General features: G+C 70.9%; 42 protein-coding genes (1 of these 42 running past the window's edge). 24 read left to right on the forward strand and 18 right to left on the reverse strand.

Features of this window, described 5'->3' with window-relative positions; genetic code table 11:
• The first annotated feature begins 694 nt into the window (after nucleotides 1-694).
• The 5 genes from BM249_RS03535 to BM249_RS03555 all read left to right on the forward strand — a co-directional run bounded on the left by BM249_RS03535 (nucleotide 695) and on the right by BM249_RS03555 (nucleotide 7624).
• The gene (locus BM249_RS03535) at nucleotides 695-2212 is read left to right on the forward strand and encodes a porin (protein WP_091969070.1); all 1518 of its coding nucleotides are present in this window, start codon (nucleotides 695-697) and stop codon (nucleotides 2210-2212) included.
• Nucleotides 2213-2291: 79 nt separating this feature from the next.
• Complete coding sequence (locus BM249_RS03540) at nucleotides 2292-2714, forward strand: cupin domain-containing protein (protein WP_091969073.1); 423 nt, start codon at nucleotides 2292-2294, stop codon at nucleotides 2712-2714.
• Nucleotides 2715-3218: 504 nt separating this feature from the next.
• Complete coding sequence (locus tag BM249_RS03545) at nucleotides 3219-4919, forward strand: methyl-accepting chemotaxis protein (protein ID WP_091969075.1); 1701 nt, start codon at nucleotides 3219-3221, stop codon at nucleotides 4917-4919.
• Between the two features lie 507 nt (nucleotides 4920-5426).
• Complete coding sequence (locus BM249_RS03550) at nucleotides 5427-7055, forward strand: porin (protein WP_244528569.1); 1629 nt, start codon at nucleotides 5427-5429, stop codon at nucleotides 7053-7055.
• Nucleotides 7056-7354: 299 nt separating this feature from the next.
• A complete protein-coding gene (locus BM249_RS03555; protein WP_091969077.1) occupies nucleotides 7355-7624 on the forward strand; it encodes a hypothetical protein in 270 nt (89 codons plus the stop codon).
• Nucleotides 7625-7779: 155 nt separating this feature from the next.
• Here the strand turns inward: BM249_RS03555 and BM249_RS03560 are convergent, their stop codons facing one another.
• The 3 genes from BM249_RS03560 to BM249_RS03570 form a co-directional block, all read right to left on the reverse strand.
• Nucleotides 7780-9396, reverse strand: coding sequence for an AMP-binding protein (locus BM249_RS03560; RefSeq protein ID WP_091969079.1), 1617 nt, complete (start codon nucleotides 9394-9396; stop codon nucleotides 7780-7782).
• A 7-nt stretch (nucleotides 9397-9403) separates the two neighbouring features.
• A complete protein-coding gene (locus BM249_RS03565) occupies nucleotides 9404-9994 on the reverse strand; it encodes a nitroreductase family protein (RefSeq protein WP_091969082.1) in 591 nt (196 codons plus the stop codon).
• 125 nt (nucleotides 9995-10119) lie between these two features.
• Nucleotides 10120-10359, reverse strand: a complete 240-nt coding sequence (locus BM249_RS03570) for a hypothetical protein (protein WP_091969084.1) — start codon at nucleotides 10357-10359, stop codon at nucleotides 10120-10122.
• Between the two features lie 389 nt (nucleotides 10360-10748).
• Between BM249_RS03570 and BM249_RS03575 the strand changes: the two genes are divergently transcribed.
• Nucleotides 10749-13730 carry a PAS domain-containing protein gene (locus BM249_RS03575; RefSeq protein ID WP_244528570.1) on the forward strand — a complete coding sequence of 994 codons (2982 nt, stop codon included), beginning with the start codon at nucleotides 10749-10751 and terminating at the stop codon, nucleotides 13728-13730.
• A gap of 114 nt (nucleotides 13731-13844) precedes the next feature.
• On the opposite strand, the gene BM249_RS03580 is transcribed toward BM249_RS03575, so the two are convergent.
• From BM249_RS03580 to BM249_RS03590, 3 genes are all read right to left on the reverse strand, one after another.
• Nucleotides 13845-14477, reverse strand: a complete 633-nt coding sequence (locus BM249_RS03580; protein WP_091969088.1) for a hypothetical protein — start codon at nucleotides 14475-14477, stop codon at nucleotides 13845-13847.
• Nucleotides 14478-14824: 347 nt separating this feature from the next.
• A complete protein-coding gene (gene katG, locus BM249_RS03585) occupies nucleotides 14825-17143 on the reverse strand; it encodes a catalase/peroxidase HPI (protein ID WP_177232309.1) in 2319 nt (772 codons plus the stop codon).
• Nucleotides 17144-17347: 204 nt separating this feature from the next.
• Nucleotides 17348-17587 (reverse strand): hypothetical protein, encoded by a 240-nt coding sequence (locus BM249_RS03590; RefSeq protein WP_244528571.1) that lies wholly within the window; start codon nucleotides 17585-17587, stop codon nucleotides 17348-17350.
• A 95-nt stretch (nucleotides 17588-17682) separates the two neighbouring features.
• Here BM249_RS03590 and BM249_RS03595 point away from each other — a divergent pair, with 95 nt between their 5' ends.
• Nucleotides 17683-17901 (forward strand): hypothetical protein, encoded by a 219-nt coding sequence (locus BM249_RS03595; protein ID WP_143103672.1) that lies wholly within the window; start codon nucleotides 17683-17685, stop codon nucleotides 17899-17901.
• A gap of 22 nt (nucleotides 17902-17923) precedes the next feature.
• On the opposite strand, the gene BM249_RS03600 is transcribed toward BM249_RS03595, so the two are convergent.
• A complete protein-coding gene (locus tag BM249_RS03600; protein WP_091969092.1) occupies nucleotides 17924-18517 on the reverse strand; it encodes a glutathione peroxidase in 594 nt (197 codons plus the stop codon).
• 220 nt (nucleotides 18518-18737) lie between these two features.
• Between BM249_RS03600 and BM249_RS03605 the strand changes: the two genes are divergently transcribed.
• Nucleotides 18738-19271, forward strand: a complete 534-nt coding sequence (locus BM249_RS03605; RefSeq protein WP_091969094.1) for a PRC-barrel domain-containing protein — start codon at nucleotides 18738-18740, stop codon at nucleotides 19269-19271.
• Nucleotides 19272-19488: 217 nt separating this feature from the next.
• Here the strand turns inward: BM249_RS03605 and tcuC are convergent, their stop codons facing one another.
• Nucleotides 19489-20808: an MFS transporter gene (tcuC, locus tag BM249_RS03610; RefSeq protein ID WP_091969096.1), complete on the reverse strand. Its 1320-nt coding sequence runs from the start codon at nucleotides 20806-20808 to the stop codon at nucleotides 19489-19491.
• A gap of 330 nt (nucleotides 20809-21138) precedes the next feature.
• On the opposite strand from tcuC, the gene ahcY reads away from it, so the two are divergent.
• The 7 genes from ahcY (at nucleotide 21139) to addA (ending at nucleotide 34962) form a co-directional block, all read left to right on the forward strand.
• Nucleotides 21139-22539, forward strand: coding sequence for an adenosylhomocysteinase (gene ahcY / locus BM249_RS03615; RefSeq protein WP_091969098.1), 1401 nt, complete (start codon nucleotides 21139-21141; stop codon nucleotides 22537-22539).
• Nucleotides 22540-22843: 304 nt separating this feature from the next.
• Entirely contained in the window at nucleotides 22844-25330 is a 2487-nt protein-coding gene (locus tag BM249_RS03620) for a sensor histidine kinase (RefSeq protein WP_091969100.1), read from the forward strand.
• Between the two features lie 159 nt (nucleotides 25331-25489).
• A complete protein-coding gene (gene tsaE / locus BM249_RS03625) occupies nucleotides 25490-27019 on the forward strand; it encodes a tRNA (adenosine(37)-N6)-threonylcarbamoyltransferase complex ATPase subunit type 1 TsaE (RefSeq protein ID WP_091969341.1) in 1530 nt (509 codons plus the stop codon).
• Between the two features lie 5 nt (nucleotides 27020-27024).
• Nucleotides 27025-27450 carry a VOC family protein gene (locus tag BM249_RS03630; RefSeq protein ID WP_091969102.1) on the forward strand — a complete coding sequence of 142 codons (426 nt, stop codon included), beginning with the start codon at nucleotides 27025-27027 and terminating at the stop codon, nucleotides 27448-27450.
• A 52-nt stretch (nucleotides 27451-27502) separates the two neighbouring features.
• Nucleotides 27503-28240, forward strand: a complete 738-nt coding sequence (locus tag BM249_RS03635; protein ID WP_091969104.1) for a nucleotidyltransferase family protein — start codon at nucleotides 27503-27505, stop codon at nucleotides 28238-28240.
• Between the two features lie 114 nt (nucleotides 28241-28354).
• On the forward strand, nucleotides 28355-31522 hold the full coding sequence (gene addB / locus BM249_RS03640; protein ID WP_244528572.1) for a double-strand break repair protein AddB: 3168 nt from the start codon (nucleotides 28355-28357) through the stop codon (nucleotides 31520-31522).
• Nucleotides 31519-34962, forward strand: coding sequence for a double-strand break repair helicase AddA (gene addA, locus BM249_RS03645; protein WP_091969106.1), 3444 nt, complete (start codon nucleotides 31519-31521; stop codon nucleotides 34960-34962). The genes addB and addA overlap by 4 nt, the downstream gene beginning before the upstream one ends.
• Before the next feature lie 34 nt (nucleotides 34963-34996).
• Here addA and BM249_RS03650 read toward each other — a convergent pair whose 3' ends face one another.
• Nucleotides 34997-35398, reverse strand: coding sequence for a response regulator (locus BM249_RS03650; protein ID WP_091969108.1), 402 nt, complete (start codon nucleotides 35396-35398; stop codon nucleotides 34997-34999).
• Between the two features lie 287 nt (nucleotides 35399-35685).
• Here BM249_RS03650 and argJ point away from each other — a divergent pair, with 287 nt between their 5' ends.
• The 4 genes from argJ (at nucleotide 35686) to BM249_RS03670 (ending at nucleotide 39710) form a co-directional block, all read left to right on the forward strand.
• Nucleotides 35686-36936, forward strand: coding sequence for a bifunctional glutamate N-acetyltransferase/amino-acid acetyltransferase ArgJ (gene argJ / locus BM249_RS03655; protein ID WP_091969110.1), 1251 nt, complete (start codon nucleotides 35686-35688; stop codon nucleotides 36934-36936).
• The gene (locus BM249_RS03660) at nucleotides 36933-37664 is read left to right on the forward strand and encodes an SIMPL domain-containing protein (protein ID WP_425284785.1); all 732 of its coding nucleotides are present in this window, start codon (nucleotides 36933-36935) and stop codon (nucleotides 37662-37664) included. Before argJ ends, BM249_RS03660 begins: the two co-directional genes overlap by 4 nt.
• Nucleotides 37661-38077 carry an 8-oxo-dGTP diphosphatase MutT gene (gene mutT / locus BM249_RS03665; RefSeq protein WP_091969112.1) on the forward strand — a complete coding sequence of 139 codons (417 nt, stop codon included), beginning with the start codon at nucleotides 37661-37663 and terminating at the stop codon, nucleotides 38075-38077. Before BM249_RS03660 ends, mutT begins: the two co-directional genes overlap by 4 nt.
• Nucleotides 38078-38147: 70 nt before the next feature.
• Nucleotides 38148-39710, forward strand: coding sequence for a DUF6880 family protein (locus tag BM249_RS03670; RefSeq protein ID WP_244528573.1), 1563 nt, complete (start codon nucleotides 38148-38150; stop codon nucleotides 39708-39710).
• Here BM249_RS03670 and BM249_RS03675 read toward each other — a convergent pair.
• Entirely contained in the window at nucleotides 39695-40072 is a 378-nt protein-coding gene (locus BM249_RS03675; RefSeq protein ID WP_091969116.1) for a DUF427 domain-containing protein, read from the reverse strand. The genes BM249_RS03670 and BM249_RS03675 overlap by 16 nt on opposite strands.
• Nucleotides 40069-40962: a methyltransferase domain-containing protein gene (locus BM249_RS03680; protein ID WP_091969118.1), complete on the reverse strand. Its 894-nt coding sequence runs from the start codon at nucleotides 40960-40962 to the stop codon at nucleotides 40069-40071. Before BM249_RS03680 ends, BM249_RS03675 begins: the two co-directional genes overlap by 4 nt.
• A gap of 147 nt (nucleotides 40963-41109) precedes the next feature.
• Between BM249_RS03680 and BM249_RS03685 the strand changes: the two genes are divergently transcribed.
• Nucleotides 41110-41331, forward strand: a complete 222-nt coding sequence (locus BM249_RS03685) for a hypothetical protein (RefSeq protein WP_091969120.1) — start codon at nucleotides 41110-41112, stop codon at nucleotides 41329-41331.
• A 64-nt stretch (nucleotides 41332-41395) separates the two neighbouring features.
• Nucleotides 41396-42166 carry a ComF family protein gene (locus tag BM249_RS03690; RefSeq protein WP_091969122.1) on the forward strand — a complete coding sequence of 257 codons (771 nt, stop codon included), beginning with the start codon at nucleotides 41396-41398 and terminating at the stop codon, nucleotides 42164-42166.
• Between the two features lie 89 nt (nucleotides 42167-42255).
• On the opposite strand, the gene BM249_RS03695 is transcribed toward BM249_RS03690, so the two are convergent.
• From BM249_RS03695 to BM249_RS03715, 5 genes are all read right to left on the reverse strand, one after another.
• A complete protein-coding gene (locus tag BM249_RS03695) occupies nucleotides 42256-43521 on the reverse strand; it encodes an MFS transporter (RefSeq protein ID WP_091969124.1) in 1266 nt (421 codons plus the stop codon).
• 251 nt (nucleotides 43522-43772) lie between these two features.
• A complete protein-coding gene (locus tag BM249_RS22110; protein WP_091969127.1) occupies nucleotides 43773-47528 on the reverse strand; it encodes an AAA family ATPase in 3756 nt (1251 codons plus the stop codon).
• Nucleotides 47529-47732: 204 nt separating this feature from the next.
• Entirely contained in the window at nucleotides 47733-50516 is a 2784-nt protein-coding gene (locus tag BM249_RS03705; RefSeq protein WP_091969129.1) for a PAS domain S-box protein, read from the reverse strand.
• 266 nt (nucleotides 50517-50782) lie between these two features.
• Complete coding sequence (locus BM249_RS03710) at nucleotides 50783-52045, reverse strand: exonuclease SbcCD subunit D (protein ID WP_091969131.1); 1263 nt, start codon at nucleotides 52043-52045, stop codon at nucleotides 50783-50785.
• Nucleotides 52046-52213: 168 nt separating this feature from the next.
• A complete protein-coding gene (locus BM249_RS03715) occupies nucleotides 52214-52450 on the reverse strand; it encodes a hypothetical protein (RefSeq protein WP_091969132.1) in 237 nt (78 codons plus the stop codon).
• A 343-nt stretch (nucleotides 52451-52793) separates the two neighbouring features.
• Between BM249_RS03715 and BM249_RS03720 the strand changes: the two genes are divergently transcribed.
• The gene (locus BM249_RS03720; protein ID WP_091969134.1) at nucleotides 52794-53720 is read left to right on the forward strand and encodes a L,D-transpeptidase; all 927 of its coding nucleotides are present in this window, start codon (nucleotides 52794-52796) and stop codon (nucleotides 53718-53720) included.
• A 91-nt stretch (nucleotides 53721-53811) separates the two neighbouring features.
• Here the strand turns inward: BM249_RS03720 and BM249_RS03725 are convergent, their stop codons facing one another.
• Nucleotides 53812-54849 carry an alpha/beta fold hydrolase gene (locus tag BM249_RS03725; protein ID WP_091969136.1) on the reverse strand — a complete coding sequence of 346 codons (1038 nt, stop codon included), beginning with the start codon at nucleotides 54847-54849 and terminating at the stop codon, nucleotides 53812-53814.
• A 103-nt stretch (nucleotides 54850-54952) separates the two neighbouring features.
• On the opposite strand from BM249_RS03725, the gene BM249_RS03730 reads away from it, so the two are divergent.
• Together BM249_RS03730 and BM249_RS03735 are read left to right on the forward strand one after the other, a co-directional pair.
• The gene (locus tag BM249_RS03730) at nucleotides 54953-56338 is read left to right on the forward strand and encodes an MFS transporter (protein WP_091969138.1); all 1386 of its coding nucleotides are present in this window, start codon (nucleotides 54953-54955) and stop codon (nucleotides 56336-56338) included.
• A 139-nt stretch (nucleotides 56339-56477) separates the two neighbouring features.
• Complete coding sequence (locus BM249_RS03735) at nucleotides 56478-57275, forward strand: SDR family NAD(P)-dependent oxidoreductase (RefSeq protein WP_091969140.1); 798 nt, start codon at nucleotides 56478-56480, stop codon at nucleotides 57273-57275.
• A 4-nt stretch (nucleotides 57276-57279) separates the two neighbouring features.
• Here the strand turns inward: BM249_RS03735 and BM249_RS03740 are convergent, their stop codons facing one another.
• On the reverse strand, nucleotides 57280-57671 hold the 3' portion of the coding sequence (locus tag BM249_RS03740; RefSeq protein WP_091969142.1) for a TenA family protein. The gene runs 274 nt beyond the window's last position; 392 of the gene's 666 nt are visible here — the last part of the coding sequence; the start codon falls outside the window, past its right edge; the stop codon is at nucleotides 57280-57282.

A 57671-nucleotide genomic window follows, 5' to 3' on the forward strand; every position in this document is an offset into this window, starting at 1 on the left:
CCCTTCTTTTCGTAGGCCATGGCCGAGGAGGCGGAAGCAACGCCGAGAACAAGAGCGGCGGCGACGGTGGCGAAGCGAGCGTTTTTCATGGTGATTGTTTCCCCTCTTAGAACCGATCCGGTGTTTGGTTCGGTTCCTTGCTGCACAACACTGATATAGCGCGCCGCTTTCATTCTGCACGTGTCAGGGCGCACGCGGGGAAGTGGATTAAAAAACAAATCAAGAATAGCTCCAGATCAGCCTGCGGTTAGACTTGTCGCACGAGGGATAATCCATCTCGTTTCCGTGTGTGTGCGCGGAGACACCTTCTGTGCGCGGCGGCACATGCTGGTGGAACCACTCGGGAACCCGGTGGGGGCGGCGCGGCGTCCGCGCGCGATGGGCCTCCGTCAGGGCTATCCGTAACCGGCGTGTCGGCCGGTCGAGCGAGCTATAATCCCGCATTCGACAGAAAAATTTGCGTCACAGAGGCGTCATTTGGCGTCTCTACTGCGCCCTGGACCAAGATCTGGTGGAGCAGGCTGCAACTAGACGGTCCGCTCTTACGAGACACGTCATTCCCGCGGCGAAGGGACCGATCCGGACGGGCGGTTCGACCTTCGGCGCGCCCGATCAAGACAGGCCGATACTCGCCGCCCCGTCTCGCGGGCGGCGGTGACGCGGCGACACCTTTCACGACCTTTGGGGTGACACGATGAGACAACGCCTCCTCGCCGCGGCGCTCGCCTGGAGCGCCGTCCTGACGCCGTGCGCGCAGGCGCAGACCGTCGCCGAGCTGCAGCGGCAGATCGACGAACTCAAGGCGATGATCAAGGCGCAGGCCGAGGCCGGGCGCGGCCCGCGCGCGGCCTCCCCCCGCCTGGCGAAGCGCACGGATGCCGGCACGCGGCCCGCCGCCGGCCGCCCCGTGGAATCGGCGGTCACCACTCCGGCCGTGACCCGGGCGGCCCATCCGGAGCGGCCCGCCTTCGTCATCGACCGGCCGGACACCTGGATCGACGCCCTGCTGCCGCCCCCACCGACGCCCCTGGTGGACGATCCGGGCGCGAGGGCGCGGCCGAAAACCTGGTTCGAGCGGTTGTCCCTGCGCGGCTACACCCAGATGCGGATCAACGAGACCTTCGCGGGCGACACCACCGCGCCGAGCGGGCAAGCGCGCCTGCGCTCCGTCCACGACGGCGGCATCACCGACCGGGGCAACTTCACCTTCCGGCGCGTCCGCCTCGTCCTGCAGGGCGACATCCACGACCGGGTGTTCATCTACCTACAGCCGGATTTCGCCGTGAACGTCGCCAACCAGTCCGGTGGCGAGGGGCGCGGCAACTTCGCCCAGCTGCGCGATGCCTTCGCCGACGTGTTCCTCGACGACGAGCGGCGCACCAAGCTCCGCTTCGGCCAGCAGAAGGTCCCCTACGGCTGGGAGAACCTGCAATCCTCGCAGAACCGCCTCACTCTCGACCGCTCGGACGCCATCAACAGCGCGCTCCCGGGTGAGCGCGACATCGGCATCACCGCCTATTACACGCCCTGGCACGTCCAGGGCATCTGGGACCGCCTCGCCAAGGGCGGGCAGAAATTGTTCGGCAATTACGGCGCCTTCGGCGTCGGCCTCTACAACGGCCAGACCCTCAACCGGGTGGAGCGCAACGACGATCTCATGGTCGCCGGCATGGTGACGTGGCCGTTCGCCCTCGACGGTCTGGGGCCGATGTTCAAGGATCAGGTCCTCGAAGTCGGCGCCTCGGCCTACCGCAACCGGTTCCAGCCGGAAATCCGCACGGGCGGCGTCAGCCCGCGGGCCTTCGACGATTCGCGCGTCGGCCTCCACGCCATCCTGTATCCGCAGCCGTTCGGTCTCCAGGCGGAGTGGAACTGGGGGCGCGGCCCGGAATACGACGTCGTCAGCCGGATGATCCAGGAGAAGCCCCTCAGCGGCGGCTACGTCCAGGCAATGTTCCGGGTCGATCACTCTCCCGTCGGGCCGTTCATGCCGTATGCCCGCTGGCAGACCTACGAGGGCGGCTGGAAGGTGGCGACGAACGCCCCCCGCCTCGACACCGACGAGGTCGAGGTCGGCATCGAGTTTCAGCCGATCAAGCCCATCGAGATCACCCTGGCGTATGCCCGGATGAAGCGCCGCGAGGCCGACGAGCGCCGCCTCGGCCGCGCCGAGGGTCACCTGTTCCGGGGCCAGTTGCAGGTGAATTATTGAGGGGGCCGCGCCCCTTGGGGGGGCGCGGGAAACCCGGTAGCGTCCGGCAGGATCACCGCACCGGAAGGACCCGCGCCCCATGAGCGACGCCACCCCGCTGACCGACCACGGCGTCTTCGACGTCGCCGCCCACGCGGCGCGGCTGCCCGAGGCCGCCACCACCCTGGTGGCGGATCACCGCTTCACCGACGATCCGGCGGCGAGCGCCCGGGTGTTCCGGGTCTATCGGCCGACGCCGCCCCATAGCCATGCCTCCTGCGACGAATACCTCTACGCCCTGTCGGGCCGCTGCCGCATGAAGTTCGGCGACGAGCCGGCCATCGAGGTCGGCCCCGGCACCCTCGTGTTCTTCAAGCGCGGCGTGGTTCACTCCGTGCCGGAGATCCTGGAGGAGCCGATGGTGTTCCTCTCCGTCGACACCCCCCGGCGCGAGCCCCGCGACATCCGCTTCGTCGAAGCCGGCACGGGCACGCCCGACACGTTCATCAATCAGCAGGATTGATCCCCCGCTCCGCGCGATCCCTTCGGTCGCGCGGCGCGCGGGAGCCGTTTCTCGGTCCGCCGCCTCCGGGGTGAGGGGCGGAGCGGTCGAACGCCGTCCGCCTCGTCCCCGCCGCGATCCTCCGCAGGGGCGTTTCGCGGGCCTCACGAATCTTCCGCCCCCGGACGCTTCTCGCCCTGGAGACGACGGTGCGGCGGGCGTTTCGTGCGAGACATAGGGTGCCGGCCGGGGGGCATTCGGACAAGTCCGCGTCTGGAAGTCCGATTGTGAGCCGGTGAATACTTTGCGCGGCCCATCACGAAGCCGTGATGAATGAATTATATTGCTTTATGGGCTTCTCATCGTAAGAGGTTCTCAATATTTGGTCCAATCTCGAGCGCATGTTCCTAAATCGATAGAACACCACGGTCGGGTAACGCTCATATCTAAGAATTTACTGAAAAAAAACCATCCCCTGGCCACATGTGGAACTCGCTTGGGCACGGGCGTGAGGGCGGTTCGGTCATGTCGAAAATATTGCAGAATAGTAGTTTGCTGATCAAACTGGCGGTGCCGCTCGTCATCGTGGCACTTCTCACCGCAGGGATCGCCGCCTATGCGCGCGGAACGGTGGGGAATCTGTCTCAGCTCACCAAGCAGCTCGTCGATGTCCAGGTCGCCCGGATGGAGCAGATCCTCAATCTGCGCCTGCAGGTCACGGAAGCGACGGTTCAGGCGCGCAACATCGTCATCGAGACGCGCCAGACGGAAATGGCCGGCTACAAGGCCCGCTACGAGGCCGCCATCAAGGGGGCCAACACTTCGGTCGAGACCTTGATCGCCCTGGCGGATGAGCCCGCGCGCAAGGTGGTCAACGAGCAGCTGCGCAAGGCCGTCGGGGAGTATTTCGGCATCACCAACCGCGTGGTCGAGCTCGGCCTGAAGAACGAGAACGAGGCGGCCGCCAAGCTGTCGGTGATCGAGGGCGCCGCCGCCCGGGTCCGAATCCGCGATCTGATCGAGCCGCGCGTCGATCTCCTGAAGCAGGAGTTCCAGGCGGCCAAGGATTCGGCGCAGGCGCAGGCCGACAACGCCCTGACCGCCCTCGTCATCGCATCGGTCACGGGCCTGCTCGTCGCCTTCGCCCTGGCGGGCGTCGTCGTGACCGTGGGCATCCTGCGTCCCCTCAAGGGCCTCGTCGGTGCCCTCGAGCGGATGACCCAGGGTGAGATCGATTGCGAGATCCGGGAAGCCGCGCGCGGTGACGAGATCGGCGCCGTCGGCCGGGCCGTCGTGGGGATCAAGGCCATGGTGGCGAAGAAGGCCGCCGACGAAGCCGAGCGCCGGCTCATCGCCGACGCGGCGGCGGCGGCCGAGCGCAAGCGCACGATGATCGAACTCGCCAACGGTTTCGAGTCCGCGGTCGGGGGGATCGTCGGGCAGGTCTCGGCGGCGGCGACGCAACTCCAGGCCACGGCCCAGCAGATGACCGCCACGGCCCAGGAGACCGCCGGTCAATCCACCGCCGTCGCCTCCGCCTCCGAACAGGCCGCCGCCAACGTCAACACCGTCGCGGCGGCGGCGGAGGAACTCGGCGCCTCGGTGCAGGAGATCGCCCGTCAGGTCGCCGGCTCGGCCGACCTCGCGCAGCAGGCCGTTCATGAGGCCGACCGCAGCGCCGGCCTCGTGCACACCCTCAGCCAGTCGGTGGGCAAGATCGGCGACGTGGTCCAACTGATCTCGACCATCGCGGCCCAGACCAACCTGTTGGCCCTCAACGCCACCATCGAGGCGGCGCGGGCCGGTGAGTCCGGGCGGGGCTTCGCCGTGGTGGCGGCCGAGGTGAAGGAACTCGCGAACCAGACGGCGCGGGCCACGGAGGAGATCGGCAGCCAGATCGGACACGTTCAGAACGCGACGGGGCAGGCCGTCGAGGTGATCGGCTCCATCGGCGGCCGCATCCGCGAGATCGACGCCGTCGCCACCGCCATCGCCGAATCCGTCGAGGAGCAGGGCGCGGCGACGCAGGAGATCGTCCGTAACGTGGCCGAAGCGTCCACGGGCACCACGGAGGTCACCATCAACATCGCCGGCGTGGCGCGGGCTTCGAGCGAGACCGGCGCGGCGGCGACCCAGGTGCTCGGATCGGCCGCCGAACTGTCGCGGCAATCCGAGCACCTGCGCGCGGAGGTGGACCGCTTCCTCGCCACCGTCCGGGCCGCCTGATCCGGCCTCCGGGCGCCCCGGCGCGGCGGCCGGGGCAACCGAGCGCCGCTCTTGCGAAGGACTCCAGCGGCGTTCGGATCGCGGATGCGTGCGCGGGCTTCCTCTCCTGTCGGGAGAGGAAGCCCGTCGCGTTTCACGGACCGGCCGGAGCGGGAGAGGAGGTTGGATCGGCCTCGAGACGATCGTTGCCCCCGGGGAGCGGGGCGCGGCAGAGTCGGGGCCCGGCCTGCGGCACGGCGCCGATCCGCGCGGGAAAGATCGGCGTGTCGTGCGCGTTACGTTTGAAGCGCGGACCTAATCCGCAAGTCGATCCGATGGAACGGCGGAATCTAAAGCTGCAAAACCCGGGGTTTTTGTAAGACGATCCTCTCCCGGCCCGATTGTTCCCCGCTCGAAACACCTTTAGACTTGCTTGATACGCGGCCCGGCCTGGAACGGAGGTTCCTCCGCCGGTCGGTGCGTGCCGAAAGGGTGACCCGTCTCGGGTTGGACGCCACGGGACGGGGCATGAAGCTGAGTCGGACGAGCCTGCTCGCGGGCGTGGTCGGGTTGATGGGAATGCCCGCCGAGGCGGCGGAAGGGCCGGGCGAGCGCAAGGCGGGTTCGGGCGAGGCCGTGCGGATCTGCACCCCCTACGGCAAGGGCTTCTTCACGATCCCCGGGACGGAGACCTGCCTGCGGCTGTCGGGCCGCGCCCGGTTCGAATACGCGTTCCAGAACGCCTACAGCCGCAATTCGGCGGGCGACATCAGCGGCTACCAGAGCCGCGCCCGCCTCAATTTCGATGCCCGGACCCAGACGGATCACGGCACCTTGCGCGGCTTCACCCGCCTCGATGTCGGCAGCCGCACGGGGTTCGCCACCATGCATGCTGGGGCGCTCAACCGCGTCGGCAACGCGTTTCCGGCCACCGGCATCGATGGGTTCGGCCGCGTCCAGCAGCAGATGAGCCTCGACAAGGCGTTCATCCAGTTCTCCGGCCTCACCGCCGGCCGGGCCTCGTCGTTCTTCGATTTCTACGCCCACGATTTCGAGTTCATCGTCGCGTCCATGGGCTCGGACGTGCCTTCGACGAACCTCGTCGCCTACACCGCGTCCCCGGCCAAGGGGATCTCGGCCACGTTCTCCGTGGAGGACCCGAGCTTCCGGCAGACGGCGGTCTATGCCTCGCAGACCCTGCGGCCCCTGGTGCCGAGCCTCGACGGCGGACCGGCCCTGAAGCCCGTGGCGCCCCTCTTCGTCGGGTATGGCGCCGACGGGACCCCGACGGGGGTCGGCTTCGTCGATGTCGCCGAGCGCAACCGCCTGCCCGACCTCGTCGGGGTGCTGCGCACGGACGGCGCGTGGGGCTCCGCGCAAGGGTCCGTCGCCCTGCACGAGGTCAGCCCCGGCTTCCTCGGCGGCGACGCCTTTCGCGGCACGCATCGCGGTGCCCCCGTCGATCTCGCCAACGCCCGCGATGTCGGCCGCGCGCCCTCGGCCTATGGCTGGGCCGTGCAGGGCGGCGTGAAGGTGAATCTTCCGGCCCTGGCGCCGGGCGACACCCTCTACCTCCAGGGCGCCTACGGCGCGGGCGCGGGGCTCTATACCGGCCTGCCGGCCTATGTCGGTCCCTATGCCCAGGCCGCCACGGCGATCCAGGGCGCGCCCTTCCAGCAATTCCTCGCCGACGCGGTGCTGAACCCCCTCACCAACCGCTTCGAACTCTCGACGAGCTTTTCCGCCACGGCGGCCCTGCTGCATTACTGGACGCCCTCCGTCCGCTCGGCGGTCTTCGGCTCCTACGGCCGCATGAACTTCGCCCCCGGCTCCCGGGCGGCGCAGGGGGCGCATTTCGGCCTCACCGGCACGGGACCGGGCACGCCCGGCACCCGGTTCTTCGAGGTGAGCCAGGTGTTGCGCGATTCCTACCGTTTCCTCGTCGGCGCCAACCTCATCTGGTCGCCCGTCAAGGAGTTCGATATCGGCGTCGAGGCCATCTACACCCGCTACGGTGTGCAACGTGGCCGCGTCCTCGACCTCAGCCGCTACCCGTCCCAGACCGCCGCCTACGTGAACGACCCGGCCAATCCGGTGGCCACGATCGCCAGCGTCGATGCCGTGCAGATCCGGGCGCGGGTGCAGCGGGACTTCTAGTGCATCGATCCAGACGGAGGCTTCAGCCGTGTCTGGGAAAATTGATGCAAAAACAAAAGCCTCGTGCTCTGGCGCAGGAACGAAGTGATGGCGTCACAGCACGAGAGTCTGCCGTGACGCCGTACACCGGTCGATCACGGCGCCGTGATTTGAATACACTTTGGCTGCGACATCCTAGACCAGTCCAGGTGCCGTGCGTTCCAGCACATCGGCGTGGAACCGATCCCTATCCGACAGGTTGTGCCAGCATCATCGAGACGGACGTCGGGTCTGGTCTTGAATCGGAGCCTGGAACTCAAATGAAGACGCGCTTTTCCGCCATCGTCGCCGCCGTTGCACTGGGTGCCGCCGCCGTGACCCCGGCTCTGGCCTTCGACGGCCGGTACGAGGGACAGGCCCGTTACATGGGCCTGATGCCCTACGGTGAGGATGCGCCCCTCGTGCTCGTGGACGAGGGCGGCCCGACCCGGTTCGGCTGTCCGATGAACTCCGCCGCCGAGGGCAATGCCAACCAGCAGACCCGCCCGGTGCCGCAATACGGCCAGACCTCCGGCGGCTCGGCCTGCTGATCGCCCCGGATGCTCAAGGCGTTTTCCTACGGGATGATCGGCGTGTTCGCCCTCGGGCTCGCCTTCACCCTGGCCGGCACGGCCGACACGATCTTCAAGTTCTGACAGTCTTCCATTGAGAAACGGCCGGGCGCGATCCCGGCCGTTTTCGTCTGTCAGCCGCCGTCGCGCAGTTGCCGGCGGATGATCTTGCCCGAGGTGGTCATCGGCAGGGATTCGCGAAATTCGAGGGCGCGGGGATATTCGTGGGCCGAGAGCCGGGTGCGGACATGGGCCTGGATCTCCGCCGCCAGGGCGTCCGAGGGCGAAAACCCCTCGCGCAGCACCACGAAGGCCTTCACGATCTCGGTGCGGAGTGGATCGGGCTGGCCGACGGCCGCCGCCATGGCCACGGCGGGGTGGCCGCACAGGCAATCCTCGATCTCGGTGGGGCCGATGCGGTAGGCCGCCGAGGTGATGAGGTCGTCGTCGCGGCCGACGAAGTGGATGTAGCCGTCGGCATCGCGCCGGGCCGTGTCGCCGGTCAGCATCCAGTCGCCACGGAACTTCTTCGCCGTCGCCTCGGGCTGATTCCAATATTTGAGAAACATCACCGGATCGGGTCGCGCGATGGCGATCTCGCCGGGTTCGTCCACATCGGTCTCGGTGCCGTCGGGGCGTTGGATCATCACCCGGTGGCCCGGCACCGGCCGTCCCGTGGAGCCGGCCCGCGCCACCCCGGCCGAGGGGCAGGCGGCGAGCACGAGGTTGCACTCCGTCTGGCCATAGGCCTCGCCGAGGGTGAGGCCGAGGCTGTCCTGCGCCCACCGGAACGTCTCTGGCCCGAGGGCCTCGCCGGCCGAGGCGATGTTGCGCAGCGTCGAGAGGTCGAAGCGCCCGCGCGGATCCGGCACCGTCTGGAGCATCCTGAGCGCCGTGGGGGGCAGAAACGCCGTGGTGACGCGGTGCTCGGCGATGAGCCGCAGGGCGGCCTCCGGCTCGAACCGCGCGGCGGGCTGCGCCACCACGGGCACGCCGAGGCTCAAGGCCGGCAGGGTGGCGTTGAGGAGGCCGCCGGCCCAGGCCCAGTCCGAGGGCGTCCACATCCGGTCGTCGGGCCGGGGCGGAAAGGCGTGCATCATCAGGAAGCCCGGCATGTGGCCGAGCAGCACCCGGTGGCCGTGCAGCGCCCCCTTGGCGAGGCCCGTGGTGCCCGAGGTGTAGATCATCAGGGCCGGATCGTCGGGGCCGGTGTCGACGGGCGTGAAGCCCGGGGGGCCCTCCGCCACGAGATCCGCGTACGCGACCACGCCCTCGGCCCCGCCGTCGAGGCCGACCACGAGGGTGAGGGCGGGAAGCCCCGCGCGGAGGGGCGCGACCTTGGCGAGGCCCGCCGCGTCGGTGACGAGCGCGCGGGCGCCCGAATCTGAGAGCCGGTAGGCCAGGGCCTCGGGGCCGAACAGCCCGGCCAGCGGCAACGCGATGGCGCCGAGCTTGTAGGCGGCGGCGTGCGCCACCACCACGGCGGCCGATTGCGGCAGCAGCACCGCCACCCGGTCGCCCGGCCCGACGCCGCGCCCGCGCAGGGCCGCCGCGAGGCGGTCCGACGCGGCCTTCAGGTCCCCGAAGGTGGCGGCGGCCACCCCCGTGGCGCCGACGTCTTGGATCGCCACCCGATCCGGCTCGCGCCCCGCCCAGACGTCGCAGACCGCCACGCCCATGTTGAAGCGGGCGGGGATGTCCCAGGTGAAGCCGGCCACGAGACCGGCATAGTCGGAAGCTGGCGCGAGCACGGAGGGCTTAGAGCTTGTGGCCGGGGAACCCGCCGGCATGGATGAAGTCGGTGATGGGGCGGCGGCCGTTCGGCACCTCCTTGGCGCGCTGCTCGTCCGTGAGCTGCTCGCGCGGCGTGGCGCGGCCGACGGCGTAGGCGGCCTCGACGTGGTTGCCCTCCGGCACCGCCAGCAGGGTCGCGGCACGGGGCTTGTCGAACCCGCCCATGCCGTGGACGTGCCAACCCTGGCGGATCGCCTGGAGCTGGAAGTTGGCCGACGCCGCGCCGGTGTCGAGGGAATGGCTCGGCGTGGGCTTGAGGACGTCGCCGACCTTCATGGTCTTGTTCGACACCAGGATGACCAGGGCGCCGGCATCCTTGGCCCAGGCCTGGTTGGCGGGCACGAGGAGATCGAGGAACTGCGCCCAGTGGGGCGTGTCGCGCAGGGCGTAGAGGAAGCGCCAGGGCTGCGAATTGTAGGAGGACGGCGCCCAGCGCGCCGCCTCGAACATCCGGAACAGCTCCGATTCCGGCACCGCCTCGCCGGTGAAGGCGCGGGGCGACCAGCGCTCGATGAACACGGGATCGATGTCGTGGTCGGGCTGACGTGGATTCACGGCGCAACTCCGGCTGCGGAACGGCCGTTCCGCCTCTTACCGGATGGGACTTGCACCGGATGGAAGCGGCACGCAAATCCCGCCCCCTCCGCCTTTGGTCCGGACTGCCCGGTTCGGGGGGCGCCCTACTCGACCACCTTCGCCACGGGGCGGTCGTTGCCGTTCGCCGTCTCATCGTGCCAGTTGCCGGCGCCGTCCTGATAGCGGATGCCCTCCGTCGAGCCCGGCACCTGCTGCTCGGCCGCCGCCGCCTGCGCCGCCTGGAGGGCGTCGTCGTGGCTGGGATAGGTTTCGGAGAACACGTCGCCGACCTTGTAGGCGTAGCCGCCGTCGTGCTCGACGATGCGATAGGTGACGTCCGACATGGGTTTCCCGTCTTTCGATTGACTGTCGGGGGCGAACCGCCGCGACGGGCGGGTGGTTCCGTGGGACCGCGATCGGTCCGCGTCGATCCGCTCCGGACCGGGACACTTCAACACAATGTGTGTGGCGGAAGGCCCCACGACGGGAGCGTGGCTTTGACATCCCCCCCGCGCCGTGAGACTCCTCGAACAGGCTGGACGAGCGCGCGCGACGCGATCGACCGAACGGCCTTCACGCACGCCCGGGCCGAGCCGGCCAGCGCGCGACACCAGGGCTGCCCGGGCCGAGGATCGGCGGGGGCGACACGCTGCGAGCGCTCTCGGCCGGGGCCTCTCCCCGAGCACGCTCGACAGCAGCTTCACGCGGTGACGCACGGGAGAGCGGACGCGCCATGTCGATGACAGCCTGGCCCATGGATGGCGGCGCGATGGGTGACCGCATCCGCGCGCATGCCTGGGAGGCTTCGCCCCTCGGCGCGCCCTCGGCCTGGCCATGCGCCCTGACGACCCTGGTCGGGCTCATGCTGGGCTCGGCCGCGCCGGCCTTCATCGTCTGGGGGCCGGAGCACCGGCTCCTCTACAACGATGCCTATGCCCGGCTCCTCGGCGCCGCGCATCCCGCCGCCCTCGACCGCGATGCGCGCGCGGTCTGGCGCGAACTCGGCACCGATCTCGCCCCCCTGGTGGCGGAGGCGTTCTCGGGCCGCTCCGTGCAGGCCGCCGCCCTCGACCACGTCGCCGGGCCGCCCGATGGCGCGGACGGGGGCCTCTTGTCGCCGTCCCTCGTGCCCATTCGCGAGGCCGCCGGACGGGTGGCGGGCCTCTACGGCACCTGCCTCGGCGGCTCGGGCCGGCGGCGCGAGGCGGAGGTGGCGTTCCACGAGAACGAGGAACGCCAATCCTTCCTCCTCGACCTCAGCGACACCCTCCGGCCCCTGACCGACGCGGCGGAGATCATCGCGGTGGCCTCCCGCCGCCTCGGCGAGCGCGTCGGCGCGAGCCGGGTGTTCTATGCCGAGATCGCCGGCAGCCTGATGATCGTCGAGCGCGACTACGCCGACGGCGTCGAGTCCATCGTCGGCCGCCATTCCCTGGCGGCGTTCGGCCCGGACCTCCTGGCCGCTTACCGAGACGGCTCCGTCGTCGCCGTGGAGGACGTGCCGTCGGACCTCCGGTTCAATCCCGAGGCGCGGGCCGGATTGCGGTCGCGGCAGGTCGGGGCCTTCGTCGACGTCGTGCTGTTCCGGGGCGACGAGTGGGTCGGCCTGCTGGCGGTGCAGAACGCGGTTCCCCGCGCCTGGACGGCGGTGGAGCGGAACCTGATCCGGGAGGTGGGGGAGCGCGTCAAGGCGGCCATCGAGCGGGCCCGCGCCGAGGTCGCCCTGCACGAGAGCGAGGCCCGTCTGGCGGCGATCTTCGCGGGCGCCTCCGTCGGCTTGTCCGAATTGGATGCCGACGGCCGCTACCTGCGGGTCAACGCCGAGATGTGCCGCATCCTCGGTCGTCCGGCGGGGGCGGTGCTGCACCGGAGCGTCGCGGAGATGACCGATCCCGACGACATCCCGCACAGCCTCGCCACGATCGCGCGGGCCGTCGAGACGGGGCAGGGGGCCAGCCTCGACAAATTGTACCGGCGGCCCGACGGCACGGCGGTTTGGGCGAACAGCAGCGTCACGCGCCTGGACGACGCGCAGGGCCGGTTCAAGAGTCTCCTGGTCGTGACGGCGGATCTCAGCCAGCGCCGGGCGACCGAGCGGCGGTTGGCCGAGAGCGAACGCCGCCTGCAGATTCTGAACGAAACCCTGGAGGCTCAGGTTTCGGAGCGCACGGCCGAGCGCAACATGCTCGCCACCATCATCGAGCGCAGCGACATCATGATGATGGCCGCCGATCTCGACTACACGATCCTCGCCATCAACAAGGCGAACGCCGACGAGTTCGAGCGCATCTACGGCGTGCGCCCGAAGGTCGGCGACAACATGCTCGACCTCCTGGCCGATCAGCCCGAGCACCGGGAACAGGTCAGGCTGGGCTGGGGACGCGGGTTGGCCGGCGAGGAACTCACCTTCGTGCAGGAATTCGGCGATGCCGACCGGGCGCGGCCCGCCTACGAGATCAGCTTCCGCACCCTGCGCGATGCCCGGGGCGAGCGCATGGGCTGCTACCAGTTCGTCATGGACGTCACCGAGCGGCTGCGCGCCCAGGCCGACCTCGTCCAGGCGCAGGAAGCCCTGCGCCAGTCCCAGAAGCTCGAGGCGGTGGGCCAACTCACGGGCGGGGTGGCGCACGACTTCAACAACCTGCTCACGATCATCCGCTCGTCCGTCGATTTCCTGCGCCGGCCCGATCTGCCGGAGGTCCGCAAGGCCCGGTACCTCAATGCGGTCTCCGACACCGTCGACCGGGCGGCCAAGCTCACGGGCCAGCTCCTCGCCTTCGCGCGCCGTCAGGCCCTCAAGCCGGAGGTGTTCAGCGTCGGCCGGCAGGTGCACGCCATCGCCGACATGCTCGACACGCTGACCGGCGCCCGGGTGCAGATCCTCCTCGAGGTGCCGGACACGACCTGCCACGTCCGGGCGGACCTGAGCCAGTTCGAGACCGCCCTCGTCAACATGGCGGTCAATGCCCGCGACGCCATGGAGGGCGAAGGTACGCTGATCCTCCGGGTGACCTGCGGGGCGGACCCGAGCCCGGCCGGCTGCGCGGGCTCGTTCGTGGCCGTGTCCCTCACCGATACGGGCACGGGGATGCCGCCGGAGCGGATCGAGCGAATCTTCGAGCCGTTCTTCACCACGAAGGAGGTCGGCAAGGGCACGGGCCTCGGCCTGTCGCAGGTGTTCGGCTTCGCCAAGCAATCGGGCGGCGACGTCACGGTCCGCAGCGTCGAGGGGCAGGGCACCACCTTCACCCTGTATCTGCCCGAGGTCGCGGCCCTCGACGCCCCCGTCGCCGAGGGGCCGCCCGAGGCGGGCTTGGCGCCGCTCGGCACCGATCAGAGCATCCTCGTCGTCGAGGACAATGTCGGCGTCGGCCAGTTCGCGACGCAGATCCTGGAGGATCTCGGATACCGGACCACCTGGGCCTGCAACGCCGAGGAGGCGCTGGAGCTCCTCGGGCGCGACGGGAACGGGTTCGATCTCGTGTTCTCGGACGTGGTGATGCCGGGCGTCGGCGGCGTCGCCCTGGCGCGCACCCTGCAGCAACGGCTGCCGCACCTGCCGGTGATCCTCGCCTCGGGCTACAGCCACGTGCTGGCCCAGGAGAACGACCACGGCTTCGAACTGCTGCACAAGCCGTACTCGGCCGAACAGGTCGGCCGCATCCTGCACCGGGTCCTCACGAGCCGGCCGAAGATGGCGATGCCGGCGGCCTGAGGGCGAAGGCGGTGGGGTCGAACCCAAGCCGCTTGATTGGTCTCAGGGCAGCTCGCTGGCGATGGAAGACAATGTAAAGTCGGTCAGTGACAAACACAGTAGGTCGGGGGTCGACTACGCGGTACGCGCGAGCCCGGAAGCACCGAAGTCGTGGGTCTGCCCCCGATTCCGCTCGTCAGCCTTCAGAAAGAGGCTGGAGTCAACTCTGGCACCGCCGAGGCCGCCGGGTGCCGACGGTGTCTTCCACGTCGCGTACCGGCTGATGTGCAATTCGAAGGTCTTGAGCGGCTTCGGCCAGAGCATGAACCGCAGCGTCGTCACGATTGCCCGCTGCAGGACCAACGGCTGCTTCGAGCGCCGACCGTAGAGCAGGATCGCCGACTGATCGTCCTTCTGCCCCGTGGTGAGGTCGAACTTCGTGTCCGCCCACATCAGCTCGATGCGGATGCTGCCCGGCCGGTGGACAAGCTTATAGCCGCCAATGCGGATGACGTCCGGCAGCAGACCGACTTCCCTCACCCGGGGCTTGCTGTCGCCGATGCGCACATTGCCGACGCCGGGCGCAAACCCTTCGACGCCCTTGTCCGGCATGTGGTTCTCGTAGCGGAAGACGATCTCGTTGCCCTTGGTGGAGAGCGGCACTTTTTCGATCAGCACTCTGGCGTCGTCTGGGTCGAACGCGGGGCCGTCGTCGAGGAGGCGCTCAAGTGCAGCGCTGATCTCGAACCGGTCGCTGATCGTCACCATGGGGTTGTCAGCCCTTCGCTTGCCGGTCTGCCGCACCAGGGGAACAGCCCGTAGCCCACGTCGTCATCCACATGGTCATTATGCAAAGCGCGATCGCCGAATCCAGAGGGCCGAATAGATCGAGCATGCCGCCGCAGCTCCGCTCCCTGCCGTCGAGCAAGCTTCCGCTCTTCACCCTCAACGGCCCTTCGGAATCTGAAACTAATTAGGTGCGACCCGAGGCGCGCGTTCGAGGCCGCCGCCGCCGCGATGCGACGCCGACGGCTTCGATCGATCCCGTCGAAGGTGGCCGACGGGCTCGCTCTCCCCGGAGAAGAGCGAGCCCGCGTCGCGAGAATCGGTCCCGATCAGGCCGCCATGGGGCCGTGGCGGCGGTGACCCTTCACGTCGTAGCGGTCGAGCATCATCACCTTGTCCCAGACCCGGACGAAGTCCGTGACGAAGCGCGCCTGACCGTCGCTGCCGGCATAGACGTCGGCGAGGGAGCGCAACTGGGCGTTGGCGCCGAACACGAGGTCGTTGCGCGAGGCGTGGAAGCGCACGGCGCCGCTGGCGCGGTCCTTCAGGGCAAAGCGCATCCCCTCGGCATCTTCCTTCTCCCAGACGAGGTCCGTGTCGGTGAGCGCCCGAAAGAAGTCCGTGGTCAGGACGCCGACGCGGTCGGTGAACACGCCCGTGTCCGAGCCGTCGTGGTTGGTGTTGAGCACCCGCAGGCCGCCCGTGAGCACCACCCATTCGGGGGCCGTGAGCGTCATGAGGTTCGCCCGGTCGAGGAACAGCTCCTCCGGCGAGACGCCCGGAGCGATCCGGCCGTAATCGGCGTCGACATAGTTGCGGAAGCCGTCGACGACGGGCTTCAGCCACGTGAACATCTCGATGTCGGTGAGGTCCTGCGTGGTGTCGACCCGGCCCGGCGTGAACGGCACCGTCACGGGGCTGCCGGCCGCCGCCGCGGCCTTTTCCACGGCGACGCAGCCGCCGAGCACGATGAGGTCGGCGAGCGACACCGCCTTGCCGTCGGAGCGCGTGCCGTTGAAGTCCGCCATCACGCCGCGCAGGGCCGCGACCACGGGGGCGGCCCGCTGGTTCACGGCCCAGTCCTTCTGCGGGGCGAGCGCGAGGCGACCGCCATTGGCGCCGCCGCGCTTGTCGCTGTCGCGGTAGGTGGCGGCCGACGAGAACGCCGTGAAGGCGAGGTCCGACACCGACAGGCCCGTGGCGGCGATCGCCTGCTTGAGGGCGGCGATCTCCGCCTCACCGATGGGCGCGTGGGTGGCGTCGGGGATCGGGTCCTGCCACAGCAGGCCGTCCTCCAGGGTCACTTCCGGGCCGAGGTAGCGGTGCTTCGGCCCCATGTCGCGGTGGGTGAGCTTGTACCATGCCTTCGAGAACGCCTGGGTGAAGGCGTCGAAATCGGCGAGGAACTTCTCGCAGACCTTGCGGTATTCGGGATCGACCTTGAGGGCGATGTCCGTGGTCATCATCATGAGGGGGTGCATCTGCCCCGCGACATGGGCGTCGGGGGTTTTCGGCGCGTCCGGGTCCTGCGGGGTCCACTGCACCGAGCCGGCCGGGCTCTTCGTCTTCACCCACTCGAACTTGAACAGGTTTTCCAGGTAGCTGTTGTCCCACTTCGTCGGATCGGGGGTCCAGCTGCCCTCGATGCCGTTGGTCATGGTGTCCTTGCCGTTCCCGGTGCCGCGCGGGTTGTGCCAGCCGAGCCCCATGGCCTCCATGGGCGCCATCTCGGGCGGGGGGCCGATCTCCTTGGAGGGCGTCATGCCGTGGCTCTTGCCGAAGGCGTGGCCGCCGGCGATGAGCGCCACCGTCTCCTCGTCGTTCATGGCCATGCGGGTGAAGGTGATGCGGATGTCGCGGGCCGAGCCCACGGGATCGCCGTCGCCGTAGGCGCCCTCCGGGTTGACGTAGATGAGCGCCTGATGCGACGCGGCGAGGGGGTTCTCCAGATCGTAATCGGCGTCGCCGTTCTTACCACGCCAGCGCTTGTCGCGCCCCGTCATCTTCTCGAAGTCGGAGAGGGTGCCCATGTCGACCACCTCCGGACCCCAATAGGTGGCGTTGTCCGCCTCCCAGGCGTCGAGGCGGCCGCCGGCGAAGCCGTAGGTCGGCAGGCCCATGATCTCCAGGGCGCAATTGCCCGTGAGCACCATGAGGTCGGCCCAGGACAGGCCGTTGCCGTATTTGTGCTTGATCGGCTGCAGCAGGCGGCGCGACTTGTCGGTGTTGCCGTTGTCCCACCAGCTCGAAATGGGCGCGAAGCGCTGCATCCCGGTGCCGGCGCCGCCGCGCCCGTCGGCGATGCGGTAGGTGCCGGCCGAGTGCCAGGCCATGCGGATCATCTGGGGGCCGTAATTGCCGTAATCGGACGGCCACCACGCCACCGAGGTGGTGAGGAACTGCTTGATGTCGGCTTTCAGGGCGTCGAGGTCGATGGCGTTGAAGGCGGCGGCATAGTCGAAATCGGGGCCGAGGGGATCGGCCGCCAGGCCGTTCTGGTGCAGCACCTCGACCCGCAGGCGGTGGGGATACCAGTTGTCCAGGGTCGGGCGGTTGCCGTGGGCGCCGCCGATGCGGTCGCCGCCGAACGGACAGCGGCCCTCCATCTTGAACGATTCGGTGTTGGTCTTGTCGATGGTCGCGCTCACGGAGTCCCCCTCGGATCCTCGAATATCGGGGCGACCGGACCCGAGGCCGCGGCCGCCGGCCGCGCCCGTCCGGGGGCGCGGGCGATCACGCCGCGCCCCCGGACCGAGCCGGGAAGCCAGACCGCAAATGGGCCGGGACGGGCGTACGGAAAGGGACCGCGTTGCGCTTTTCTGTCGCCCGCGACCGCTTTGCGCCGCGCCGGATCAGTGTCGGGTGATGCCGGGCCAGGGCAGGTTCGGCACCATGGCCTCGCAGCCGGCCACGAGGGAGCCGCGCACGTCGTCGGGGTCGTAGCCGCGCCCGTGCGGGAAGGCGACGATCTGCGCCGTGGCCTCGCCGGCCCGGTGGATCGCGGCGATCCAGGCTTCGGGGGCGTGCGTGAAGCGGACCTCGTACGCGACCCCGTCCCGCAGGAAGGTATGGGGTTCCAGTGCGGCTTCCATCGGCCCGTCTCCTCGAGCCCGTGGGTCGGGCCTCGCCCGATATGGCGGGCCGGGCTATGGGCTCCAAGGTGTCCGCTGTCTCCAGGGAGCCGCCCATGCGTCCGACGATCCCCCTCGCCCTGGGCGGCCTCGCCCTCGCGCTGCTGGCGGCCCCGGCCGAGGGGCGGCCCCGCGCCAGGGCCGACGGCGTGCCGGCCAACGCCTTCGCCTCGAACGACCCCTCGCGCCCGCCCGAGGCTGCGCGGCTCCCGTCGCGCCGGGCGCGGCCGGTCGCGGACGGCTTGCGGCCGCCCCGCGACATTCCGGGGCGCTGAACCCCGTTCGTGCCGCCCCGCCTCAAGCCGCCGGCAGTTCGGCCGCGATGGCGGTGACGAGGCGCGGGTCGGTGGGATCGAGGGTGTGCGGGTAGGCGGCGAGCAGGCGGCCGTCGCGGCCGACGAGGTACTTGTGGAAGTTCCAGCCCGGCACGGCGCCGGGCTTCTCGGCGGCCGCCCAGCGGTAGAACGGATGGGCGGACGGACCCCGCACATGCACCTTCGCCACGATGGGGAAGGTGACGCCGTGGTTCTTGCGCGCGGCCTCCGCGATGGCGAGCCCGTCGAGGGGTTCCTGGTTGCCGAAATCCGGCGACGGCACGGCGATCACCGTGAGGCCACGGGCGCCGAAGCGGGTCCACAGGCCCTGGAGCCCGACGAACTGCCCGGCATAGCCGCAGGCGGTGGCGGTGTTGACCACGAGGATCGGCTTGCCGGCGAACTCCGCCAGGGCGAGGACGCCGCCCTCGGGCTTCTCGAAACTGAACGCCCCGGCCCGGATGTCGCTCGTGGACGCGTCCCCGGCGCGGGCGGCGCGCGGCGCAGCGACGAGGGCCGCGCCGAGGAGCATCAGGGTCCGGCGGCGCCCGGAATCGACGGTGAGGGATGACGGCATGGCGGAACTCCCCGAGCTTCGCGCACGGACGCGTCATCGTCGCGCGCGGATCTGTCGACCGATCTAGGGCGATGCGCCCGAAAGGGGACGGCGCGGCCGATGCAAACCGGCCGGATGACGACCGCATCGCACGCCGTGGCGCGGAACCATCCGGCGCCCCCGAGCTTGAGCGTTCGAGACGGCCCGCCCGGCCCCCACATCCCGATCCGAAAGCCTTCCCATGCGCAGCCTGTTCCTCGGCACCGCCCTCCTCGTCGCGAGCAGCGTCGGGGCGTTTGCCCAAAACGCTCCCGCTCCGACGCCGGAGGCGAGCGCGCCCGTGCCGGCCGCCCCCGCGACGCTGGCCGACGACCTGCGCCCGACCTTCGTGGCCCAGAACCCGAGCGACAGGGTGACGTCCAAGCTCGTGGGCCTGACGATCCAGAACGGCGCCAACGAGACCATCGGCGAGATCGCCGACGTGGTGCTCGACGACAAGAACACCGTGAAGTCCTGGGTGGTGGGCGTCGGCGGCTTCCTCGGCCTCGGCACGAAATACGTCGCCATCGACCCCTCCGCCCTGAAGATCACCCGCGTCGACAACGCCTCCCTGAAGGCGGTCATCGACACCAACAAGGATCAGCTGCGCGCCGCGCCCGAATACATCTACCTCGGCAAGGCCAAACCCGACGCCAAAGCCACGGACGCCAAGGCCGCCGGCACCACGACCACGACCACGGAGACGAAGCCGGCCGAGACCAACAAGGCGCCGTAGGGCCTCGTGCTGTGACGCAATCACTTCGTTCCTGCGCCAGAGCACGAGGCTTTTGTTTTTGCATCAATTTTCCCAGACGCGGCTGAAGCCTCCGTCTGGATCGATGCACTAGCCTCGGCCCGACGATCGGGCGAATCGGGGATTCCCGCCGCGAACCTTCCCGCCCCCCGAGGGGGCGGGCCTGCCGGTGGGAGGGGCGACCGTGCCCACGCGGCGATCAGCGTGAGGAGAGCGTCGCGGCGGCGGCGGACGGACGGTCCCGCATGGCGATGCCCCGGTAGATGACGAGGGTGGCGACGAGGCCGCAGGCGCCGCCGAACGCCATCCAGTAGCCCGGGGCCGCCGGATTGCCCGTCACCTCGATGAGCCACGTCGAGACCAGGGGCGTGAAGCCGCCGAAGAACGCCGTGGCGAGGGAATACGCGAGGGAGAATCCCGCCGTCCGCACGGTCACGGGGATGATTTCCGTCAGCGCCACCACCATGGCGCCGTTGTAGCTGCCGTAGAGGAACGACAGCCACAGCAGGACCGCGAGCATGTTGGTGAAGGACGCGTTGGCCACGAGCCAGGCGAGCGCCGGATAGGCGGTGAGCAGGGTGAGGGCCGAGAACGCGACGAGGAGCGGCTTGCGGCCGATCCGGTCGGACAGCGCCCCCATGACGGGGAGCCAGAACAGGTTCGACAGGGCGGTGCAGAAGGTCACCAGTAGGCTGTCCGTGTCGGACAGCTTGAGGACGGTCTTGCCGAAGGTCGGGGTGTAGACCGTGATGGTGTAGAACGAGATCGTCGTCATGGCGACGAGGAGCATGCCGAGGCCGACGATGCGCCAGTTCTGGCCGAGCGACGCGAAGATCTGACCCGTGCTCGGGCGAACCTTGCGCTGGAGAAACTCCTCCGTCTCCTCCAGGGAGCGGCGGATGTAGAACAGGAACGGCACGATGGCGCAGCCGATGAAGAAGGGGATCCGCCAGCCCCAATCGCCCATCTCCGCCGGGGCGAGCCAATGGTTGAGGACGTAGCCGATCATCGCGGCGAACATCACGGCGACCTGCTGGCTGCCCGATTGCCACGAGACGTAGAAGCCCTTGTTGCCCGGCGTCGACATCTCCGCGAGGTAGACGGAGACGCCGCCGAGTTCGACGCCGGCCGAGAACCCCTGCAGCAGGCGGCCGATGAGCACGATGAACGGGGCGAACAGCCCGATGCTCGCGTAGCCCGGCACGAACGCGATGAGGATCGTGCCCGCCGCCATGATGGTGAGGGTGACGATGAGGCCCTGGCGCCGCCCGATGCGGTCGACATAGGCGCCGAGAATCACCGCTCCGAGGGGGCGCATGAGGAAGCCGGCGCCGAAGGTCACGAACGTCAGCATCAGGGACGCGTACTCGTTGGCGACGGGGAAGAACGCCTTCGAGATGTAGGACGCGTAGAACCCGAACAGGAAGAAATCGAACATCTCCAGGAAGTTGCCGCTGGTGACGCGCAACACCGTCGCGACCTTCGATCTGGATCGGTCCTGTTCCGAAAATGAAGCCACGGCGTCCCTCCCATGCGTTCGCCGGCCTTCGAGGGCCGTACGATTGAGGGAATTGTTTAATCCGGCGCCGCGCCGACACAATGCGCGGGCGCGCCGCGTTTGCGCGAACGCAACAACGTGCGGATGTTTTGTAACGTCGGCGGACCGGGGGGCGGGTGTTTCGGTGCGAGAACCCATCGGTGTCCGGTCTCGACCGGTTCTGGAGATGCTGGGAACGCGTCCGACCCGCGCCCGCCGCCCGGCAATCGCATAAAGACATCTTTATGTCTTGATTGCCTCGCGCCCCGCTGCCTGCTATAGGCCCGGCCAACCCAAGCGGAGACGGACACCATGGCCCAGGATTACATCGTCAAGGACATCGGCCTCGCCGAGTACGGCCGCAAGGAAATTTCCATCGCCGAGACGGAAATGCCCGGCCTGATGGCGACGCGTGAGGAATACGGTCCGTCGCAGCCCCTGAAGGGCGCGAAGATCGCCGGCTCGCTGCACATGACGATCCAGACGGCCGTGCTCATCGAGACCCTGAAGGCGCTGGGCGCCGACATCCGCTGGGTGTCGTGCAACATCTACTCGACCCAGGACCACGCCGCCGCCGCCATCGCGGCCGCCGGCATCCCGGTCTTCGCCATCAAGGGCGAGACCCTGGAGGAGTACTGGGACTACACCTCGAAGCTGTTCGACTGGCATGACGGCGGCATGCCGAACATGATCCTCGACGATGGCGGCGACGCCACCATGTTCGTCCACCTGGGTCTGCGCGCCGAGAACGGCGACACCGCCTTCCTCGACAAGCCGGAATCGGAAGAGGAAGAGATCTTCTTCGCCCTCCTCAAGAAGAAGCTCGCCGAGAAGCCCAAGGGCTGGTTCGCGGGCCTCGCCGACTCGATCAAGGGCGTCTCGGAAGAGACCACCACGGGCGTGCATCGCCTCTACAACCTCGCCAAGGAGGGCAAGCTGCTCTTCCCGGCGATCAACGTGAACGACGCCGTCACGAAGTCGAAGTTCGACAACCTCTACGGCTGCCGCGAATCGCTCGTCGACGGCATCCGCCGCGGCACCGACGTGATGATGGCCGGCAAGGTCGCCATGGTCGCGGGCTTCGGCGATGTCGGCAAGGGTTCGGCCTCGTCGCTCCGCCATGCCGGCTGCCGCGTGCTGGTGTCCGAGATCGATCCGATCTGCGCCCTCCAGGCCGCCATGGAAGGCTACGAGGTCGTCACCATGGAAGACGCCGCGCCCCGCGCCGACATCTTCGTGACGGCCACCGGCAACAAGGACATCATCACCCTCGACCACATGCGGGCGATGAAGGACCGGGCCATCGTCTGCAACATCGGCCACTTCGACAACGAGATTCAGGTCGCCGGCCTGAAGAACCTCCAGTGGTCGAACATCAAGCCGCAGGTGGACGAGATCACCTTCCCCGACGGCCACCGCATCATCCTCCTGTCGGAGGGACGTCTGGTGAACCTCGGCAACGCCACGGGCCACCCGTCCTTCGTGATGTCGGCCTCGTTCACGAACCAGACGCTGGCCCAGATCGAACTCTGGACCAACCCGGGCAAGTACGAGCGTCAGGTCTACACCCTGCCGAAGGCGCTGGACGAGAAGGTGGCCCTCCTGCATCTGGAAAAGATCGGCGTGAAGCTCTCGAAGCTGCGCCCCGATCAGGCCGCCTATATCGGCGTCTCCGAGAACGGCCCGTTCAAGCCCGACCACTACCGCTACTGAGCGGCCGGCGCCCCGAACGGGGCGCCATCCGTCCCACGCGAATCGTGAAAAGGCCCGGCTTGCCGCCGGGCCTTTTTCGTGCCTGGGGAGCCTCGAGCTTGGCCGCAGTGTGACTTTTGTGCGGCCTTGGCGGACCACGTGTCCGAAACCGGGAAAGTCGGCCCCGACCCTCTTCCGGGAGGATTCCGCCTCGCGCTAGTGTGCGGTGATTCCTCAGGTGGGGTGAGCCGCTCGAACCCTTCGGGGTCGGGAGCGGGGAAGGCGCGTTCCGCGCCGCGTCAGGGATTCTTGGGGACGGACCGGAATGAGGGTCGATCGAACGGCGCACGCCGTGGTGTGCGCCGGTGCTGTCGTCGTCGCAATGGCCGGTGGGCCGGCACACGCCGCCGGGCCGGAGGCGTCCATCTGGACGATCGGCCTCGGGCCGCACACGCACAACGCCGCCGGCCTCGCGATTCTCATCGGGCTGACGGTGTTCTCGACCATCCTCTCCCTGCTCCACATGCGCGAGCGCACCCGCTGGAGCCACCGCGAGGCGGAGCTCGCCGACGAGCTCGCCCACCTGCGCGGCGCCCACGACCGCGCCGAGATGCTGCTGAATTCCGAGCGTCAGGTTCTCGTCACCTGGACCGGGCGCGGCCCCGGTCTCGTCGAGGGCGACGCCGGCTTCGCCGTCGACGGGCGTCGCCCCGCATCCGACGATCCCGAGCGCCTGCTGCAATTCGAGGCCTGGCTCCAGCCTTCCGACGCCCGCGACCTCGCCGCCGCCGTCGAGGGCCTGCGCGCCCGGGGCACGGGCTTCCGCCTCAATCTGCGCACGCAGGACGGTCGCTTCGTCGAGGCGCAGGGGCAGGCCCTCACCGGTCGCGCCCTGCTGCGCCTGCGCGAGACCACGGAAGAACGCCGTGAACTCATCGACTTGCGCCTGACCCTCGACGAGGCGCGGCGCGGTCTCTCGGCCCTCGGCAGCCTCCTCGACGCCATTCCCCAGCCCCTGTGGCGGCGCAACCGCGACGGGGCGCTGGCCTGGGTCAACACCGCCTACGTCGCCGCCGTCGAGGCCGAGAACCGCGAGGCCGCCCTCGGTCTCGAACTCCTCGACCGGCAAGCCCGCGACCTCGTGGCCCGGGCCGACGAGACCCGTGGCGCGGCCGGGGGCGCAACCCTGCGCCTCTCCGCCGTGGTGGCCGGCGGCCTGCGCATCCTCGACGTGACGGAGAGCGAGGTCGAAGCCGGGCGGGTCGGCATCGCCGTCGACGTGTCGGAACTGGAGAGCGTCCGCGCCGACCTGCAGCGCCAGATGGACGCCAACGTCCGCACCCTCGACCAGCTGCCCACGGCGGTGGCGATGTTCGACGCCCGCCAGCGCCTCATCTTCCACAACGCCGCCTATCGCCAGCTCTGGGACCTCGACCAGCCGTTCCTGGAGGGCCGACCCCTCGACGGCGAGATCCTCGACCGTCTGCGCGCCGCGCGCAAATTGCCGGAACAGGCCGACTTCAAGTCGTGGAAAGCCGATATTCTCGCCGCCTATCGCGCCGTGGAGGCCCGCGAGGCGTGGTGGTACCTGCCCGACGGGCGGTCCCTGCGCGTCGTCGCCGACCCGAACCCGCAGGGCGGCCTGACCTATCTGTTCGACGACGTCTCGGAGAACATGAAGCTCGAGTCCCGCTACAACGCCCTGATGCGGGTGCAGGCCGAGACCCTCGACACCCTGAAGGAGCCCGTGGCGGTGTTTGGCGCCGACGGCCGCCTCACCTTCGCCAACCGCGCCTTCGCCACCCTCTGGCGCCTCGACGCCGAGACCCTGTCCGAGCGGCCCCGCGTCGACACCGTGATCGAGGCCTGCCGCGATCTCTCGCCGAACGAGGAGCCCTGGCTCGACATCCGCGGCGCCATCACCGGCTTGGAGAGCCGGGCCGGCCTCACCTGCCGCCTGGAGGTGGTGGACGGCACGGTCCTCGACTGCGCCGCCCAGCCCCTACCGGAGGGCGCCACCCTCCTCACCCTCATCGACGTCACCGCCAGCGTGAACGTCGAGCGGGCGCTGACCGACAAGAACGACGCCCTGGAGCGCACCGCCCAGCTGCGCGACACCTTCGTGAACCACGTCTCCTACGAGCTGCGCTCGCCGCTCACCAACATCATCGGCTTCACCCAGCTGCTCGGCGACGAGACCGTGGGCGCCCTCAACGAGCGCCAGCGCGAGTATTCCGGCCACATCATGCGCTCGTCCGGCGCGCTCCTGGTGATGATCAACGACATCCTGGACCTTGCCTCCATCGATGCCGGTTCCCTGGAGCTGTCGCGGGAGGTGGTGGACGTGCGCGCCACCGTCGAGGCGGCCGTGCGCGGCCTGGAGGATCGCCTCGCCGAGGCGGCCATCGATCTCGACCTCGATCTGCCGGAGGACATCGGCAGCTTCGTCGCCGACGGCAAGCGCGTGCGTCAGATCCTGTTCAACCTGCTCTCCAACGCGGTCGGCTTCTCCTCGCCCGGCCAGACCGTCCGCGTCGAGGTCCGGCGCAGCGCCAGCGAACTCACCCTCGCGGTCATCGATCGGGGGCCCGGCATGCCCGAGGAGGTGGCCGCCCGGGTGTTCGACCGGTTCGAGAGCAACACCCTCGGCACCCGCCATCGCGGCGTCGGCCTCGGCCTGTCCATCGTACGCTCCTTCGTCGAACTGCATGGTGGGCGCGTCGAACTCGAATCCGCACCGGGCGCCGGCACCCGCGTCACCTGCACCTTCCCCATCGCGACGACGAATGCGCGGCGGGCCGCCGCCGAATAGGGAGCCTTCGGTCGGGCCGGGGTTTTGGTTAAGGATGCGCGCCTATGATGGGCGCCACCCTGCGGTCCCGCGACGGCCCGCAGCCACGGTAGGAGTTGGGCGTTGAACGAGGACGGTGCGGACACGCCCCGGCGTGAGGCCAGATCGGCCTGGGAGATCATGCTGCCCGACGAGGGCGCGACGGAGGATCTCGGCCGTTTCCTGGCCGAGATGCTGGTGCCGGGCGATCTCGTCGCCCTGTCCGGCGGCCTCGGCGGCGGCAAGACCACCCTTGCCCGCGCCCTCATCCGCGAACTCACCGGCACGCCCGACCTCGACGTGCCGAGCCCGACCTTCACCCTGATCCAGCCCTACGAGGCCGCGAACGGACGTCAGATCGTCCACGCCGACCTCTACCGCCTGCGCAGCCCCGACGAACTCGTGGAACTCGGCTTCGACGAGATGACCGAGGCGGCCATCACCCTGGTGGAATGGCCCGAGCGCCTCGGAAACCGTGAGGGACCGATCCTCTCCGTCGATCTGTCGTTGCGTGCCGAATTCGGCGACGGGGCGCGCTTCGCCCGCATCGACGGCTCCGGCGGCATGGCCGCGCGCCTGAGACGCGCCCGCGCCCTGCGCATCCTCCTCGTGCGCAGCGGCTGGGACGAGGCCGTGCGCAGCCCCATGCAGGGCGATGCTTCCTCGCGCCTCTACGAGCGCCTGGTGAAGCCCGATGGCAGTCGCGCCGTCCTCATGGTCTCGCCGCCCCGCAGCGACGGCCCGCCCGTGCGCAACGGCAAGCCCTACAGCGCCATCGTCAAGCTCGCCGAGAGCGTCCACGCCTTCGTGGGCGTCGATCGCGGCCTGCGGGCACTGGGCTTCTCGGCGCCGCGCATCTACGGCGAGGATCTCGCCGAGGGCCTGCTCATCATCGAGGATCTCGGCTCCGAGCCCGTGGTGGACGCCCACGGACCGCGCCCCGAGCGCTACGCCGAGGCCGTGCGCCTGCTCGCCAAGCTCCACGCCACCGAACTGCCCGGCGTGCTGCCCGTGGCCGACGGCATCGACCACGTCTTGCCCCCTTACGATCTCGAAGCCCTGGTGTTCGAGACGGAATTGCTCCCCGATTGGTACTGCCCGGCGATCCGGGGGGCGGACCTCTCCGCCCCGGCCCGCTCTGAGTTCGTCGCCCTCTGGGCCGAGGTCCTGGGCAGCATCATCCCCGAGCGCCCGACCTGGACCCTGCGGGACTACCACTCCCCGAACCTGATCTGGCTGCCCCAGCGCGAGGGCTTGGAGCGCATCGGCCTCATCGACTTCCAGGATGCGGTGCTCGGCCATCCGGCCTACGATGTCGCCTCCCTCCTGCAGGACGCCCGCGTTGACGCGACCGCCGATTTCGAGTTGCGGCTCCTCGGGCTCTACGTCCGCGAGCGCCGCAACCGCGAGCCCGATTTCGACATGCAGGGCTTTGCCCGCGCCTATGCGGTGCTGGCCGCGCAGCGCGCCACGAAGATCCTCGGCATCTTCGCCCGCCTCGACCGGCGGGACGGCAAGCCGGGTTACCTCGCGCATCTCCCCCGCATCGAGGGCTATCTGGCGCGCAACCTCGCCCACCCGGCCCTGACCCGTCTGCGCCTCTGGCACGCCGAGCACCTTCCGGACCTCGTGTCCAAGACGGCTGTCCCGGCGGCGTCTGAGGAAGCGTGACGCCCATGGACCCGCGTCTTACCCTCGTGACCCTCGGCGTCGCCGACCTCGCTCGGGCGTCGCGCTTCTACGAAGCCCTCGGCTGGACCCGTTCGGCCTACGCCTCTGAGGGCGTCGCGTTCTTTCAGCTCGGCGGCCTCGTCCTGTCGCTCTATCCGTGCGCGGCCCTGGCCGAGGATGCCGGCGTCTCCGCCGAGGGCAGCGGCTTTCGCGGCTTCGCCCTCGCCCACAACACCGCGAGCCGGGCGGAGACCGACGCGGTGCTTGCAGAGGCCGTGCGCGCCGGCGCCACCCTGGTGAAGCCCGCTCAGGACGTATTCTGGGGCGGATATTCCGGCTACTTCGCCGATCCCGATGGAACCCTCTGGGAAGTCGCCTGGAACCCTGAACTGATCCCGTTGAGCGACGGAACCGTGCGGCTGCCCATCTGAGGGCACACTCGATCCTTCGTCCTGCCCGAACGCGTGCCACGAGACCGCCGGAATGACCGCCACGCCCCCCATCACCCGCGCCTTCGTCCTCGCCGCCGGCCTCGGCAAGCGCATGCGCCCCATCACCGCGACGGTGCCGAAGCCCCTCGTCGAGGTGGCGGGCCGGGCGCTCCTCGACCATGCCCTCGACCGGGCGGCGGAAGGGGGAATCCAGCAGGCCGTGGTCAACGTCCACTACCTCGCCGACCTCATCGAGGGGCATGTCGCCAAGCGCAAGGTCGCGCCTAAGATCGTGGTCTCGGACGAGCGGGACAGCCTGCTGGAGACCGGCGGCGGGGTGAAGAAGGCCTTGCCGCTCCTCGGCGACGATCCGTTCGTGGTCTTCAACGCGGATTCGTTCTGGCTGGAGGGACCGGATTCCAATCTCGCGCGCCTCGTCGCCGCATGGTCGCCGGAGACCATGGACATTCTGCTGCTCGTCGCCCCCACCGCCACCAGCCTCGGCTACGAGGGCGCGGGCGACTTCGTGATGGCGTCAGACGGCCGCCTCGAGCGGCGCGGCGAGCGCGAGGTCGCACCCTTCATCTATGCCGGCGTCGCCATCCTGAAGCCGGGCCTGTTCGCCGAGACGCCCGAGGGCGCGTTCTCCCTCAACCTCCTGTTCGACCGCGCCATCGCGGCCGACCGCCTCCACGGCCTGCGCCTCGACGGCCAGTGGCTCCATGTCGGCACGCCGGAGGCCATCGAGGCCGCCGAGGCGCGGGTGAGGGCCAGCGCGCAGATGCCGTGAGGGGCTGTGAGCGGGGCTTCACGCTGCCGCGTTGCGTGGGCCTACCGGGAGGCTAGAGTGCCGGCCCCATCGCGCGGAACCACGGGCCTGCGCGCCTCCCGATGAACTTCGACGGTGGTTGAGCTGACCCAAGCGCAAGACGACTCGGCGGCGCCCTCCCGTCTCTTCACCATCCCGCCCGGTGCGCCGTTCCTGCCGACCCTCGCCGACGCCCTGCTGTCCGGTCGGCTGGTGGGCGATCTCGGCGACGATCCGTTCGCGCTCGCCGCCGTCACCCTCTACTTGCCGACGCGCCGGGCCACGAAGGCCCTGGCCGCCCTCCTGGCGGAGCGCCTCGGGCGGGCCGCCCTGCTGCCCCGGATGGTGCCCCTCGGCGAGGCCGACGAGGCCGAGCTCGACCTCGCCACCACGCCCCTCTTGGAGAACGGACCCGACATCCTCGCGCCGGCCATGCCGGCGCTCGAGCGCCGGCTCATCCTCGCCCGCCTCGTTCAGCAATGGGCCGAGGCCGTGGACCGGACCCTGCTGCCCCTCGACGACGACGTGCCGTTCCTGGTGCCGTCCTCGCCGGCCGATGCCGTCGCCCTGGCAGCGGACCTCGAACGCCTCATGGATGCCCTCACCGTCGAGGGCCTGCCCTGGGAGGAGATCGGCGGCGCCGTCGAGGTCGAGTATTCCCGCTATTTCGGCCTGACCCTGAACTTCGTGAAGATCGCCGCCGAGCATTGGCCGGTCATCCTGGCCGAGCGGCACATGAGCGATCCCGTGGCGCGCTCGCGCCGCCTCGTGGTCGCGGAGGCCGACCGCCTGCGGCGCGAACGCCCGACCACCCCGGTGATCATCGCCGGCTCCACGGGATCGGTGCCGGCGACCACCCGGCTGATCGCGGCGATCCGGGGCCTGCCCCGGGGCGCCGTGGTGCTGCCGGGCCTCGACACCGACCTCGACGCGGCCGGTTGGGATGCCATCGAGACCGGGGAAGGCGCCTCGAAGACCGTCACCCACGGCCACCCCCAGGCGATCCTGCACCGGCTCCTCGGGCCGACCGGCCTCGATTGTCCCCGCAGCGCCGCCACGATCCTGGGCGAGCCCGGTGCCGCCGCGCGGGCGCGTGCCACCCTCCTGTCCCAGGCCCTGCGTCCCGCCGAGACCACGGAGGCCTGGGCCGAACTCTTGGCCGAGGCCCGTGCCGCCCTCGGCGAGGCCGGCATGGCGGGCATCGCCGTGATCGAGGCCACCGACGAGCGCGAGGAGGCCCTCGCCATCGCCATCGCGCTGCGCGAAACCCTGGAGACGCCCGGCGCCACCGCCGCCCTCGTCACGCCGGACCGGAACCTCGCCGTCCGGGTGGCGGCCGAACTCGCCCGCTGGGGGATCGTGGCCGAAGATTCGGCCGGCGAGGCCCTGTCGTGCAGCCGGGCCGGTCGCCTCGCGCGGCTCGCCGCCGAATGCGCCGCCGACCTCTGCCCCCGGCGCGTCATCGCCCTCCTGGCCCACCCCTTCGTGCGCCTCGGCCTGTCGCGCAGCGACGTGGTGCGGGCCGCCGCCGCCTTGGAGATCGGTGCCCTGCGGGGGCCCGCCCCGGCTCCGGGCTTCGCCGGCCTGCACCGGGCCGTGGCGGACCAGCGCGGCGCCACCGGGCGCCGGCCCCGGGCCAAGCGCCGCCTCGTGGATGTCGATTGGGATCTCGCCGGCGATCTCCTCACCCGCCTGGAGGCCGCCTTCGCGGGCTTCCCGCCGGGGGATCACGACGGTGTCGGGAACCTCGTCGCCTACGCGTCCTGTCACCGGGCCACCGTCGAGGCGCTGCTGGCGGAGCCGGAGGCGGGGGATGCCGAGCCCCTCGACGACGCCTCCCTCGACGTCCTCGACACGCTGTTCGACGATCTCGGCATGGCCGAGCCGGGCCTCCTGCCCGGGCACTTTTCCGATTACCCGGCCTTCTTCACCGCCCTCGCGGCCGAGCGGCCCGTCGCCTGCGGGCACGGGCGCCCGCATCCGCGCCTGCGCATCCTCGGCCTTCTCGAGGCCCGCCTCATGACCGTGGACCGCATGGTGCTCGGCGGCCTCGACGAGGGCGTGTGGCCGATGAAGACCGTCACGGACGCCTTCCTCAACCGGCCCATGCGCGAGCGCGTCGGCCTCAATCCGCCGGAACGCCGCATCGGCCAGAGCGCCCACGATTTCGTCGAGGCCTTAGGCCACCACGACGTCGTCATCACCCGCGCGGCCAAGCGCGAGGGCGCGCCGACGGTGCCGTCGCGCTTCCTCCAGCGCCTGCGCGCCTTCGCCGGGGAGGCCTGCTGGGAGCGGGCCGTGACGGAAGGCCGGCGCTTCCTGGCCTATGCCGCCCATCTCGATCGCGGCACCGGCCCGGTGCCGCGCCTGACCCAGCCGAAGCCCCGGCCGGACCCGGCCCTCTTCCCCCGCACCTTGAGTGTCACCGAGATCGAGACCCTGGTGCGCGATCCCTATGTGATCTTCGCCCGCCACGTGCTCGGCCTCGATCCCCTGGAGCCCGTGGCGGCCCTGCCGGGGGCGAGCGAGCGCGGCACCCTGATCCATGAGATCCTGGGCAAATTCGCGGAGACCTATCCGGCGGCTCTGCCCGAGCCGGCGGTGGGCCGCGCCAAGCTCGGCGCCATCGCCAAGGACGCGTTCGCCACCATCGCGGCCACCTACCCTGAGCTCTACGCCGAGTGGTGGCCGCGCTACGAGCGGCTGTCCGAAAAATTCCTCGATTGGGAAGAGGCGCGCCGGGGCGGCCTCACCCGCGTCCACGCGGAGGTTTCGGGCAAGTGGCTGATCCCCCTCGGCCGCGAGACCTTCACCCTACGGGCCCGCGCCGACCGGATCGAACTCGGCCGCGACGGCACCGCCTGCATCGTCGACTTCAAGACTGGCCAACCCCCGAGCAACCGGGAGGTCTTCGCCGGCTTCTCGCCGCAGCTCACCCTGGAGGCGGCCATGCTCCTGCACGGCGCCTTCGCCGGCCTGCCCCGCGCGAGCGCGACGCCGGACCTCCTCTACGTTCATGCGTCCGGCGGGCGTAAACCCTTCGAGCCCGCCCCGATCAAGCCGCCCAAGGGGGAGGAACGCGCCGTCGCCGCCATCGTGGCCGAACACGAGGCCCGCCTGCGCGGCCTCCTCGCCCGCTTCCTCACGGGGGAGGCGGCCTACACCTCGCGGCCTTATCCGAAATTCGCCAAATCCTACGGCGAGTACGATCACCTCGCCCGGGTGCTCGAATGGTCGCTGGGTGGCGAAGGAGACGACGCATGACGGCGCACGCGAAGGCCTTCGTCGTCGACGACATCACCCAGAAATCTCAGCGCCGGGCCGCCGATCCGGGGGCCTCGGCCTGGGTTTCGGCCAATGCGGGGGCGGGCAAGACCAAGGTGCTCACCGACCGGGTGGTGCGCCTGCTCCTCGATGGGGCGCCTCCGGCGCGCATCCTGTGCCTCACCTTCACCAAGGCGGCCGCCGCCAACATGTCGATCCGGGTGTTTCGGGTGCTCGGCCGCTGGGTCACCCTCGACGAACCCACCCTGACGCGGGAGCTGACGGCGCTGACCGGCACGCCGCCCGCGCGCAGCACGCTGCAAGTGGCCCGCCGCCTGTTCGCCCGCGCCGTGGAGACGCCGGGGGGGCTCAAGATCGAGACCCTGCACGCCCTGTGCGAACGCCTCCTGCACATGTTCCCGTTCGAGGCCAATGTTCCGGCCCGCTTCGAGGTGCTCGACGACGACCACGCCGACGCGGCCTTCGAGGCGGCGGTGAACGCCGTTTATGCCGAAGCGATTTCGGGCGACGCTCCCGACCTCGCGGGGGCCTGGGCCATCGTCGGCGCCGAGGCGTCGGGCGACACCCTGCGCCGGACCATCCGGGCTGCGATGCGGGCGCGCGGGGTGTTCGCCGAGCGCGGCGGGTTGCGGACCTCGTTCGCGGCGCTCGCCTCCGCCCTGGACCTCAAGCCGGGCCAGACGGTCGCGGGCGTCGAGAGGGAGATGGTCGAGGGCGGCCTCGGCGATCTGACGGCGTTCGCCGCCCGCCTGCGCACGGGCAAGGCCACCGACGAGGGATTGGCCGACAAGCTGCTCGAAGCCGAGGCGGCCGAGGGGCCGCAGCGCATCGAAGCCTACCGCGCCGTGTTCTTCACCAAGGACGGCAGTCCGAAGGCCGACCGGAGTCTCGGCACAAAGGCCGTCCCCGAAGACGCGCGGCAAGCGCTTCTCGACGAGCGCGACCGCATCGCCCCCCTGGACGATGCCCTGCGGGGCGTGCGCGCCTTGGAGCGAACCCGCGCCCTGTTCACCCTGGCGGCCGAGATCCATAAGCGGATCGAGGCCGAGAAGGCCCGTCTCGGCGCCCTCGACTTCGACGACCTGATCCACAAGACCCTCGACCTCCTGGCGCGGGTCGATTCCGCCTGGGTGCTGTACAAGCTCGACCGGGGCGTCGACCACGTCCTCGTCGACGAGGCGCAGGACACCAATCCGCTCCAGTGGGAGATCCTTCGCCGGATCACCGCCGAGTTCGCCGCCGGGACCGGCGCCCGCGAGGTCGTTCGCACGCGCTTCGCCGTGGGCGATCCGAAGCAGTCGATCTACAGCTTCCAGGGCGCCGAGCCGCGCGAGTTCGAGACCACCCGGCGGGAATGGATCGCCGCCGCCGCCGCCGCCGGCCTGCCGTTCGAGGACGTGCACCTCACCCTGTCGTTCCGCTCGACGCGGGGCGTCCTCGGCGCCGTCGATGCCACCTTCAAGGTGCCGGAGCATTTCGCGGGGCTGTCCTTCGAGGATGCGGCGGTGGGCACCGTGCATTCCACGGCCCGCGCCGTGGCGCCCGGCGCCCTCGAACTCTGGCCCGTGGCCGAGCCGCAGCCGGAGGCGGAGCCCGATGCATGGGCCGCCCCCGTCGATGCGCCCGAGGCCAGCGCGCCGGCCATCGTCACCGCGCGACGCGTCGCACGGGCGGCCGCCACCTGGATCACCACGGGCGACGAGACCGGCCGGGTCTGGCGTCCGGGCGACATCCTCATCCTCGTGCGCAAGCGCTCTGCGGCGTTCGAGGAGGTGATCCGCGCCATGAAGGCTTTGGGCGTGCCCGTGGCCGGACAGGACCGCCTCGACATCGCCGCCCACATCGCCGTCAACGACCTCGTGGCCGTGGGCCGCGCCGGACTGCTGCCGGCCGACGACCTGACCCTCGCGGGAGCCCTCAAGACACCGCTCGTCGGCTTCGACGATGACGACCTCGTGCGCATCGCCGCGCGCCGGGACGCATCCGAGACCCTGGAGGATGCCCTCACCCGCCACGCGGAGGCCGGCGACCCGGCCGCGATCCGGGGGCGGGACGCCCTCGCGCTGTGGATCCGGCTCGCCGGCTGCGAAGGCCCGTTCAACTTCTATGCCGGCCTGCTCGGCGCCCATGGCGGACGCCGCGCCCTGGTCTCGCGCCTCGGCGGCGAAGCGGGGGACGCCATCGACGTGTTCCTCACCACCGCCGCCCAGGCCGAGCAGGCCGGGGAGGCGGCGTCGCTGGGTGGCTTCCTCGCCCGCTACGCCACGGTGCCGGGGCGGGGCGAGGCGGGGCATACGGTCAAGCGCGACCTCGAATCCGGGCGCGACGAGGTCCGGGTGATGACCGTTCACGGCGCCAAGGGGCTGGAAGCCCCCCTGGTGGTGATCATCGATGGCAGCGAGCCGCTGGGCCGCAACGACCCGCCGCTCCTCACCCTCGCGGGGGGGCTGCCGCCGGTCTGGTCGAGCGCCAAGACCTACGACAGCGAACCCATCGGGGCGGCCCGGGCCGGTCTCCAGGCCCGCGCCCGCGAGGAGCATCACCGCCTCCTCTACGTCGCCATGACCCGCGCGGCCGACCGCCTCGTCGTCGCCCCATATCGCGGCCACGATACCGGGGGCGAGACCGCCTGGTGCGAGATGATCCGCCGGGGCGTCGAGGAGAATATCGGGCCCGGCATCGCGATGGAGCGGCCCTACGGCCCTGTCACCCTCTGGCGCGAGGGCGGCACGGCCGAGGCCGTCGAGGCCGCCGCACCCTCCGTCACGGCGCCGCCGGCGGTCCCGTCCTGGCTGGAGTCACGGGTGCCGGACGAGGCCGAGCCCGCGCCGCCGCTGAGTCCCTCGGGCGCTCTGGGGGCGGCCGACCCCCGGCGCCAGCCCGGCCGGCGCCTCGGCGATGCCAACGCGCGGCGCCGAGGCGTGCTCATCCATGCCCTCATCGAGCACCTGCCGCGCCTCGATTCGCGCCACCGCAAGGCCGCCGCGACCCGCTTCGTGCGCGCCCGCGCGCCGACCCTCGACGCCGCGGCGCAGAAGGGCATCGTCGCCGCCACCCTGCGGCTGTTCGAGCATCCGGATCTGGCGCCCCTGTTCGCGCCCGATGCCCGGGCCGAGGTCACCTTGTCGGGGCGTGTCGTGGCGGCGGGTGTCGAGCGGTCGGTGTTCGGGCGCGTCGACCGCCTCGCCATCGGCCCCGACACCGTGACCGTCGCCGACTTCAAGACCGGTCGTCCCCCGGACGATGACGCGGCCCTGCCCGAGGGCGAGACCCGCCAGATCGCCCTCTACGCCACCCTGCTCGGGCAGATTTTCCCCGGGCGGCGGATCGTGCCGATGCTGGTCTGGACCTCGGGGCCGACCCTGCATCGTCTGACGGAAGGAGAGCGGTCGGCCGCCCTCGGTACGATGGCGGTATGAGGAGATCGATGCCGGGCGGGGAACCGCACGCCGCTTAGATCCGGGCGTTCAGGGCTTCCCGCACGGTGGACGCGACGGCATCGGTCCGTTCGGCCGCGACCACGTAGAGGTCGTCCGCCTGAAGCTCGGCGGCCTCGACCTGTTCGCGGCAGCCGTCGCTCGCCAGAATGATCGGAAGATCGGGGCGCAGGGCGCGGGCCTCCAGGGCGAGCTCGACGGAGCCGAGTTCCCCCGAGAGGCTCGACTCCGTCACGAGCACGTCCACCGGCAAGCCGAGGGCCAGGACGGTCATGGCATCGACGCCGCAATCGACCGTCGTCGGCGCGAACCCGGCGCGCCGGAGTTGTGCGGCGACATCGTCCCGCCACTGCTTGTGGCGACCGGCGATCAGAACCTGGACGCCGTAAGCGCCACCGGACGAAACCGTCTGTTGCATGGTCGGGCCTCCCCAAGCACGTCTGGCCATACGGTGATCGTCACCTCGAACGGGTTGCGTTGCAATATGTTAAGGCACGCGGGACAAGCGACACAAGCCCACCTCCCGCATTCCGAAGAGTTCCTTGAGACCCAAGCTGTCGGCGGGTCGATGTGTTCCGGGCCGATGCTCCCCGTTGACGGCACGGGGCGGGCCGGGGCAACACCGCCCCGCCGCCGCCCTCGATGCCCGAGCCCATGCCCGGGATTGCGCCCGCGAAGGCGGCCGACAGCCGGAGACCGACCCCGATGGCATCCGCCAAGACCGTTCCCGTTTCGCCGCTCGCCCCCACGCACCGGCCCGATCTGCCGGCCATCGCCGGGGTCGGCCTCGCCACGGCCCAGGCCGGCATCCGCTATTCCGCCCGCACGGACGTGCTCTACGTTGCCCTCGCCGAGGGCACGCAGGCGGCCGGCGTGTTCACCCGCTCGCGCTGCCCCTCCGCGCCCGTGGATTGGTGTCGTGAGGCCCTGAAGAGCGAAGGCGCCCGCGCCCTCGTGGTCAATTCCGGCAACGCCAACGCCTTCACGGGGGCCCGCGGCCGCGACGCCGTGGCCCTCACCGCCGCCATCGCGGGCCGGGCGGCGGATTGCGCGCCGCAAGCGGTGTTCATCGCCTCCACGGGCGTCATCGGCGAGCCCCTCGACGCCACGAAGTTCGAGGGCGTGCTGGCCGATTGCGCCGGTCGGGTGGACGGGGGCTCCGCCGCCTGGAGCGCCGCCGCCGAGGCGATCATGACCACCGACACCTTCCCGAAGCTTGCCACGCGCCAGGCCCGCATCGACGGCACGGTCGTGACCCTCAACGGTATCGCGAAGGGCGCCGGGATGATCGCCCCCGACATGGCGACGATGCTGAGCTTCGCCTTCACCGACGCTGCCCTGCCGCAGGCGGTGCTGCAGGACCTTCTCAGCGCCGGAACGGCGAAAAGCTTCAACTGCGTCACGGTGGATGGCGACACCTCCACTTCCGACACCCTGATGCTGTTCGCCACGGGGGCGGCCGGCAACGCCGCCGTCACCGACGCCGCCGACCCGCGTCTGGCCGACTTCAAGGCCCAGCTCGACGATCTGCTCGTCGAACTCGCCCAGCTCGTGGCCAAGGACGGCGAGGGTGCGCGCAAGTTCGTCACCGTGCGGGTGGAGGGCGCGACGGATGACACCTCTGCTCACCGCATCGCCATGTCCATCGCCAACTCGCCCCTGGTGAAGACGGCGGTGGCCGGCGAGGACGCCAATTGGGGCCGCGTGGTCATGGCGGTGGGCAAGGCCGGCGAGCCGGCCGACCGCGACCGCCTCGGCATCTGGTTCGGCGACGTCCGCGTGGCCCACGCGGGCGCCCGCGATCCCGATTACAGCGAGGCGGCGGCGAGCGCCGTCATGCGCGAATCCGATATCGTGATCCGGGTCGAACTCGGCCTCGGCACCGGCACGGCCCGCGTCTGGACCTGCGATCTGACGCACGACTACATCGCCATCAACGGGGATTATCGCTCGTGAGCGCCCGCGTCGGCCTCCTCGCCCTCGCCGTCCTGGCGTCGGCGGGGATCGGCCCCGCCCAGGCCGAGGAGGCCGCCGCCCTCGCGGATGGCCGCATCCACGTCGTCGGCCGGGCGCGGGCCGAGACGGCACCGGATTTCGCGGCCGTCGACCTCGGCATCGAGACGAAGGGGGCGACGCCGGCCGCCGCCCTCGACGCGGCGAGCGCCGCCGCCAAGGGGCTCATCGCCCTCGCCGAGACCTTCAAGGTGCCGGAGGCGGATATCGGCACCACGGCGGTGACCCTGCAGCCCGTGACCCGCAGCGTGCGCCAGCCCGACGGAACTGTGACCGAGCGGGCCGACGGCTACCGCGCCGCCAACACCGTCCGTCTGCGCCTCGCCGACATGGGCCGCCTCGGCGATCTCATGCGGCGCGCCCTCGAGACCGGGGCCAACCGGATCGACGGCGTGAGCTTCGGCCTGCGCGATCCCGACGCGGCGGAATCCGCCGTGCGGGTCGCCGCCATGAAGGACGCGACTGCTCAGGCCGCACGCCTCGCCGAGGCCGCCGGCATCACCCTCGGGCGGGTGGTCTCCATCCGGTCGCCGGCCGGGGCGCCGGGCTATCCGGTCTCGCCGGCGCCCATGGCCGTGCGGGCCAAGGCCGGCCGGACGCCGGTGCCCCTCGTCGCCGGCACCATCGAGACGGCGGCCGAGGTCTCGGCCACCTTCGCGATCGCGCCATGAGCGAATCCTTGCGCATCCTCCTCGTCGTCGCCGTCGCCCTCGTGGATACGGACGGGCGGGTGCTCCTGGCCCAGCGTCCGCCGGGCAAGCAGCTCGCCGGCCTGTGGGAGTTTCCCGGCGGCAAGGTCGATCCGGGCGAGCGCCCGGAGGAGACCCTGATCCGCGAACTCGCCGAGGAACTCGGGATCACCGTGAAGGAGGCGTGCCTCGCACCCCTCACCTTCGCGAGCCACGCCTATCCCGACTTCCACCTGCTGATGCCCCTCTACGTCTGCCGGCGCTGGGAGGGGATTCCCCGGTCCATGGAGGGGCAGCCCCTGAAATGGGTGCGCCCGCGCGACCTGAAGGACCAGCCGATGCCGCCGGCCGACGCACCCCTGATCCCGTTCCTCATCGATCTCCTGGGGCCATAGGGTCTCCAGGGGCTTGATGGCGTGGTTGTCCGACGACACCTTGCGGGTGTGAACGGGAGGAGGCTGCGGCATGGCGCGGAGGGCGACGGGGATGCGGGGCGAGGCCGAACCGGATGCCCCCTCCGCATCGGCCCCCAAGGCTAAAGCGGCCGCCAAGACCAAGGCGTCCCCCAACAAGCCCGTAACCAAGCCCAAACGCCCATCGCGAAAGACGACGCCGAGCCCCGAGACCCTGACCGAACTCGGCCTTGAGCGGCTGATCCGCCTCGTCCTCGACGAGACCGGGCGCAATCCGGCCTTCAAGAAGCTCGTCACGGCGGCGGTGGCGGGCCTGCAGGGGCCGGAGGCGGTGGCGGCCCTCATCGACCGGCGGCTCACGGCCCTGGAACGGGCGAGCGGCTATATCGACTGGCAGAAGCGCCGCGCCTTCGCGGCCGACCTCGACGCAACCCTCACCACCATCGTGGTCGAACTCGGCCCCCTCGACGCGCAGGCGGGGCTCGACCGCCTGATGCGCTTCCTCGCCGCCGCCGATGGCGTGCTGGAGCGGGTGGACGATTCGAGCGGGCAGGTCCACGGCCTCTTCGCCCGCGCGGGCGATGCCGCCGCGCGCCTCGGGAGCGGCCTCGCGGCGCCGGAGGCCGCCGCCTTCGCCTTGCGCCTCGTGCCGATGCTGAAGGCGGACGGGTACGGCCTCGTCGAGGACGTGCTCCATGCCCTCATCCCCACCCTGCCGGAGGCCGCCCTCGGGCGCCTCGACGCGGGCCTCGCCGCCGCCCTGCCGCCGCGTCCGGCCAAGTCCGAGGGCACGCGCGCCTGGAATCAGCTGACGGCCCGGAACCAGATCCTGCGCCTGCGTCAGGGGCTGGCCGACCGGCGCGGCGACGTCGATGCCTTCATCCGTCTGGAGCAGGAGGCGGCGCCCGAGCGCCCGGACCGGACGGAGATCGCCGAACGGCTCCTCGCGGCCGGGCGCCTCGACGAGGCCCTCGACTGGGTGCGCCGGCCGCAAAAGCGCGGCCTCGTCGTGGTCACGCGCGAGCAGATGCTCACCGGGCAGTTCGACCCGGAAGCCCCCGACCGGGCGCGGGTCGAGCTCGAAATCCGTATCCTCGACGCCCTCTCGCGGGGGGCGGAGGCGCAAGCTCAACGCTGGACGCAGTTCGAGCGCAGTCTCGATGCCGGGATGCTGCGGGCCTTCCTCGCCAAGCTGCCGGATTTCGAGGACGACGAAGCCCTGGAGCGGGCCTTCGCGCACGCCGCCGCCCATCCCGACCCCTACCGGGCCCTGCATTTCTTCACCCATTGGCCGAAGCCCGACCGGGCCGCGCGCCTCGTCGCCGCGCAGGCTTGGGATGGCGGCCGCTACGAAATCCTGGTGCCGGCGGCCGAGGCCCTGGAGGCGAGCGAACCCCTGGCCGCGACCCGGCTCTACCGCCTCCTCGTCGACGATATCCTGGAACGCGGGCGCTCGGCCGCCTACGGCCACGGCGCGCGCCACCTCGCGACCCTCGACGCCCTGGCGCCACGCCTCGACCCCGATGCCCTCACGCCCGACCACGCCAGCTATCGCGCGGCCCTGCGCAAGGCCCACGGGCGCAAGGCGGCGTTCTGGTCTCAGGTCGACGGGTGATCCGGCACCGCTTCGATGGCATCGACCCGGTCGGGATAGAAGGCGAGGTGATCGCGGATCGCCGCGACCGCCGGATAGGGGGCCTCGTAGCTCCACACGGCGTCGGGCCGCTCGGTGCCGTCGATCGACAGGCTGAAATAGTGCGCCTCGCCCTTGTACGGGCAATGGCTCCGGCGGGAACTGGCCACGAAGTACTCCCACCGCGCATCGGCGCGGGGAATGTAGAAGACCGGCGGATACGTGGCCTCGGTCAGGACCAGGGCGGCGTCGGTCTCGGCCACGGTGACGCCGCCGGCCCGCACCCGGATACGGCCCGCATGGGGCGTGATGGCGATGGGATGGTCGGGGCCGGGCTGTCTCATGATGGGGTCCGCAACGGATCACGCTCCTGGGTGCCGAGCGCCTCGGCGAGTCGGGTGCGGGCGCTGCCGGGCTTCAGCGGCACCTGCTGGCTCGCATGCGGCGCCCAGCCCGACAGCCACAGGATCTCGAAGGTGGCGCGCATGCGCCCGTCCGGGTCCGAGAAGCGCTCGGCATAGATCGCCGCCGCCCGCATCAGGGTCGCCCGCCGCAGGGGCGTGCGTCGGCGCTCGGTCAGCACATTGGTCAGCCCCATGGCCCGCAGGTCGCGCAGGAGGGCGAAGGGGTCGGCGTAGCGCACGGTCAAGGTCTCGACGTCGGTGACCGGCAGGGCGAAGCCCGCCCGCTGCAGCAGGCTCCCCATCTCGCGCACCTCGGCGAACGGTGCGACGCGGGGGCTGATGCCACCCTCGACCTCGCTCTCGGCTTGTCCGAACGCCTGGCGCAGCTCCGTGAGGCTGCGCCCGCCGAGCAGGCAGGCGATGAACAACCCGTCCGGCCTCAAGGCGCGGCGCAACTGCGCCAGGGCGCCCGGCAGATCGTTGACGTGCTGAAGCGCGAGGAGCGACACGGCGAGGTCGATGGACGCGGGCGCCAGGGGGAGCGCCTCGGGATCGCCCACCGCCAGGGGAAGCCCCGGCCTCGCGTCCGGAACGGGGGCGAGGCGCAGCACGGAATCGCACCGTCCGCTGGCGGCCAAGCGCAGGGCCACGTCGGAGATCGGCGTTCCGAAATCGACGGCTCGGCCGAACCGGCGCAGAACCGCGCCGAGGCGGTCGTCGAGGTCGTCGGCGCAGCGGGCCAGGAGGAAATCGGCGTAGTCGGCCCGCCGCGCGCGGGCGAGGCGCGCGCGGGCAAGGGCGGTGTCGAACAGGGGCGGCGGTGGGGTCATCGGAGCCGGGACATCAGGGGACGACGGGAACATGGCGTGCTCACCGCATGGTGACCAGGGCCGGGCTCCCGGCCGGTCCCGCGAGGGAACGCCACGGGTGTCTCCAGGGTTCTGGTGTTCACGACTCCAGAGAAAGGCGTTTCTGCCATGAAATCCATTCTGTTCGGCACCGTTCTCGCCGTCTCCGCCCTGGCCGCGACCACGGGCGCCGAGGCCAAGGGATGCCTCAAGGGCGCTGCCGTCGGGGGACTCGCGGGGCATGTCGCCGGTCATGGCGTGCTGGGCGCGGCCGCAGGGTGCGTCGTCGGGCGCCATCAGGCGAACAAGCGCGACCGTCAGCAGCAGCAGGTTCAGCAGCCGGCCCGCTGATTCCAACGCGCGGCCGCGCGTCGGGCGGTCGCACCAGGGGGGAGTCTGAACTAGGATGCACGGCATGGTTGCCGTGCTTCGCTCCCTCGCGACCGGCCTGCGCGTCGCGTGGGACACGGTCCTCGGCCTCGTCTATCCGCCCACCTGTCCCGGCTGCGGGGCGGCAACGGCGCAGGTCCATGCCCTGTGCCCGGCCTGCTGGTCGGACCTGCGGTTCATCGCGCGACCGTATTGCCAGCGCTTCGGCACGCCGTTCGCCGTCGATCACGGCGTCGGTCCCCTGCTGTCGCCCCGCGCCATCGCCGATCCGCCCGTGTTCGGCCGGGCGCGGGCGGCAGTGCTGTACGATGGCATCGCCCGCGACCTCGTGCACCGCCTCAAGTACAACGACCGCCTCGACCTGGCCCCGACGCTCGCCCGGATGATGACCGGCGCGGGGGCCGAACTCCTCGCCGAGGCCGATTGCCTCGTGCCGGTGCCCCTGCACCGCTGGCGCCTGTGGCGGAGGCGATTCAATCAGGCGGCCCTCCTCGCGCAGGGCATCGCCGTCCTGACGGGGCTTCCCACCGCACCGCAGGCCCTCGTCCGCGTAAAGGCGACGCGTTCGCAGGTCGGCCTCACCCGGTCGGCGCGGGCGCGCAATCTGCAAGGGGCCTTCCGCGTGCCGGAGGCGGCGCGCGCGGCGCTGCAGGGCCGGCGGGTGCTCCTCATCGACGATGTCGCCACCACGGGGGCCACGGCCAACGCCGCCGCCCGCGCGCTCCTGCGTGCCGGCGCGGCCCATGTCGATGTGCTCACCTTCGCCCTCGTGGCGGGGGAAGCCGTCTCACCCTGAACGAGAACGGGGACCTGTAGGTCCCCTATCGCTGAACGAGAACGGGGACCCGAAGGTCCCCGTGCCGTATTCGTGGCTCTGTTGCCGAATCAGATGGCGACGGGGTCGAGGGCCTTGGCCTTCTCGGACCGGGCGGGCTCGGCCGCCCCCGGCTCCAGCACCTTGCCGCGCGGGCCGACCCAGGTGCCGACCCACTTGCGCTGCCACAGGAGCAGGCATCCCAGCACCACCGCCGCGAAGGCGGCGTAGCCGACGAAGCCGTAGGCGAAGGAGCCGGTATACTGCTTCGACAGGCCCATGACGTTGGGCAGGATCGCGCCGCCGAGGGCCCCGACCTCGCCGATCATCGAGCCCGCCACCGCGGTGTTGGCCGGCCAGCGCAGGGGCACGAGCTGGAACAGGGCACCGTTGCCGGCGCCCAGCGCCGCGAAGCACAGCATGAACAGGGCCGTGGTGAGGACGAGGGACGGGGTCGCCGTGAGCAGCAGGAACGACGCGACGGCGGCGAGCAGCACCACGGATAGGACGAGGATGCCGCCCATGCGGTCGGCGAAGTAGCCGCCCACCACGCGGATGCCCGACCCCATCAGGGCGGCCAGCATGGTCAGGCGCCCGGCCTCGACCTTCGTGACCCCGAACTGCTCGTAGAAGAACGTCGGCAGGAAGTTCGACAGGCCGATGAAGCCGCCGAAGGTGATGATGTAGATGAGGTTGAACGACCAGCCGTCCTTCTGGAACAGGCAGGCGATATGCTCCTTGAACGACTGATGCTCGGCATCCGGCGGCTCCTTGGCGAACAGGATCATCACCAGGAGCGGGATCGCCATGACGCAGCCGGCAAAGCCGTAGACCGCCTGCCAGCCATAGGCTTGGGCCAGGGGCGGCGCGAACAGCACGGCGAGCACGGTTCCAGAGTTGCCGGCGCCCGCGATGCCCATGGCGAGGCCCTTGTGCTCCTTCGGGAACCAGCCCGATCCAAGCGACAGGGCGACGCCGAAGGACGCCCCCGCGATGCCGAGCAGCACGCCCATGGCGAGCACCTCGTCGTAGGTGTTCACGTAGAAGAAGCCGAACGCCATCGCCGCCATGATGACGGTCATCTCGGTGATGGCGGCGTTCTTGCGGCCAATGTACTGGGCGAGGATGCCGAGGGGAAAGCGCATGATCGCGCCGGCCAGGATCGGCAGCGAGATCATGAATCCGGTCTGGGCCGGGGTGAGCTTGTAGGTCTCGGTGATGAACGGCCCCATGGCGCCGTTCAGAACCCAGATCGCGAAGCAGAAATCGAAGTACAGGAACGCGGCGAACAGGGTCGGGGGGTGACCGGATTTCATCACGGTCTTGAAACTGGCCATGGAGTGCTCGTCTCGAGGTTCGCGGGCCACGCGTCGCGCGGTCGCTCATGCCAAGGGATTCGGACTCGCGCCGTCCGCCTGCGGGGCGCCGTTGCCCCGCCTGCCGCCACGAAGGCGACACGGGTCAGCTAGCATCGGCCGTGCCAAGATGTTCTCTGGGCGGTGGAAGCTCCCGATACGGATCGTCCGACCCGGCCGGGACCGGAAGGCTGCCACCGAACGGTGCAATTGCCGCCCAATGCTTGGCCTGCCTAGATGGTGGGCATTCCGCCATCCACGACGCGCACCACGCTGCGGCCGTTGCCCCGCTTTTCCACCCGGACCTGCACGGCGATGCGGTCGATCATCGCCGCCACGTGGGTGATGACCCCGACCTTGCGGCCCCGGCCCTGCAAGGTCTCCAGGGCATCGACGGCGAGATCGAGGGTCTCGGCATCGAGGGAGCCGAAGCCCTCGTCGATGAACAGGGTGTCGACGAAGGAATCGCGCCCCTCCAGGCCCGAGAGGGCCAGCGCCAGGGCCAGGGAGACGAGGAAACGCTCGCCGCCGGACAGGCTGCGGGTGGCGCGGAGCTGGTCGCCCATGTCGCGGTCGAGGACGTGGAGAGCGAGATCGGCCCCGGCGCCGCGGGCAAGGCGATAGCGCGGGCTCAAGGTCGCGAGCTGCGCATTAGCGAGGTGGACGAGGTGTTCCAGGGTCACGCCTTGGGCGAAGCGCCGGAACTTGTCGCCGCTCGACGAGCCGATGGCCTCGTTCACGGCCTCCCAGGTCTCGAATTCGGTGCGCGCGGCCGCGATCTCGGCGCCGAGGCCGGCGGCCTGGGCGCGGGCGGCGTCGTCGCGGGCGAGGTCCGCCGCGATGGCGCCGAGGCGCTGCTGATGGTTGGCGATGGCCTCGGCACCCGCTTCCGCTTCCGCCCGGACCGCCATGACGTCGATCTCCGGACCGGCCTCCTGCGCGTCGCGGTCGGCCATGCGGGTGGCGAGCGCGGTGGCGGCATCCCGGAGATCCCGGTCGCGTCCGTCGGCCGCTTGCCGAAGGCCGGCGCGGATCGCCGGGTCCTGCGCCAGGAGGGCGGTCACCGCTTCGGGACCGCGCTCGCCGCAGGCGGCCGCGAAGGCGTCGCGGGCCGCCGCGTGGCGGGCGAGGGCGGCGTCCCGGTGGGCGGCGGCATGCGTGAGGGTGCTGCGGGCGCCCGCGAGGGTGGCGACGGCGACGCCCTGCGCCTCCGTGGCGGCCTTCAGGGCCTGTTGTGCCGCGAGGCGGGACTCGTTGATTCGGGTGCGGTGTGCGCCGGTTTCCTCGCCGTCGAGGAGGGGCGCGCGTTGAGCCCGTAAGGCCGCAAGGGTGGCCGAACGGGCCTCCAGGGTAGCCCGCGTGGAGTCGCGAAGGGTTGTCGCGCCCGTGAGGGCGACCGTGGCGCCGGCCTTGGCTTCGGCGAGGGTGTGAACCTCGCCCTCCAGGGCACGGCGGCGCTCGCCCAGAGCCCGGTGCGCTTGCGCCGCGGCGGCGACCGCGCGCGTGGCCAGAGGGCCGTCGCGGTCGAGGTCGGCCAAGGTGAGGCCGGCGGCGTTCAGGGCGGGGGCCACCGCGCGCCCGACGGCTTCGATCTGTTCCGCGAGGGCGTCGGTCCGCGTCCGCGCGCCTTCCGCCGCGAGGGCGGCGGCCTGAAGCAGGGTGTGCGCTTCGGTAACGGAGGCTTGCCCCGCCTCCATCCGCGCGCCCGCCGCCTCGGCGGCCCGGCCGAGGGCTTCGATGTCGCTCCGCAGGGTCTCGGCGGTGTCCAGGGTTTTCGCCAGCAGGGCGCGGGTTTCACGGGCTGCCGTCGCCACCGCCGTGAGCGCCTCGGCGGCGTCCGGCCCGAGGGCGGTCGGAACCGGCTGGGCGATTCCCGCCTCGGTGCCCGCAGCCGCCAGGGCCTCCCGCAGGGCGGCATAGGCCCGCTCGGCTTCGTCACGGCTGCTCTGGGCTGCGTCCCTCGCCCGTACGGCCTCGGCCTGGCGGGCCGCCGCCGCCGCACCCGCTCCGGCCGCGCGGGTGCGGGCGTCACTGGCCTCCGCGACGGCCACGTCGAGTTCTGCGCGGCGGGTGCGCATCGCCTCGGCGTGCCGGGTCAGGGAATCGTCGGAATGGGCGTGGGGATGTTCGGTGCCGCCGCAGACGGGGCATGCCTCGCCCGGAACGAGGAGGCTACGCAGGTGGGCCGCCCGCTCGGACACGCTGGCCTCGGCGCGCTCGGCGAGGGCCGCGACCTCGCGGCGTGCCCCCATGGCTTCGGCCTCGCGGGTGCGGGCGGCCTCGGCCTCCGCTTCCGCGACGCGCCCGGCCTCGGCGGCGGCCTCTTGCGCGGCTTCGGCCGCGATTCCGTTTCGCAGGGCTTCGGCGTGGCGGCGGGCGAGGGGCAGGGCCTCGCGCACGCTCTCCGAGAGGCCGTCGAGGGCGACGGCGCGAGCACGGGCCGCCGCCTCGCCCAACGCCGCGAGGGCGGCCAGGCGCTCCCCGCGCCGGGCCAGGGTCTGGTCGCGGGCCTCGCGGGCCTCGCGGATCTGCGCCTCCGCCTCGGCGATGACACGGGTGCCCCGCTCCGCCTCGGCCTGGGCCCGGTCCCGCTCCAGAACGGTCGCGGCCAATTGGGTCCGCAGGGTGGCGCGCTTTGAGAACAGGCCGGCGACCTCGTCGGCCCGGGCCGCCAGATAGGCGCCTCCCGTATCGGCCTCATGCCGGGCGGCGACCTCGGCGCGGGCGGCCTCCGCCGCCCCGTGGCGGCGTGCCAAGTCCGACAGGCTCGCGGCGGCCCCCTCGGCGGTTCGGGAGGCCGCCGCCGCTTCGCCCTCGGCCCGTTCGGCCTCGCGGGCGGCCTGGAGGATGTCGGCGTCGAGCTTGGCCGCCTCGCTCCAGACCGGGCCGAAGGCCTTGAACCCCGCCTCCGCAGCTTCGTCGGCTGCTTTCGCCCGGCTGTGAACCTCGGCCGTCACCGCCGCCCCGGTCTCGGCCTCGGCGAGGCCAGCCTGTGCCGCCGTCAAGGCGATGCTTGCGGCTTCGACTTCGGATCGGGTGGTGGCGACGGCTTCGCAGGCGCCGCGCAGGGGCTCGACGGCGTCGAGTTCGCCGAGACGCAGGCGGTCGGCGGCGGCGGCTGCCTCGGCGGTCCGGACCTCGGCGAGGCGGGCTTCTGCGGCGGCGACCTGGAGGCGGGCCTCGGCGAGACGGGCGGCGCCGTCGAGGGCGGCCTTGAGGGCGGCTTGGCGCTCGGAGAGTTCGCTCACGAGCGACGCGACGGCTGCGCCCTCGGCGACGAGCCCCGCGCGGGCCTCGGCGTCGAGGAGGCCGATGGCGTCGCGGCGGGTCTCCAGAACCTTGAGGGCGGCCCGTTCGGCCTCGGTGCCGGCGTGAACCCGCTTCGAGATCTCCGTGTAGATGCCCGTACCGGTGATTTTTTCGAGAAGCTCGCCGCGCTCGGTCTCGGGGGCGAGGAGGAAGGTGTCGAACTCGCCCTGGGCGAGGAGCACCGTGCGCCGGAACTGCTCGAAGGTGAGATCGGTCAGGGCTTCCACCGCCGCCGTCACGGCGGTCTTCTTGCCGCCCTCCACGGCACTGCCGTCGTCGAGGCGATGCAGGGTGCGTCGGTCGGCCTGGAGGCGCCCATCCGCCTTTCCGCGGGCGCGGACCGTTTCCCAGCGGACCCGGTAGGCGACCCCGTCCTGCCCGACGAAATCCACTTCCGCCCAGCCCTGCGCCGCGCCGCGCCGCAGGATGGCGCGGCCGTCGCTCGAACTGACGGTCTCCCCGCTCGGATCGGGCACCTCTTCCCGTCGCCCGCTGCTGACGCGCGGATAGCGCCCGTAGAGGGCGAGGCACAGGGCGTCGAGGATGGTCGATTTGCCCGCCCCGGTCTCGCCCGTGATGGCGAAGATACCCGTGGCGGCGATGGGGCCGGCCGCGAGATCGACGTCGAAGGGAGCCGCGAGGCTGGCGAGGTTCTCGCCCCGGATCGCCAGGATACGCAAACGCTGTCACCGCAAACGGGAAGGGAGACTCTTCTTAAGGTGCCGCGCGCGGCCTGTCCCGCCCGTCCCGCCCGGTGGAGTGAGGATAACCGGGGCTGGGGCTCGCCCCGCCGCCCAGACGATCTCCGTTCGGTCGCCTCGGAATGGCGGAGTCCGGCTTCGCTCGAGCGGGGATTGGGAACTCCGCTTCGATCGCGCGGCGGATCAGCCGTCCGCCTGGAACGCCGTGAGGGGCGCGACGATGCCGCAGGTCACGCCCGTGGACGGGTAGGCGAGGGCGATGGTGCCGCCGACCTGACCGGCGAGGCCCCGCTCGATGAAGCGCGAGCCGAAGCCCTTGCGGGTCGGGGCGGTGACCGCCGGTCCGCCGACCTCCGTCCAGGAGAAGGTGAGGTGAGCCTCGTCCTCCCGCTCCTCCACCGCCCAGCGGATGGCGACATGGCCGGTTTCGCACGACAGGGCGCCGTATTTCGCCGCGTTGGTGGCGAGTTCGTGCAGCATCAGGGCCAACGACAGGGCGGGCTTGGCGCCGATCTCGAGATCGGGACCGTCGAGGCGGAAGCGTCCCGGCCGGTCCTCGTGCAGCCGGAGGGCGCCGCGCACCACGGGGCCTATGAGGGTGGAGCCCAGCGCCCCGCCCATGAGGAGGTCGTGGGCCTGGCCGAGGGCGATGAGGCGCCCGGCCAGAACCTCCTTGGCGGTCTCGACGTCGGTCGCCGTGCGCATGGTCTGCGTCGAGATGGACTGCACCATCGCCAGCAGGTTCTTCATGCGGTGGCTGAGTTCGCGGTTGAGCAGTTCCTGCTCCTCCTCGGCGCGCAGGCGCGCCAGGGCGACACGGGTGCGATCGACCACGTTGCGGGCGAAATCGATGATGTCCGGCGTCCAGGCGCGGACACGGTCGTCCTGCATGCAGAACACCGCCACCATGCGGCCGCGCTCCATCAGCGGGATGTTGATCATGCTCCGGACCCCGAGGGCCCGGAATACCTCTGCGTGAGTCCGCGTGCGCGGATCGGTGGTCACGTCGCCGATGACGACGTGGCGGCCCTCCTGCAACTCGGGAAGATAGGTGCCGTAATCGGCGAAACGGTAGCGGCCCTCCCGCCCGACGACATCCGGGCGGCTCCAGTCGCGGGTGATGTCGAGGTGTTCCGCCGAGGCATCGACGGCCCCGTAGGCGACCCGGGTGAGGCCGAGGGTCCGCCCGGTGATCTCGGCGGCGGTGAAGGCGATGGCGGTGGCGTCCTGCAGGTCGCGCAGGCGGTCGCCGAGTTCGACGAGGGCGGCCTGGCGCTCCTCGGCCCGCTTGCGCTCGGTGATGTCGATGGAGGCGCCGGGTAGGCGCAACGGCGTGCCGTCGGGAGAGCGCACGAGGCGCCCGCGCGCCAGCAGCCAGCGATGTCCGCCATCCGCCTGAAGGACCCGGTATTCGCAGGCGAAATCGTCCCCGTCGGCGCCGCTGCCGGAGAGAACCCGGTCCAGTTCCGCCTGGAACACCGGCAGGTCGTCGGAGTGGAAGTTCCGCAGGTAGTCGCGGATCGGCGTGCCCGTGGCGGCCCGGTCCGGATCGACGTCGTAGGTGCGGGCGAAGTTGGCATCGGCATAGACGGTGTCGGTGGCGAGCTCCCAATCCCAGGTGCCGATCATGCCGGCGGCGTTGAGGGCGAGGGCGAGGCGCTCCTCGCTCCGGCGCAGGCGTGCCCCGGCGGCCTTGCGCTCGGTGACGTCGATGACCGTGAGGACGGCGCCACACGCCACGCCGTCCTCGATGATCGGGGCGTTGGAACTCACCACGTCGATGGGGGTCCCGTCGCGGCGAAAGAACACCGTCTCCCGGTGACGGAGGGCGGTTCCGGCGCGCAGGGCCTGGATCAGGTCGCATTCCGCCTCCGGAAAGGGGCGCCCGTCCGGGTGGCGATGATGCGCGATGGCGTGGAGGTTGCGCCCGATCAGGTCGCCTTCCGCCCAGCCGAGCATCGCCTCGGCGGCCGGGTTGGCGAAGGTGATGGCCCCGTCCAGCGACAGGCGGAACACCGCTTCGCCGAGATGGTCGGTCACGGTCTGGAGCAGGGCGGTCTGCTGGCGCATCGCCTCGTCGGCCCGGCGCTGGGCCGTGCGGTCACACAGGATCTTGAGGTAGCCCTCGTGCGCGCCGTCCTCGCCCCTGAGGGGCATCATCTCGCCCGACGCCCAGAAGCGCGACCCGTTCTGACGCAGGTGCCACCGCTCGTCGTTGGCGCGCCCCAGGGTGCGGGCGGTCTCCATCTCGCGGGCCGGCGTGCCGAGGATGCGGTCCTCGGGGACGAACACGCGGTCGGCGGACCGCCCCAGCATCTCGGCCTCGCTCCAGCCGAAGAGGTGCCGCGCCCCGGTGTTCCAGCTCGTGACGCAGCCGGCGAGGTCCGTGGCGAAAATGCCGTAATCGACGGCACTCTCCAGGATGGCGGCGTTGCGGCGCTCCCGGGTCCGTCGCTCCTTCAGGGCGCGGCGCAGGTCGAGCTGGGCCATCACCTGCCGCGCCAGGGTGGTGAGGATGAAGGTCTGATCGTCGGTGAGAGCGCGCGGCGCGGTGTCGAGGACGCACAGGGTACCGATGGCGACGCCTTCGGGGGTCACCAGCGGCATGCCGGCATAGAACCGCAGGAATGGCGGCCCCGTCACCAGGGGGCTGTTCACCGTGCGCGGATCGCGGGTCGCGTCGGGGATGACCAGAAGATCGTGCTGGCGCACGGCGTGGGCGCAGAAGGAGTGGGCGAGGGGCGGCTCGGGACCCTCGAAGCCGACGGCCGCCTTGAAATACTGCCGCTGCTCCTCGACGAGGACGACGATCGACACCGGTGCGTTCAGGACCAGGGATGCCGCCCGGACGAGATCGTCGAAGACCGCTTCGGCGGGGGTGTCGAGGATGTCGTAGAGGGCGAGGGCCGCGCGCCTGGCTTCGGCCTCGCGCTGATGTGCGGCCGCGTCGTCGTCGTGAGAACTCATCGCGTGCCCACGCGCAGGCTGAGGCCGGCCCCCGCGACGGGCTTCACCCGTGGCGCGGTCTCGCGCGAAGCGCCCGGCACGCGCGGACAAGTTGGCATCGTTTCTCCCTGGCGCAAGTTCGGCGGCGCCCGAAGGGCCTTCCTACGCGGGAACCGCCGGGTCCCGCTACCACCCCTGCGGCGGCCGCGAAATCATTTCGGGGAAATCTTGCCGTCGGACCGATTCCTGTGGCGCGAAAGACCCCTCCGGCACACGAGTCGCGGGGCTCAGCCGGCGGCCCCGCCCTCCGCCTCCGCCCTGGCGCGGTGGAAGACCGCGAGGTGCTCCGGCCCCGGCGGTTCGCCCCGGCTGCGGGCGAAGGCGATGCGGAACAGGTCTTCCGGGTCGCGTTCGGCGAGGCGCACGAGGTTCGGCCCCGCCGTCGCCTGGGTCTCCAGCCCCTCCGGCAGGGGCGCCACCCGCACGTCCACCACCCGCACGGGAAAGCCGTCGGCGATCCGGTCGATCTCCGCCCGGTAGCCGGCGCCGAGGCCCTCCCGGGCGAGGCGGATCTGGACGAACGGGCGCTCGTCCAGGGGGGGATCGGCGGACAGTCCGAGATCCCGCACGAGACGGGTGAGATGGTCGCCGAGTTCGCCGAGCCGCATGTCGCCGGAGGCCGGCAGGCGCAGGAAGGGCAGGGGGCGGGGGATCGGGATGAGTTCGATCCGCGCCGGCCCGCCGTCGAGGGTCACGAGGGTGACGGCGTGGGCGTAGGGCTGCTCGGCCGCCGAGAGGGGGATCAGGGAGCCGGAATACCGGACGGTGTCGCGCCCGACCCGCTGCGCCTTGTGCAGGTGCCCGAGGGCGACGTAGTGCGCCGCCTCCGGGAACACGTCGGCCGGAACCGCATGGTCGCCGCCCACCAGAATACGCCGCTCGGCGCCTTCCGACTCGAGGCCGCCGGCGACGTGCAGATGGCCGGTGACCATGAGGGGCAGGCCGGACAGGCGCGGCTCCGCCGCCGCGAACAGGTGCTCGTAGAGGGTCCGCACGGCGCCGACGATGGGCGAGCCGCCCCCCTCCGTCACCCGTTGCAGGGGCGGAAGGCAGGCCGCCGTGGGGTAGGACACCGCCAGCACCTGCGCGGCGATCTCGCCGCCGCGCCGCAGGGGCACGAGGTGGTGGCCGAGATCGACGGCGCCGTCGCGGCGCCGGACGTTGCCGACCACGTGGACGCCGATGGCGTCGAGGAGGGGGCGCGGCGCTTCGAGCCGCCCGGCGGCGTCGTGGTTGCCCGCCGTGATGACGATGGTCATGGCGGGCCGCGCCCGCCGCAGGCGCATCAGCACCTCGTAGAACAGGCGCTGGGATTCGCCCGACGGGTTCTGGCTGTCGAACACGTCCCCGGCCACCACGAGGGCGTCGACCTCGCGCTCGACCACGATCTGTTCGAGATGCGCGAAGGCGAGGGCGTGCTCGCGCTGGCGGGCATAGCCGCGCAGGGTCTGCCCGATATGCCAATCGCCCGTATGCAGGACGCGGATCACGCGCGGATTCCGGGGTGGGTCCGCCCACCCGCTCGAGTAGCGCGGGCTCGGACCCATGTCGGCCCGCCCGCTTGGGCGTCTTTTAGCCGGGCGCGTCCGCCGTTTCGAGGGGCGGCCGGGGGCCGTCCCCATCTCACCCCCGGATCGCGGGGTGATCCGCCGCGGGTGTCAGCGGCAGGTGGTCACCCGCCGCACCGTCCAGCCCTCGCCCGGTTGCCACAGCTTGCGCCGGGATTGGATGCAGGCCGGGGTACCGTCGGCGGAGGTCCAGGCCGTGCTCGGCCCCTCCGGGCGGACGGGCGCCATCGGCGCATCGCGCCGCCCCGCCGCCTCGGTGGGCGCCGTTGCGGCGAGCAGGGTCAGGGTCGAAAAAGCGGCGAGCGAAAGACGCGCGAAGGCCGGCACGGGACGCGATCCATGATTGGGGGGAGGGCAGCACGACGCGCCTACGCGAGGGTTCGACGGGAACCGCTTCGGCGCGTCGGCCGGCTCCGATCTATGTCGAACGGCCAAGGTTCTGGCAATCGTCGGTTTCCGTGATTTGCGCCGGTATGGTGAAGACTGCGCCCGCGACGGTATTCGTTCGCTGGCTCAATGCTGTCCGCCCACCCCGCGCAGAGCTGATAAGTCGTGGGTGTGACGTGACGTGGGCGTTCGCCCTTGCTAGGCGCAAGCGCAAGCCTTGCCGCCCTTGCCGCGCGCGAGCCCCGCCTTCCCGCCCCCGAATCAGACGGCCCGAGCAACCCCGATGTCCCGCACCACACCCCCGACCCGTCGTGTTCTCCTCGCCGGAGCCGCGACGAGCCTTGCCCTCCTCGCCGGAACCACGGGCTCCCTCGCCCAGGGACGCGGGCGCTTCTTCGGCGACGGCATCGACGGGGACGGGCCGTTCGACGACGAACGTCTCTACCGGGACGAGGACGGGCGCCTCTACCGGCGCCGGGGCGGGCGCTACGAGCCCTATTCCGAGCGGGGGGGCGACCCGCGCGCCGCGCGCCGCGAGGCCATCGACCCGGCTTACGAGGAGCCGGATCTCCGTCGCGGTCCCGATCCGGTGCAGCCCACCCAGGCGCCGCAGCCGACGCGGGTCGCCCGCCCGGTGGATGACGGCCCCATCGATTATGCCCGCGCCTATGCGGCAATCACCGACGAGCCGTTCCCGGTCCATGCCTTCAACTGGCGCAAGGCCAACCCGGCCTTCCTGCGCCAGGAGGTGGCCTATACGGGGCGCGAACCCGTCGGCACCATCGTGGTCGATCCGCGGGCGCATCAGCTGCTGCTGGTCCAGCCCAACGGCCGCGCCCGGCGCTACGGCGTCGGGGTGGGCAAGCAGGGCTTCTCGTGGTCGGGTGTCTCCACGGTGAACTCCAAGCAGATGTGGCCGGACTGGTATCCTCCAAAGGAGATGATCGCCCGTACCCCGAAGCTCGCCCGGCAGGTGACCAAGCTCCAGAGCGGGCTCGGCGTCCCCGGCGGGTCGCGCAATCCCCTCGGCGCCCGGGCGCATTATCTCTGGCAGGACAACAAGGACACGCTCTACCGCATCCACGGCACCCTGGAGCCCGAATCCATCGGCCGCAGCGTGTCCTCGGGCTGCATCCGCATGATCAACCAGGACGTGATCGACCTCTACGACCGCGTCGAGATCGGCAGCCGCGTGGTGGTGCTGACCTGAGGCCGTTCTCGCTCGTCCCGATCTCGGTGGGGATGAGCGAGGGTTGGCAGGCGGCAGCCGCCGCGCGGGTAGCCTTCCGCTGAAACGACGCTCAGTGGCCGTCGAGGAACTCCAGCATCGTCGCGTTGAACCGCTGCGGCGCTTCGAGGTGGACGAGGTGTCCGACCCCCGGAAACACCTCGGCGCGCCCGTCCGGCATCCGCGCCGCCAGGGCCTTGGCCAGGGCGGCGTTGTTGCCCATGCCGGCCCGCAGGGGCTCGGGCGCGAAGGGCCGGCCCGGCGCGTTGTGGTCGCGCTCGCCCATGACGAACAGGGTCGGGACCCGCACGAGGGGAATCTCGTGCACCACGGGCTGGCCCCAGATCATCTGGTAGGAATTCACGAACGACCGCAGCCAGCGCGGATACTCGCCCGACCCCTTCACGCGGATGCGCAGGGACACGAACGGCTCGATGGCCGAGGCCGGCAAGGACAGGCTGTAGCTCGTCATCAATTGCCGGCGGTAGACGTCCGCCGTGATGTCGTCCTCAAGGCGCAGCAGGCGTTCCGTCGAGACCGGCGGTACGACGAAGCGGTAATCCTCCAGCCCGATGGGCGCCTCGAGGACGAGGCTGTTGACTCGCTCCGGCGCGTTGCGCGCCAGCCGCACGGCGAGCATCCCACCCATGGAATGCGCCACGACATCGACGCGGGGCAGTCCGAGGGAATCGAGGAGCGCCACGGTGTCGGCCGCCATCGTATCGAAGGTGAACGGTTCGACGGGCTTCGAGGATTTGCCGAAGCCGAGCTGATCGACCGCCACCACCCGGTAGCCCGCTCCCGTCAGGGCCACGATCACCCCCTGCCAGTAGCTCGACGGGAAGTTGCGCCCGTGCAGGAGCAGCACCGTCCGGCCGTTCGGCGTGCCGCCCGCCGGCACGTCCATATAGGCGAGGCGCTGGGCTTCCCCGTCGCGGGTCAGGGGGAGGGTAAAGACTGGATACGGATAGGCGAAGCCTTCCAGCGCGATCCCGATGGGCTCCGCGATTCCGGCGGGATCGTCGGCGGCCCACGCGGCCGGAAGGGCGGCCCCGAAGGCGAGGGCGAGGCCAGTGACCGCGCAGGCGACGCGGAACGGGGAGGCACGCATACGGTCAGTCTCTCGGGAAAGTGCTATCGTCATCCGGCGCCGGATCGGCGCCGCGTGACATAGAGCACTTGTCACCACCGGGGGAACCGGCACGGGTGCCCGAATGACCGATCCAGCCTCGAATCCCGCGCCCCCGGCCCAGGACGGCTTGCCCGTGCGCGAGCGGATGCTGGCCTTCCTCGCTATCGGGCTCGCCATGACCATGGCGGTGCTCGACGGCGCCATCGTCAACGTCGCCCTGCCGGTGATGGCGCGCGACCTCGACGTGGATCCCTCGGCGGCGATCTTCGTGGTCAACGCCTTTCAGATCGCCGTGACGGCCGCCCTGCTGCCCCTGGCGTCCCTCGGCGACATCCTCGGCTATCGTCGGGTCTATCTGTCGGGGCTGGTGCTGTTCACCCTCGCCTCCGTGGCCTGCGCCTTCGCGCCGACCCTGCCCCTCTTGATCGCGGCGCGGATCGCCCAGGGGCTCGGGGCGGCCGGAATCATGAGCGTCAACATCGCCCTGGTGCGGTTCATCTACCCGCAACGCTCCATCGGGCGCGGCGTCGGTAACGTCGCCCTCGTGGTGGCCATGGCCTCGGCCGCCGGGCCGACGGTGGGCGCCGCCATCCTGTCCGTGGCGAGTTGGCCGTGGCTGTTCCTCGTCAACCTGCCCGTGGGCCTCGTCGCCCTGGCGGTGGGCGCCCGGACCCTGCCGGTGACGCCGCGCAGCGGCGCGCGGTTCGACGTGGGGAGCGCCGTGCTCAACGCCCTCACCTTCGGGCTCCTCATCATCGGCGTCGACGGACTCGGCGATCCGGGTGGACGCACCCTCGCGCTCGCCGAGATCGGCGCCGCTCTGGCCATCGGGGTGGTGTTCGTGCGCCGCCAGATGCGTTTGCCGGCACCGCTCCTGCCCGTCGACCTCCTGCGCATCCCGGCCTTCGCCCTGTCGATGGCCACCTCCATCAGCGCCTTCGCGGCGCAGATGATGGCCTACGTCGCCCTGCCGTTCTACTTCCAGGATGTGATGCACCTGCCGGAGACCACGACGGGCTTCCTCCTGACGCCCTGGCCCATCGCCATCGCGGTCGCGGCACCCCTCTCTGGACGGTTGTCCGACCGCTACGCGCCCGGGCTTCTCAGCGGCTTCGGACTGGCGATCCTGTCCGCGGGCCTGATTGCCGTCGCCAGCCTGCCGGCCCATCCGAGTTTCCTCGACATCGGCTGGCGTCTCACCCTGTGCGGGATCGGCTTCGGCCTGTTCCAATCGCCCAACAACCGCATCATCGTCACCAGCGCCCCGCGCGACCGCAGCGGCGGGGCCAGCGGCATGCAATCGACGGCTCGCCTCACGGGGCAATCCCTCGGAGCCGCCGCCGTCGCGGTGTTCTTCGGTCTCGTCCAAGCGGCGGGGGGCGCCGTCACCGCCGCCCTGTGGTGTGCCGCCGGGCTCGCGGCCTTCGGGGCCGTCGCCAGTGTTCTGCGCCGATCACCCAAGGATTGATGCCCACAGGGTGAACGAACTGTTTCATGTGAAACATCCCCATTGCCATTCGCATGGCCGCCCTGCGGGCGATCACTGTGCGGGCCGGAGGGGCTTTCCCGCGCGTTGACGGGGTTCCTATCCCATCAGGAGACACGACATGGACATGGACCTCAGCGGCAAGCGAGCCCTCGTCACCGGGTCCACCGGCGGCATCGGCTACGCCATCGCCAAGGCGCTCGCCGAGCTCGGCGCCACCGTGGCGATCAACGGACGGGCCCAGGACCGGGTCGGCAGCGCCATCGACCGCCTCAAGTCCGAGACGGCACAGCAGAATTTCATTGCGGCGCCGGGCGACGTCGCCACGGGGGACGGCGCCCACCGCCTCGTCTCGGGGCTTCCCGACGTCGATATCCTCGTCAACAACACCGGCATCTTCGAGCCGAAACCCTTCTTCGAGATTCCCGACGAGGATTGGCAGCGCTTCTTCGAAACCAACGTCATGAGCGGGGTGCGCCTGTCGCGGGCCTATACCCCCGGCATGGTGACACGCGGCTGGGGCCGGGTGGTCTTCATCGCCTCGGAATCCGCCCTGAACATCCCGACCGAGATGGTCCATTACGGCATGACAAAGACGGCTCAGCTCGCGGTCTCCCGAGGCTTGGCCGAGACGGTCTCCGGCACCGGCGTCACCGTGAACAGCGTCCTGCCGGGGCCGACCCTCTCGGAGGGCGTGGCCGATTTCATGAAGGCGATGGCGCCGGAATCCGGTGAGGTCGATCTCGACGCCATGGGCCGCGCCTTCATCAAGGAGCATCGCCCGACTTCGCTGCTCGGCCGCCTCGCCACCGTGGACGAGGTCGCCAATATGGTCGCCTATGTCTGCAGCCCGGCGGCGAGCGCCACGAGCGGCGCCGCCCTGCGGGTCGATGGCGGCGTGCTGCGGACCATTGCGTGACGGGTCAGATCGGCCAGGCGGCCTCGCGGTAGGCGCCGTCCCAGAACAGCCATTCGTGGCGGGTCGCCTGGGTGTAGGCCCGGTGCATGCGGGCGATGACGGCCGGCGAGGCCTCGGCCGCCGCCTCGTCGGTGGCGGCGATCATGGCTGTGACGGCCTCGCCGAACGCCTCGCCCGCATAGGTGTCGATCCAGGCGCGATACGGGTTGTCGGGTTTGGCGCGGGAAAAGATGTCCCGGCCGACCTCGGCGTAGATCCAGAAGCACGGCAGCAGGGCGGCGAGCACCACCTCGTAGGGGTCGGCATAGGCTGTGGCGAGGAGATACGAGACGTAGTGATCGCAGGGGGGCGACAGGGGTGTGCCCGCGAACGCCTCGGGCGTGATGCCGAAATCGC

The sequence above is a fragment of the Methylobacterium gossipiicola genome, assembly GCF_900113485.1.
In the GTDB taxonomy this organism is placed as follows: domain Bacteria; phylum Pseudomonadota; class Alphaproteobacteria; order Rhizobiales; family Beijerinckiaceae; genus Methylobacterium; species Methylobacterium gossipiicola.

Coding starts and splice junctions, on each gene's coding strand:
- BM249_RS03535 (WP_091969070.1), top strand. CDS start 695: ATGAGACAACGCCTCCTCGCCGCGGCGCTCGCCTGGAGCGCCGTCCTG.
- BM249_RS03540 (WP_091969073.1), top strand. CDS start 2,292: ATGAGCGACGCCACCCCGCTGACCGACCACGGCGTCTTCGACGTCGCC.
- BM249_RS03545 (WP_091969075.1), top strand. CDS start 3,219: ATGTCGAAAATATTGCAGAATAGTAGTTTGCTGATCAAACTGGCGGTG.
- BM249_RS03550 (WP_244528569.1), top strand. CDS start 5,427: ATGAAGCTGAGTCGGACGAGCCTGCTCGCGGGCGTGGTCGGGTTGATG.
- BM249_RS03555 (WP_091969077.1), top strand. CDS start 7,355: ATGAAGACGCGCTTTTCCGCCATCGTCGCCGCCGTTGCACTGGGTGCC.
- BM249_RS03570 (WP_091969084.1), bottom strand. CDS start 10,359: ATGTCGGACGTCACCTATCGCATCGTCGAGCACGACGGCGGCTACGCC.
- BM249_RS03575 (WP_244528570.1), top strand. CDS start 10,749: ATGTCGATGACAGCCTGGCCCATGGATGGCGGCGCGATGGGTGACCGC.
- BM249_RS03580 (WP_091969088.1), bottom strand. CDS start 14,477: ATGGTGACGATCAGCGACCGGTTCGAGATCAGCGCTGCACTTGAGCGC.
- BM249_RS03590 (WP_244528571.1), bottom strand. CDS start 17,587: ATGGAAGCCGCACTGGAACCCCATACCTTCCTGCGGGACGGGGTCGCG.
- BM249_RS03595 (WP_143103672.1), top strand. CDS start 17,683: ATGCGTCCGACGATCCCCCTCGCCCTGGGCGGCCTCGCCCTCGCGCTG.
- BM249_RS03600 (WP_091969092.1), bottom strand. CDS start 18,517: ATGCCGTCATCCCTCACCGTCGATTCCGGGCGCCGCCGGACCCTGATG.
- BM249_RS03605 (WP_091969094.1), top strand. CDS start 18,738: ATGCGCAGCCTGTTCCTCGGCACCGCCCTCCTCGTCGCGAGCAGCGTC.
- ahcY (WP_091969098.1), top strand. CDS start 21,139: ATGGCCCAGGATTACATCGTCAAGGACATCGGCCTCGCCGAGTACGGC.
- BM249_RS03620 (WP_091969100.1), top strand. CDS start 22,844: ATGAGGGTCGATCGAACGGCGCACGCCGTGGTGTGCGCCGGTGCTGTC.
- tsaE (WP_091969341.1), top strand. CDS start 25,490: ATGCTGCCCGACGAGGGCGCGACGGAGGATCTCGGCCGTTTCCTGGCC.
- BM249_RS03630 (WP_091969102.1), top strand. CDS start 27,025: ATGGACCCGCGTCTTACCCTCGTGACCCTCGGCGTCGCCGACCTCGCT.
- BM249_RS03635 (WP_091969104.1), top strand. CDS start 27,503: ATGACCGCCACGCCCCCCATCACCCGCGCCTTCGTCCTCGCCGCCGGC.
- addA (WP_091969106.1), top strand. CDS start 31,519: ATGACGGCGCACGCGAAGGCCTTCGTCGTCGACGACATCACCCAGAAA.
- BM249_RS03650 (WP_091969108.1), bottom strand. CDS start 35,398: ATGCAACAGACGGTTTCGTCCGGTGGCGCTTACGGCGTCCAGGTTCTG.
- argJ (WP_091969110.1), top strand. CDS start 35,686: ATGGCATCCGCCAAGACCGTTCCCGTTTCGCCGCTCGCCCCCACGCAC.
- mutT (WP_091969112.1), top strand. CDS start 37,661: ATGAGCGAATCCTTGCGCATCCTCCTCGTCGTCGCCGTCGCCCTCGTG.
- BM249_RS03670 (WP_244528573.1), top strand. CDS start 38,148: ATGGCGCGGAGGGCGACGGGGATGCGGGGCGAGGCCGAACCGGATGCC.
- BM249_RS03675 (WP_091969116.1), bottom strand. CDS start 40,072: ATGAGACAGCCCGGCCCCGACCATCCCATCGCCATCACGCCCCATGCG.
- BM249_RS03680 (WP_091969118.1), bottom strand. CDS start 40,962: ATGACCCCACCGCCGCCCCTGTTCGACACCGCCCTTGCCCGCGCGCGC.
- BM249_RS03685 (WP_091969120.1), top strand. CDS start 41,110: ATGAAATCCATTCTGTTCGGCACCGTTCTCGCCGTCTCCGCCCTGGCC.
- BM249_RS03690 (WP_091969122.1), top strand. CDS start 41,396: ATGGTTGCCGTGCTTCGCTCCCTCGCGACCGGCCTGCGCGTCGCGTGG.
- BM249_RS03695 (WP_091969124.1), bottom strand. CDS start 43,521: ATGGCCAGTTTCAAGACCGTGATGAAATCCGGTCACCCCCCGACCCTG.
- BM249_RS03705 (WP_091969129.1), bottom strand. CDS start 50,516: ATGAGTTCTCACGACGACGACGCGGCCGCACATCAGCGCGAGGCCGAA.
- BM249_RS03720 (WP_091969134.1), top strand. CDS start 52,794: ATGTCCCGCACCACACCCCCGACCCGTCGTGTTCTCCTCGCCGGAGCC.
- BM249_RS03725 (WP_091969136.1), bottom strand. CDS start 54,849: ATGCGTGCCTCCCCGTTCCGCGTCGCCTGCGCGGTCACTGGCCTCGCC.
- BM249_RS03730 (WP_091969138.1), top strand. CDS start 54,953: ATGACCGATCCAGCCTCGAATCCCGCGCCCCCGGCCCAGGACGGCTTG.
- BM249_RS03735 (WP_091969140.1), top strand. CDS start 56,478: ATGGACATGGACCTCAGCGGCAAGCGAGCCCTCGTCACCGGGTCCACC.